At 65.9% G+C, this 55,977-nt stretch carries 53 protein-coding genes; 26 read left to right on the top strand and 27 right to left on the bottom strand.

Features of this window, described 5'->3' with window-relative positions:
- Positions 1-17: 17 nt before the first annotated feature.
- Together F7R26_RS17675 and F7R26_RS17670 are read right to left on the bottom strand one after the other, a co-directional pair.
- Positions 18-1,250, bottom strand: a complete 1,233-nt coding sequence (locus F7R26_RS17675) for a metal-dependent hydrolase family protein (RefSeq protein ID WP_150986860.1) — start codon at positions 1,248-1,250, stop codon at positions 18-20.
- Positions 1,251-1,264: 14 nt separating this feature from the next.
- A complete protein-coding gene (locus F7R26_RS17670) occupies positions 1,265-2,599 on the bottom strand; it encodes an MFS transporter (protein WP_150986861.1) in 1,335 nt (444 codons plus the stop codon).
- A 174-nt stretch (positions 2,600-2,773) separates the two neighbouring features.
- Here F7R26_RS17670 and F7R26_RS17665 point away from each other — a divergent pair, with 174 nt between their 5' ends.
- The gene (locus F7R26_RS17665; protein ID WP_170301896.1) at positions 2,774-2,938 is read left to right on the top strand and encodes a hypothetical protein; all 165 of its coding nucleotides are present in this window, start codon (positions 2,774-2,776) and stop codon (positions 2,936-2,938) included.
- Here the strand turns inward: F7R26_RS17665 and F7R26_RS17660 are convergent.
- Complete coding sequence (locus F7R26_RS17660; protein ID WP_150986862.1) at positions 2,935-3,417, bottom strand: DUF2147 domain-containing protein; 483 nt, start codon at positions 3,415-3,417, stop codon at positions 2,935-2,937. The two genes, F7R26_RS17665 and F7R26_RS17660, sit on opposite strands and share 4 nt — an antisense overlap.
- Before the next feature lie 1,706 nt (positions 3,418-5,123).
- Here F7R26_RS17660 and F7R26_RS17655 point away from each other — a divergent pair.
- The gene (locus F7R26_RS17655; protein ID WP_150986863.1) at positions 5,124-5,705 is read left to right on the top strand and encodes a histone H1-like DNA-binding protein; all 582 of its coding nucleotides are present in this window, start codon (positions 5,124-5,126) and stop codon (positions 5,703-5,705) included.
- A gap of 395 nt (positions 5,706-6,100) precedes the next feature.
- Here F7R26_RS17655 and F7R26_RS17650 read toward each other — a convergent pair whose 3' ends face one another.
- The 10 genes from F7R26_RS17650 to F7R26_RS17605 all read right to left on the bottom strand — a co-directional run bounded on the left by F7R26_RS17650 (position 6,101) and on the right by F7R26_RS17605 (position 14,889).
- Positions 6,101-6,568 (bottom strand): outer membrane lipoprotein, encoded by a 468-nt coding sequence (locus tag F7R26_RS17650; RefSeq protein ID WP_150986864.1) that lies wholly within the window; start codon positions 6,566-6,568, stop codon positions 6,101-6,103.
- 22 nt (positions 6,569-6,590) lie between these two features.
- Positions 6,591-7,538 (bottom strand): carbohydrate kinase family protein, encoded by a 948-nt coding sequence (locus F7R26_RS17645; RefSeq protein ID WP_150986865.1) that lies wholly within the window; start codon positions 7,536-7,538, stop codon positions 6,591-6,593.
- A 115-nt stretch (positions 7,539-7,653) separates the two neighbouring features.
- The gene (tpx, locus tag F7R26_RS17640) at positions 7,654-8,154 is read right to left on the bottom strand and encodes a thiol peroxidase (RefSeq protein ID WP_043349617.1); all 501 of its coding nucleotides are present in this window, start codon (positions 8,152-8,154) and stop codon (positions 7,654-7,656) included.
- A 71-nt stretch (positions 8,155-8,225) separates the two neighbouring features.
- The gene (locus F7R26_RS17635) at positions 8,226-9,677 is read right to left on the bottom strand and encodes a zinc-ribbon and DUF3426 domain-containing protein (RefSeq protein ID WP_150986866.1); all 1,452 of its coding nucleotides are present in this window, start codon (positions 9,675-9,677) and stop codon (positions 8,226-8,228) included.
- Between the two features lie 9 nt (positions 9,678-9,686).
- The gene (prmA, locus tag F7R26_RS17630; protein WP_150986867.1) at positions 9,687-10,601 is read right to left on the bottom strand and encodes a 50S ribosomal protein L11 methyltransferase; all 915 of its coding nucleotides are present in this window, start codon (positions 10,599-10,601) and stop codon (positions 9,687-9,689) included.
- 43 nt (positions 10,602-10,644) lie between these two features.
- Positions 10,645-12,012, bottom strand: a complete 1,368-nt coding sequence (accC, locus tag F7R26_RS17625) for an acetyl-CoA carboxylase biotin carboxylase subunit (RefSeq protein WP_150986868.1) — start codon at positions 12,010-12,012, stop codon at positions 10,645-10,647.
- A gap of 183 nt (positions 12,013-12,195) precedes the next feature.
- The gene (gene accB / locus F7R26_RS17620) at positions 12,196-12,654 is read right to left on the bottom strand and encodes an acetyl-CoA carboxylase biotin carboxyl carrier protein (RefSeq protein WP_150986869.1); all 459 of its coding nucleotides are present in this window, start codon (positions 12,652-12,654) and stop codon (positions 12,196-12,198) included.
- 158 nt (positions 12,655-12,812) lie between these two features.
- Positions 12,813-13,307, bottom strand: a complete 495-nt coding sequence (gene aroQ / locus F7R26_RS17615; RefSeq protein ID WP_193692088.1) for a type II 3-dehydroquinate dehydratase — start codon at positions 13,305-13,307, stop codon at positions 12,813-12,815.
- Positions 13,308-13,513: 206 nt separating this feature from the next.
- Entirely contained in the window at positions 13,514-14,062 is a 549-nt protein-coding gene (locus tag F7R26_RS17610; RefSeq protein WP_150986870.1) for a TlpA family protein disulfide reductase, read from the bottom strand.
- Positions 14,063-14,175: 113 nt separating this feature from the next.
- A complete protein-coding gene (locus F7R26_RS17605; RefSeq protein ID WP_150986871.1) occupies positions 14,176-14,889 on the bottom strand; it encodes a UDP-N-acetylmuramate--alanine ligase in 714 nt (237 codons plus the stop codon).
- Positions 14,890-15,117: 228 nt separating this feature from the next.
- On the opposite strand from F7R26_RS17605, the gene mpl reads away from it, so the two are divergent.
- The 8 genes from mpl to mtgA all read left to right on the top strand — a co-directional run bounded on the left by mpl (position 15,118) and on the right by mtgA (position 23,655).
- Positions 15,118-16,515, top strand: a complete 1,398-nt coding sequence (gene mpl / locus F7R26_RS17600; RefSeq protein ID WP_150986872.1) for a UDP-N-acetylmuramate:L-alanyl-gamma-D-glutamyl-meso-diaminopimelate ligase — start codon at positions 15,118-15,120, stop codon at positions 16,513-16,515.
- Between the two features lie 12 nt (positions 16,516-16,527).
- Entirely contained in the window at positions 16,528-17,166 is a 639-nt protein-coding gene (locus F7R26_RS17595; RefSeq protein ID WP_150986873.1) for a YqiA/YcfP family alpha/beta fold hydrolase, read from the top strand.
- Between the two features lie 7 nt (positions 17,167-17,173).
- Positions 17,174-17,815, top strand: a complete 642-nt coding sequence (locus tag F7R26_RS17590; RefSeq protein ID WP_150986874.1) for a chorismate--pyruvate lyase family protein — start codon at positions 17,174-17,176, stop codon at positions 17,813-17,815.
- A gap of 28 nt (positions 17,816-17,843) precedes the next feature.
- Positions 17,844-18,584, top strand: a complete 741-nt coding sequence (gene fabG, locus F7R26_RS17585) for a 3-oxoacyl-ACP reductase FabG (RefSeq protein ID WP_150986875.1) — start codon at positions 17,844-17,846, stop codon at positions 18,582-18,584.
- A 183-nt stretch (positions 18,585-18,767) separates the two neighbouring features.
- Positions 18,768-20,936 (top strand): ribonuclease catalytic domain-containing protein, encoded by a 2,169-nt coding sequence (locus F7R26_RS17580; protein ID WP_150986876.1) that lies wholly within the window; start codon positions 18,768-18,770, stop codon positions 20,934-20,936.
- A 162-nt stretch (positions 20,937-21,098) separates the two neighbouring features.
- Entirely contained in the window at positions 21,099-21,968 is an 870-nt protein-coding gene (locus tag F7R26_RS17575; RefSeq protein ID WP_150986893.1) for an energy transducer TonB, read from the top strand.
- Between the two features lie 17 nt (positions 21,969-21,985).
- A complete protein-coding gene (gene aroE / locus F7R26_RS17570; RefSeq protein ID WP_150986877.1) occupies positions 21,986-22,861 on the top strand; it encodes a shikimate dehydrogenase in 876 nt (291 codons plus the stop codon).
- Between the two features lie 92 nt (positions 22,862-22,953).
- Positions 22,954-23,655, top strand: a complete 702-nt coding sequence (gene mtgA, locus F7R26_RS17565) for a monofunctional biosynthetic peptidoglycan transglycosylase (protein WP_150986894.1) — start codon at positions 22,954-22,956, stop codon at positions 23,653-23,655.
- A gap of 39 nt (positions 23,656-23,694) precedes the next feature.
- On the opposite strand, the gene corA is transcribed toward mtgA, so the two are convergent.
- The gene (gene corA / locus F7R26_RS17560) at positions 23,695-24,657 is read right to left on the bottom strand and encodes a magnesium/cobalt transporter CorA (RefSeq protein WP_006162450.1); all 963 of its coding nucleotides are present in this window, start codon (positions 24,655-24,657) and stop codon (positions 23,695-23,697) included.
- Positions 24,658-25,440: 783 nt separating this feature from the next.
- On the opposite strand from corA, the gene pyrF reads away from it, so the two are divergent.
- Positions 25,441-26,259 carry an orotidine-5'-phosphate decarboxylase gene (gene pyrF / locus F7R26_RS17555; RefSeq protein ID WP_150986878.1) on the top strand — a complete coding sequence of 273 codons (819 nt, stop codon included), beginning with the start codon at positions 25,441-25,443 and terminating at the stop codon, positions 26,257-26,259.
- A 47-nt stretch (positions 26,260-26,306) separates the two neighbouring features.
- Here the strand turns inward: pyrF and F7R26_RS17550 are convergent, their stop codons facing one another.
- From F7R26_RS17550 to thiL, 3 genes are all read right to left on the bottom strand, one after another.
- Positions 26,307-26,804, bottom strand: coding sequence for a CinA family protein (locus tag F7R26_RS17550; RefSeq protein ID WP_150986879.1), 498 nt, complete (start codon positions 26,802-26,804; stop codon positions 26,307-26,309).
- A 39-nt stretch (positions 26,805-26,843) separates the two neighbouring features.
- Positions 26,844-27,410: a phosphatidylglycerophosphatase A family protein gene (locus F7R26_RS17545; RefSeq protein WP_150986880.1), complete on the bottom strand. Its 567-nt coding sequence runs from the start codon at positions 27,408-27,410 to the stop codon at positions 26,844-26,846.
- 105 nt (positions 27,411-27,515) lie between these two features.
- A complete protein-coding gene (gene thiL / locus F7R26_RS17540) occupies positions 27,516-28,496 on the bottom strand; it encodes a thiamine-phosphate kinase (RefSeq protein ID WP_150986881.1) in 981 nt (326 codons plus the stop codon).
- A 274-nt stretch (positions 28,497-28,770) separates the two neighbouring features.
- Here thiL and F7R26_RS17535 point away from each other — a divergent pair, with 274 nt between their 5' ends.
- The 3 genes from F7R26_RS17535 (at position 28,771) to F7R26_RS17525 (ending at position 32,455) form a co-directional block, all read left to right on the top strand.
- Positions 28,771-31,095, top strand: a complete 2,325-nt coding sequence (locus F7R26_RS17535; protein WP_150986882.1) for an NADP-dependent malic enzyme — start codon at positions 28,771-28,773, stop codon at positions 31,093-31,095.
- A gap of 407 nt (positions 31,096-31,502) precedes the next feature.
- Positions 31,503-31,859 carry a guanyl-specific ribonuclease gene (locus F7R26_RS17530; protein WP_318230911.1) on the top strand — a complete coding sequence of 119 codons (357 nt, stop codon included), beginning with the start codon at positions 31,503-31,505 and terminating at the stop codon, positions 31,857-31,859.
- Positions 31,856-32,455 carry a barstar family protein gene (locus tag F7R26_RS17525; RefSeq protein ID WP_150986883.1) on the top strand — a complete coding sequence of 200 codons (600 nt, stop codon included), beginning with the start codon at positions 31,856-31,858 and terminating at the stop codon, positions 32,453-32,455. Before F7R26_RS17530 ends, F7R26_RS17525 begins: the two co-directional genes overlap by 4 nt.
- An 83-nt stretch (positions 32,456-32,538) precedes the next feature.
- On the opposite strand, the gene F7R26_RS17520 is transcribed toward F7R26_RS17525, so the two are convergent.
- From F7R26_RS17520 to F7R26_RS17505, 4 genes are all read right to left on the bottom strand, one after another.
- The gene (locus F7R26_RS17520; protein ID WP_193692087.1) at positions 32,539-33,129 is read right to left on the bottom strand and encodes a YidB family protein; all 591 of its coding nucleotides are present in this window, start codon (positions 33,127-33,129) and stop codon (positions 32,539-32,541) included.
- Positions 33,130-33,181: 52 nt separating this feature from the next.
- The gene (locus F7R26_RS17515; protein WP_150985930.1) at positions 33,182-33,940 is read right to left on the bottom strand and encodes a 16S rRNA (uracil(1498)-N(3))-methyltransferase; all 759 of its coding nucleotides are present in this window, start codon (positions 33,938-33,940) and stop codon (positions 33,182-33,184) included.
- Positions 33,940-34,380, bottom strand: coding sequence for a VOC family protein (locus F7R26_RS17510; protein ID WP_150985931.1), 441 nt, complete (start codon positions 34,378-34,380; stop codon positions 33,940-33,942). Before F7R26_RS17510 ends, F7R26_RS17515 begins: the two co-directional genes overlap by 1 nt.
- 72 nt (positions 34,381-34,452) lie before the next feature.
- The gene (locus tag F7R26_RS17505) at positions 34,453-35,289 is read right to left on the bottom strand and encodes a spermine/spermidine synthase domain-containing protein (protein WP_170301866.1); all 837 of its coding nucleotides are present in this window, start codon (positions 35,287-35,289) and stop codon (positions 34,453-34,455) included.
- Between the two features lie 130 nt (positions 35,290-35,419).
- Here F7R26_RS17505 and tkt point away from each other — a divergent pair, with 130 nt between their 5' ends.
- The 3 genes from tkt to F7R26_RS17490 all read left to right on the top strand — a co-directional run bounded on the left by tkt (position 35,420) and on the right by F7R26_RS17490 (position 39,825).
- Complete coding sequence (tkt, locus tag F7R26_RS17500) at positions 35,420-37,456, top strand: transketolase (RefSeq protein ID WP_193692086.1); 2,037 nt, start codon at positions 35,420-35,422, stop codon at positions 37,454-37,456.
- A 97-nt stretch (positions 37,457-37,553) separates the two neighbouring features.
- Entirely contained in the window at positions 37,554-38,552 is a 999-nt protein-coding gene (gene gap / locus F7R26_RS17495; RefSeq protein WP_043349563.1) for a type I glyceraldehyde-3-phosphate dehydrogenase, read from the top strand.
- 283 nt (positions 38,553-38,835) lie between these two features.
- On the top strand, positions 38,836-39,825 hold the full coding sequence (locus F7R26_RS17490) for a LysR family transcriptional regulator (RefSeq protein WP_150985932.1): 990 nt from the start codon (positions 38,836-38,838) through the stop codon (positions 39,823-39,825).
- 72 nt (positions 39,826-39,897) lie between these two features.
- On the opposite strand, the gene fur is transcribed toward F7R26_RS17490, so the two are convergent.
- Positions 39,898-40,329 carry a ferric iron uptake transcriptional regulator gene (fur, locus tag F7R26_RS17485; RefSeq protein WP_043349559.1) on the bottom strand — a complete coding sequence of 144 codons (432 nt, stop codon included), beginning with the start codon at positions 40,327-40,329 and terminating at the stop codon, positions 39,898-39,900.
- Between the two features lie 199 nt (positions 40,330-40,528).
- Between fur and F7R26_RS17480 the strand changes: the two genes are divergently transcribed.
- The 9 genes from F7R26_RS17480 (at position 40,529) to F7R26_RS17440 (ending at position 50,505) form a co-directional block, all read left to right on the top strand.
- Complete coding sequence (locus F7R26_RS17480) at positions 40,529-41,146, top strand: outer membrane protein assembly factor BamE (protein ID WP_150985933.1); 618 nt, start codon at positions 40,529-40,531, stop codon at positions 41,144-41,146.
- A 63-nt stretch (positions 41,147-41,209) separates the two neighbouring features.
- Positions 41,210-42,007, top strand: a complete 798-nt coding sequence (dapB, locus tag F7R26_RS17475; protein ID WP_150985934.1) for a 4-hydroxy-tetrahydrodipicolinate reductase — start codon at positions 41,210-41,212, stop codon at positions 42,005-42,007.
- A gap of 147 nt (positions 42,008-42,154) precedes the next feature.
- Positions 42,155-44,791, top strand: coding sequence for a leucine--tRNA ligase (gene leuS / locus F7R26_RS17470; RefSeq protein WP_150985935.1), 2,637 nt, complete (start codon positions 42,155-42,157; stop codon positions 44,789-44,791).
- 49 nt (positions 44,792-44,840) lie between these two features.
- Entirely contained in the window at positions 44,841-45,362 is a 522-nt protein-coding gene (locus tag F7R26_RS17465; protein ID WP_052494686.1) for an LPS-assembly lipoprotein LptE, read from the top strand.
- Between the two features lie 65 nt (positions 45,363-45,427).
- Complete coding sequence (holA, locus tag F7R26_RS17460; RefSeq protein WP_150985936.1) at positions 45,428-46,468, top strand: DNA polymerase III subunit delta; 1,041 nt, start codon at positions 45,428-45,430, stop codon at positions 46,466-46,468.
- A 127-nt stretch (positions 46,469-46,595) separates the two neighbouring features.
- Positions 46,596-47,876 carry a glutamate-5-semialdehyde dehydrogenase gene (locus tag F7R26_RS17455; RefSeq protein WP_150985937.1) on the top strand — a complete coding sequence of 427 codons (1,281 nt, stop codon included), beginning with the start codon at positions 46,596-46,598 and terminating at the stop codon, positions 47,874-47,876.
- A 102-nt stretch (positions 47,877-47,978) separates the two neighbouring features.
- Positions 47,979-48,401 carry a CopD family protein gene (locus tag F7R26_RS17450; protein ID WP_150985938.1) on the top strand — a complete coding sequence of 141 codons (423 nt, stop codon included), beginning with the start codon at positions 47,979-47,981 and terminating at the stop codon, positions 48,399-48,401.
- 142 nt (positions 48,402-48,543) lie between these two features.
- Complete coding sequence (locus F7R26_RS17445; RefSeq protein WP_150986057.1) at positions 48,544-49,149, top strand: 2-hydroxychromene-2-carboxylate isomerase; 606 nt, start codon at positions 48,544-48,546, stop codon at positions 49,147-49,149.
- Between the two features lie 81 nt (positions 49,150-49,230).
- Positions 49,231-50,505, top strand: a complete 1,275-nt coding sequence (locus F7R26_RS17440) for a THUMP domain-containing class I SAM-dependent RNA methyltransferase (protein ID WP_150985939.1) — start codon at positions 49,231-49,233, stop codon at positions 50,503-50,505.
- 43 nt (positions 50,506-50,548) lie between these two features.
- Here F7R26_RS17440 and F7R26_RS17435 read toward each other — a convergent pair whose 3' ends face one another.
- The 5 genes from F7R26_RS17435 to F7R26_RS17415 all read right to left on the bottom strand — a co-directional run bounded on the left by F7R26_RS17435 (position 50,549) and on the right by F7R26_RS17415 (position 55,616).
- Entirely contained in the window at positions 50,549-51,595 is a 1,047-nt protein-coding gene (locus F7R26_RS17435) for a response regulator (RefSeq protein WP_043349537.1), read from the bottom strand.
- A gap of 294 nt (positions 51,596-51,889) precedes the next feature.
- Entirely contained in the window at positions 51,890-53,344 is a 1,455-nt protein-coding gene (locus F7R26_RS17430) for an NAD(P)(+) transhydrogenase (Re/Si-specific) subunit beta (protein ID WP_150985940.1), read from the bottom strand.
- A 2-nt stretch (positions 53,345-53,346) separates the two neighbouring features.
- A complete protein-coding gene (locus F7R26_RS17425; protein WP_045240719.1) occupies positions 53,347-53,679 on the bottom strand; it encodes an NAD(P) transhydrogenase subunit alpha part 2 in 333 nt (110 codons plus the stop codon).
- A 230-nt stretch (positions 53,680-53,909) separates the two neighbouring features.
- Positions 53,910-54,272 (bottom strand): aspartate 1-decarboxylase, encoded by a 363-nt coding sequence (panD, locus tag F7R26_RS17420; RefSeq protein WP_006157598.1) that lies wholly within the window; start codon positions 54,270-54,272, stop codon positions 53,910-53,912.
- Between the two features lie 222 nt (positions 54,273-54,494).
- Positions 54,495-55,616: a Re/Si-specific NAD(P)(+) transhydrogenase subunit alpha gene (locus F7R26_RS17415; protein ID WP_150985941.1), complete on the bottom strand. Its 1,122-nt coding sequence runs from the start codon at positions 55,614-55,616 to the stop codon at positions 54,495-54,497.
- Between the last annotated feature and the right edge of the window lie 361 nt (positions 55,617-55,977).

The raw sequence follows: 55,977 nt of genomic DNA, 5'->3' as shown, positions 1-55,977 counted from the left end.
GTTCGGCGTCTTGGCTTTCAGGCGGGCTGGCGATGCAACCGTCCTGCCTGCATCACCATCGCCAGGTGCTTGCCCTGGCCGCCGAGCAGGCCGATGTCCGCCAGCGGGTTGCCATCGACCGCGATCAGGTCGGCCAGCGCGCCGGCGCGCACGGTGCCGAGCTCGCCTTCGCGTTGCAGGATCGCGGCGGCGATCGAGGTGGCGCTGCGGATCGCCTCCAGGTTGCCGAGCAGCGCCGCACGGATGCGGAATTCATCCGACTGGTCCTGGTGCATCTCGCCCAGCAGGTCGGAGCCAAAGCCCATCGGCACGCCGGCTTCCGCGTAGATGGCGAGCGAGTCGCGGCCGGCCTGGCGCACGGTTTCGATCTTGGCCACCGATTCCGCCGGCAAGCCCAGGCGCGCGCCGTCGCGCGCGAGCGCGTCGTAGGTGACCAGGGTAGGCACCACGAACGCGCCATGCTCTCGCATCACGCGTGCGGCTGCGCGGTCGACCAGGTTGCCGTGCTCGATGGTGCGCACGCCGCAGCGCACCGCGCGCGTGATGGCGCGGCCGGTATAGGCGTGCGCCATCACATATGTCTGGGCCGCTTCGGCCTCGGCCACGATGGCGCGGATCTCGTCTTCACTGTATTGCGTGTTGCCGATCGGGTCGGTGGGCGACGCCACGCCGCCGGATGCCATGATCTTGATCTGCGTGGCGCCCTTCTGGATCTCTTCGCGCACTGCCAGGCGTACCGCATCCACGCCATCGGCCACACGTGCGATGGCGCCGGCACGGAACGCGCACGAGCATGGCTCCAGCACATCGGCGCGCGGGCGGAAGTCGCCGTGCCCGCCGGTTTGCGACAGTGCCTTGCCGGACGGGAAGATGCGCGGGCCCGGCACCAGGCCGGTTTCGATGGCCTGCGACAGGCCCCAGTCGGCGCCGCCCGCATCGCGCACGGTGGTGAAGCCGCGCTCGAGCATGGCTTTCATGATCGGCACGGCGCGCAACGCCACCAGTACATTCGGCTGCACCGCATTCAGGCCGAGGTTGGCCAGCGACGCCAGCACGTGCACGTGGCAGTCGATCAGCCCGGGCATCACGGTCTTGCCGCAGAGGTCGATCACCTGCGCGCCGGGCGCGTGGATCGGCGTGGCCGAAACGTCGGCGATGCGCTCGCCTTCGATCAGCACATCGTGGCGTTGCAGGAGGCTGCCATGGGCAGGGTCGAGGACGTTGCCGCCCTTGAGTAGGATCTGTTTCATGCGCGGGACAGTCATTAGACGGGTTGAGCGGCTCGGGTAGCCTGCGCCGGGCGCAGGTAGGCGGGCTCGCGCACCAGGCGCGTGCCGGCCAGGCTGATGGCGGCGGCGAACATCACGTAGAACGCAGGCGCCATGGTGCTGCCCGTGCTGGCGATCAGCCAGGTGATGATGAACGACGCGAAGCCGCCGAAGATGGTGACCGCCAGGTTGTAGGCCACCGACAATCCGGTCGACAGCACCTTGGCCGGGAAGAGCTCGGAGAATGCTGCCAGGATCGGGCCGGTGTAGGTGGCGATCAAGATACCGAACACCAGCTGGAAGACCACCAGCGAAGCCAGCCCCGGAGCCTGGTTGATGTAGGCGAACATCGGGTAAGCCAGCACCAGGATCAGCAGCGCGGAACCCGATAGCAGCACGCGGCGCCCGATGCGATCGGCCAGCAGCCCGACCAGCGGCGAACACACCATGATCGCCAGGCCGCCCACCATGCCGGCGATGAAGCCAGTCGACTGCGGCACATGGAGCACTTTGACCGAGTACGTCGGCATATAGAACAGCAGCACATAGGTGCAGACCGTCCACAAGATCACCATCGAGAAGCTGGCCGCGGTCTGGCGCGGGTAGTCGCGCAGCACTTCGGTCAGCGGCGAGTCCGACTTGTCGGTGGCATCGCGGAAGGTCGGCGTCTCGTCGAGGTGATGGCGGATGTAGTAGCCCACCGGCCCGATCACGATGCCGAGCAGGAATGGCAGGCGCCAGCCCCAGCTATTGAGCGCCTCGGTGCTCAGCGCGGAGGTGACGAAGGTACCGACCGCGGCGCCCAGCAGCACGGCCACGCCGATGCTCGCCTGGATCCAGCTGGAGTAGTACGCACGGCGCTCCACCGGGGCGTACTCGGTCAGGAAGGCGGTGGCTCCGCCCATTTCGCCGCCGGCGGAGAAGCCCTGCAGCAGTCGCGCCACCACGATCAGCAGCGGTGCGAAGACACCGATCTGGTCATAGGTGGGCGCCAGGCCGATCATGGTGGTGCCCAGCGCCATCAGCAGCATGGTCAGCGACAGCGCCGCCTTGCGGCCCACGCGGTCGGCGTATACCCCGAGGATGATGCCGCCGACCGGCCGCATGAAGAACCCCACGCCAAACGTGGCAACCGCGAGCAGCAGTGAAGACAGGTCATTGCCGGTGGGAAAGAAGAGCTTCGCGATGATGACGGCGAAGAAGCTGTAGACGGTGAAGTCGAACCACTCGAGACCGTTGCCGATCACGGTGGCGACGATGGCGCGGCGGCGTTGCGCGCCGCTGACGCTTGGTGGCTTCGATGGCGCTTCTGGGTGGGCGCTTGCGTGCATGACATCCTCCTGGGTTGGCGGGCCCGGTGCGCGCACCGCGTCGATCCCGGGCGGACGTGGCAGCGCCGCCCGGTGCGGTCAGGGATCAGTTGGCGCACGGCAGGTAGTCCGATGGTAGGAGCAGCGCCGCCGGGCCGAAAACGAATTCTGCGCATGTCGTCATGCGGGCAGCGCATGGCAGGCAACGAGCCGCATGCCGCGCCAGGGAGCGCGGGCGGCATGGGTGGGGCGGGCGGGGAAGGGTGTGGCGGAGGTGGCGCGGCGGCGATGCGCGCCGGCAAGCTGGCGGCGATGCCGGCGCCGTCGGTGGCGCCGGCATCGCCGGTCGTGGCAGGCTAGCGTTCGCGCTCCCAGGTCTGGGTGCGGCCCAGCAGGCTGATGCCGATGAAGCCGCGCACGTTGAGTTTCTTGCCATCGTCCGCCAGCGACATCTTGGTCTTGTAGAGCTTGCCGCTTTCGGGGTCGAGGATCTCGCCGCCGCTCCACTCGTTGTCGCCGGTCTTGCGCAGGCCGGTGATGATGGTCATCCCCATGATGGGCTGGTCGCGACGCGCGTCGGTGCACTTGTCGCACACCTTGGTCTTGCCGTCGTTGTCGGTAAAGCTCTTGACCAGCTTGCCGCTATAGACGCCGTTCTGTTCGCTGATCTCCACCAGGCCGCGCGGCTTGCCGGTAGCGTCGTCGATGGTCTTCCATGAGCCGGCGGGGGTGGCCTGGGCCAGCGCAGCGGCGCTACCCAGCAGCGCGCCGGCGAGCACGGCGGTGCGTGCCGCGACGGCGACGGCGCGTGCGACGCAGCGGGGGGCAGTAAAGTGCATCGGGATCTCCTCTTCGAGTTGGTGCGCGCCATGATGCCAGCACAGGGTCAACCCGGCGGCGCACGTACGCCAATCTACTGGCGATGCGCTCGCACTGCAATCGCCAGGCCGCCTTTGCGTACGCACCAAAGCCCCCCCGGCAACTGCCGCAGGCCGGCCTGGCGTATGGAAGCAAGCGGATTCTGTCATGCAGCAAATTGTCCGCTGCGCGGCACTCGAAGCAATCCTCTAGCGGTGCGTTTCAAGTGGGGCGCCATGCCGTGCCTGATGGCTCAGGGACGCCGGCGCGTGCGGCCATCCACGCTCTCGTTCCTTGCGCGCACCGGCGACCTGCTCCATTGGCAGTAGACCATTCGGATGGTGCGCGAGCCGATGCCTTGCCACGCGATCTGCCACCCTGGTCGACGCGCGAAGTCATCCGCTGTCGGACGCATGCCGACACCGCCGTGAGACCACCGTCGAAGTGAGACTCGGAAGGGCATCTCACGTGTCGATGACGCTTGCGCGAAGCGAGTGCGAGATGGTGACCGACATCGTTCGATGCATCGTTGGAGAGCGCGTGTCGCGGTGACGATTCTCAAACCGTTGCGTCGGCGCATCACTGCGCGCGCCGCGCGTGAGCGTGCGTGCCGGGTTGAGGCGACGCGCACTGTCCGCGTCGCGCGCCGCGTTGCGGATGCGCGTCTTCGCGGTGGCGCTGCCGATGTCCTCGCAGCGCTCGATCGCATCCAGTCATCACGCGTCCCGGCGCTCGCGCAACGCCTGCTCAAGGTTGTCGCACAGAACTTTTCTGCTTCCCCAAAAGCCTTTGTACATGCGGGTTTCCGGCTTTACACAATGAGCGGGAATCGGCATTGCCGAAGGGCATGGAAGACGCGCCGACTGCGATGCGCACGCCGAAAATCCGCACTACGCCAGCGACGTCTTCACGCTCGCGCGATGCCGTGTCGAAGGGGCATCGAGCATGGTCGAGAGCAGCGTCGTGAGGGTGCGAGAGACGCGATGAGAGCGTAGCGCGCGCAAGCAAAGACGAGGTCAGCGCAGTGCAACGACGAAGACGATGAAGTTGTCATGCTCACACGCAAGTTTTTTTGCACTTTTTTCTTAACATCGCCCAACAAACGAATTATGATTCGCCTTGACAAGAGTCTCACTTCATTGCATGGCCTGCGTGGCAGGCAAGACAGCAAGATGCAACGATGAGGTTGGACGTGATGCGCGACGATGAGCGCCACCCACTTCGATGCAATGAAACAGGTAGCTCAGGAGCACTAGAACTTTGACGCAGACCAAGCCGTACTGGTTTTCTAAAACGCGTGCAGTCTCCTTTGGCCCAGTAACGGGATGGGCGAACTACCCCCGAAAAAATGCCGTACGTGGTGTGCGTGGCCTGGCCCGCATCACGGAAATGCCGGCCGATATCTCTCTTTTCATGTCGCGCGCCGATCCGGCGGATGGCGCGGGCAGATCGAATATTCCAGGGCGCGGCAAGCGTCAGAAGCCCGGCTGCGGGCTCCGCTTGGCCACATTCGCATCGCGCGCCGCGGTGCCCCTGCCACCGAATTCATTAGCGTGCGGCCACAACGCGCGCCGTGCGCCGATGAATCGCTCGCTCGATTGGGGTCGCATCGCTGTATCGCGCCTCGGGTCGGTCGGGTCGCCAACTTAGGTCATTCGATATTCACTCTCTAGTGAAGGAGTTATCCATGGCAACGACTGCAAAGAAGAAACCGGCGGCTAAGAAGGTCGCCGCCAAGCCGGCCGCCAAGAAGGCAGCTGCCCCGGCCAAGAAAGCCGCTGTGAAGAAGGTAGCCGCCAAGAAGGCAGCACCGGCCAAGAAAGCTGCACCGGCCAAGAAGGCTGCAGTGAAGAAGGTCGCTGCAAAGAAGGTCGTAGCGAAGAAAGCAGCGCCGGCCAAGAAGGCAGCCGCACCGGCAAAGAAGGCCGCAGCCAAGAAGGTTGTAGCCAAGAAGGCCGCGCCGGCCAAGAAAGCTGCCGCCAAGAAGGTTGTAGCGAAGAAGGCCGCACCGGCCAAGAAGGTCGCCGCCAAGAAGGCTGCACCGGCCAAGAAGGCTGCACCGGCTGCGAAGAAGGCTGCTGTTGCCAAGAAGGCTGCACCGGCCAAGAAGGCGCCTGCTGCCAAGAAGGCACCGGCCAAGAAGGCCGCTGCCAAGAAGGCCGCGCCTGCCAAGCCTGCCGCTGCACCTGCTGTTGCACCCGCTGCAGCTGCCAAGACCGCGCTGAACCCGGCTGCGGCATGGCCTTTCCCCACGGGTACCCGTCCGTAAGCGTGCCGGTAACGGCTGCCGCTGGGAATTGCCAAGGCACGCAGGGCGTGCCGCACTGACCGGATACCGCGTATCCGGTCCGCAAGACGCTAGTCTTGCCAACCCGCCGATGGTGCAAGCCCGGCGGGTTTTTTCATGGGCGATCGAAAAACGGCAGGCGGAGCACGCAACGCGGGGCACTGCGGCCCGGCAACGCCGCAAAGAAAAAGCGCTGCTCCGGTGAAGGAGGCAGCGCTTTGCCGGGGGCGTATGCGGCTGTGCGGAGCGGTCCCGCAGACCACTCCAGAACGTGCCAGGAGCCACAGGAGCCAACGAGCGGTGCGGCAGCCCCCTTTGGTTGCGCCCCCCGCGGCGCGGCCACACAGGGCCGCCCTATGCCGTCCCGCGTATCGCGCTTAGTGCGTGACGCGGGTCGTGCCGCCCGACGACAGCAAGCGCACGCGCTCGCCCGGCCGGAAGGCTTCGTCGGCGTCCTGGACGATGGCGCGCATATCGCCATTGTCCAGGCGCACGGTGATTTCCAGGCCACGGCGCTGGCTGATCTTGTTCTCGGCCATGCTGCCGGCGATGCCGCCGAGCACGGCGCCCAGCACGCCGGCGGCCACCGAGCCGCCGCCGCTGCCGATGGTGCTGCCCGCGGCGATGCCGCCGATGGCGCCACCGGCGATCGTGCCGGCACCGGTCTGGTCGCCCTGGATCAGCACCTCGCGAACCGTCTCGACCACGCCGTAGCGCAAGGTCTGCTCGCGCTGTGCCTGGCCCGGCGTATAGATGCTGGCGGAATTCGACTGCGCAGCGCAGCCGGCCACCAGGGTGGCTGCGGCGGCGAGCGCGATGGCGCTGGTGCGAATCAGGGTGTGCATAGAATCAATCCCGGAAAAGGTGTTACTCGTAGCGGTAGCCAAAAGCGGACTGGAAGCGTTCACCGATTTCGTCGCGCGACGATTTGTGGTTCTGCGGACCCTGGTGCGCGATCTTGATGGAGCCCATCAGGCTGGCAAGCCGGCCCGTTGTTTCCCAGTCGAAGCCCTGTTCGATGCCGTAAAGCAGGCCGCCGCGGAAGGCATCGCCGCAGCCCGTCGGATCGACGACGCGATCCGCTTTCACGGAGGCGATATTGTACTTCTGCTTGTCGGCGAAGACGGTGGCGCCCTTTTCGCCGTGGGTCACGATGAACGCCTTGACCTGCGCGGCGACTTCATCGCTGGTCCAGCCGGTACGCGACAGCAGAACCTGAGCTTCGTAGTCATTGACCGTCACGTAGCTGGCGAGTTCAACGAACTGGCGCAGATCGTCGCCGTTGAACAGCGGCATGGCCTGGCCCAGGTCGAAGATGAACGGCACGCCGGCGTCGGCGAACTGGCGCGCGTGGTGCAGCATGCCTTCGCGGCTGTCGGGGGCGACGATGCCCAGGCCGGGCGCGTTGCTGCCGCCAAGCGCGTCCTGCACCTGCGAGAGCTGCGACTGGTTCATCGCGCCGGGGTGGAACGCCGTGATCTGGTTGTTCTCCAGGTCGGTCGTGATCATCGCTTGCGCCGTGAAGGTGTCAGGCAGGGTGCGGATGTGCTCGGTGCTGATATCGAGCGCACGCAGGTGTTGCAGGTAGGGCTCGGCGTCGACGCCGACGGTGGCCATGACGACCGGGTCGCCGCCAAGCAGCTTCAGCGTGTAGGCGATATTGCCGGCGCAGCCGCCGAACTCGCGGCGCATGGACGGGACCAGGAAGGACACGTTCAGCATGTGGATCTGGTCGGGCAGGATATGTTCGCGGAAATGTCCCTCGAACGTCATGATGGTGTCGTAGGCAACGGAGCCACAGATCAGGCTGGACATGCTCTCTCCAATTCTCGTAATGCGGGCTGACGGGGCCACCGGGTCATGCCGGTGCCCCTGAATGCAAAAACGGCCACCCGTTTTGCCGGGTGGCCGCGCCTGGCAGGTGGCGCGCTTACTTCAGCGCGGCCAGTGCGGCGTCGTAGTTCGGCTCGTTCTTGATTTCCGAGACCAGTTCGCTGTACTTCACGGTGTCGTTCTCATCGAGCACCACCACGGCGCGCGCGGTCACGCCGGCCAGCGGGCCGGTCTTGATGTCCACGCCGTAGTTGCCCTTGAAGTCGGCGCCGCGCATCAGCGACAGCGGCACCACGTTGGCCAGGCCTTCGGCGGTGCAGAAGCGGCCCATGGCGAACGGCAGGTCGGCAGAGACGGTCAGCACCACGGTGTTGGCCAGGCCGCTGGCGGCTTCGTTGAACTTGCGGGCCGAAGCCTGGCACACCGGGGTGTCCAGGCTGGGGACGATATTGAGCACCTTGCGCTTGCCGGCGAAGTCGGCCAGCGTGACGTCCTTCAGGTCCTTGCCGACCAGCGAGAATGCGGGGGCCTTGTCGCCGGCTTGCGGAAACTTGCCGCCGACTTCGATGGCGTTGCCGCCGAGGGTGACGTTGCTCATATGTGCTCCTGTGTGAAATGCGGGCTCGCAAATCGGGGGCGCTCGGGATTAGCGGCGAGCCCAGAGGGAATTCAGGGGTAAAAAATCAGCACGCGGTAGTTTGCCGCCGCCTGCTGCGACCGGAATCGTACCCGAACCGGCAGCTCCGTGCCTGCCCGCAGGCCATGCGTGGCAAAGGCCTGCTGCCCGGTTTCGAGATAGTCTGCGGGTTGCAGCACACGGCGCAGGAGGAGCTGGTCCTGGAGGTCCGTCATGACCAGCTCGATGGCGGGCAGCGCCACGGTGGCGCGGCCTTGGTTACGCAGCGTTACGGCGAGCAGGTAGGCGTCGGATTCGTCATCTTGCTTTTGCAGCAGCGAGCTCTCGATGCGCAAGGCATCGATGTCGCGCCACGGCGCCACCTCGCAACCCAGCGGCGCGCAGGCTGCTTCGAAGGCGGGCCGCAATACAGGAAAGCGGCCGGATAGCTGGCTGCGCGCCAGGAAGGTGCCTTGCAGCAGTCCCGCGATCACCAGGAACCCGATCGCCAGCTTTTGCAGCATGCGCTTGCGCTTGGCCGGGCCAGGATCGCGCTCACGCGCATGGCGCAGGAAGTCGGGCGCGAAGGACGGGGTGGCAGGCGTGTCGCTGCGCATCCACGGCCGCTCGGCCTGTTCGCGTGAGATCGCTTCGGGAATCTCGGGGAAATCGTCCTGCGCTTGGGCGCGCAGGTAGCCGCCTGCGCTCGGGATGGCCGCTGCGTCGGCCTCGGTGCTGGCGGCGGATGCTTCGTTCGCCGCTTTCCCAGTGTCGGCCGCGTTTTCCGTATCGGTGATGTCCGCGGTGTGCGTGGCATCGTCGGCGCCCAGCGTGCTGGGGTCGAGTTGTGGCCAGGGTGCTGCTTCCGGCGCGGGGGCGGGTGCTTCGCTTGCCTGCGGTGCCTCCGCTGCCTCCACCTCCGCTGCGGGGGCGGTAAGGCCAGCTTCCTCGCTCTCGCTCTCGACGATGCCGGGTACGAACACCGCGGAAGGCTCGTCCTTGTCCTCGTCCTTGTGTTCGTGAGCGTCGGCGGTGCCGGTTTCCGGCTCCGCCCGATGGTTGCTGGCCTGCACCGCCTCGTCCGCTTCCGTCTGCGTCTGGTACAGCATGACGGTGGGCGCGTCGAGCGCCGGCACGTCATAGCCAGGGTCGTAACCGGGGTCGAAGGGCGCGGCGGCGGGGCGGCTGTCGTCGGCGTCGTGTTGCGGGAACGTGTCGAAGTGCGCGGCTTCCTGCAGCACGGCGGTGGCTTCGACTGGGTGCGCTTCCTGTGCCGGGGGCGAGGCGGGGACAGGGGCGGCAATGCCTTCCCCCGCCTGCGCGACGGCCTCGGGGCCGGCTGCCGGCTCGGGCGCTGGCAACTCGATCAGGTGCTCGCGTGCATCGAAGACGGTGTCGCACTGGCCGCAGCGGACCAGCCCCTGGCGCAGCCGCAACTGGTCCGGCACCAGCCGAAAGGCAGTGCGACAGGCCGGGCAACGCGTGACGAGCTTGGCTGCGGCCATGGGCTGGGCTCAGCTCTGGGTGCCGGGGCCTTCACCGCGGGTGCCATGCAGGCAGACCCAGCCTTCCTCGCTGCGCCAGACCGACATGGGCAGCCAGGGCGCGTAGGCCGCGGCGACTTCATCGGCCTGCCGCTCCAGCACGCCCGACAGCACCAGCCGTCCGCCGGGGCGAACCCGCGCGCTCAGCATGGCCGCCATCAGCTTCAGCGGGTTGGACAGGATATTGGCGACGACGAGGTCGTAGCTGGCCTCGGAGACGGTTTCCGGCAGCGCAAAGGTAGCCTCCACGCGATTGCGCTCGGCGTTATAGCGCGAGGCTTCCACCGCGTTGGGGTCGATATCGATGCCGAGCGTGTCGCCGGCGCCCAGCTTGCGCGCCACGATGGCGAGGATGCCCGAGCCACAGCCGTAGTCGAGCACCGTTTCACCGGCCTTGATGTTCTGTTCCAGCCACTGCATGCACAGCCGCGTGGTGGGATGGCTGCCGGTACCGAAGGCCAGGCCCGGGTCCAGTTCCAGCACCACCGCGTCAGGGTCCGGCGCATCGTGCCAGGACGGCACCACCCAGATGCGCTCGCCAATGCGGATCGGCGCGAACTGGGATTGCGTCAGGCGCACCCAGTCCTGGTCTTCGACGGGGCGCAACTGGTAAGCCGGCACCGGGTCGACGCCCAGCGCATTGGCGGCGGCGGCCACCACCAGCACGGGGTCGGCGCTGTCGTCAAACAGCGCCACCACGCGCGAGCGGTTCCATGCCAGGCGGGTCGGCTCCATGCCGGGCTCGCCGAACAGCGGCTGCTCGTCGGGCGTATCGGCATCGGCGTCTTCCACCGAGACCGACAGCGCGCCGAGGTCGAACAGCGCGTCAGACCAGGCTTCGGCCTGGTCTTGTGCGATTTCGATCACACATTCCTGAAATGCCACAGGCGATCCTTGTCGATCAGTTATGACTGGCCGCGCCGGGGCTTCAGATCTTGCCGCCCTTGGCCACGTTCTTCTGGGCCAGGCGGTGCTCGAGATAGTGAATGCTGGTGCCGCCTTCGACGAAGTTGGCATCGAGCATCAGCTCACGGTGCAGCGGTACGTTGGTCTGGATGCCATCCACCACCATTTCCGACAGCGCGATCCGCATGCGGGCGATGGCCTGCTCGCGGGTGGCGCCGTAGGTGATGATCTTGCCGATCATCGAATCGTAGTTGGGCGGCACGAAGTAGCCATCATACGCGTGCGAGTCGACCCGCACGCCGGGACCGCCGGGCATGTGCCACGCGGTGATGCGCCCGGGCGACGGCGTGAACTTGAACGGGTCCTCGGCGTTGATGCGGCATTCGATCGAGTGGCCGCGCAGCTGCACGTCCTTCTGGCGCCAGCGCAGCTTCTCGCCAAAGGCGATGCGGATCTGCTCCTGCACGATGTCGATGCCGGTGATCATCTCGGTGACCGGGTGCTCGACCTGTACGCGCGTGTTCATCTCGATGAAGTAGAACTCGTTGTTCTCGTACAGGAATTCGAAGGTGCCGGCGCCACGGTAGCCAATCTTCTTGCATGCCTCGGCGCAGCGATCGCCGATGCGCTCGATCAGGCGGCGCGGGATGTGCGGCGCAGGTGCTTCTTCGATGACCTTCTGGTGGCGGCGCTGCATCGAGCAGTCGCGCTCGCCCAGCCAGATTGCCTGGCGATGCTGGTCGGCCAGGATCTGGATCTCGACGTGCCGGGGGTTCTCCAGGAATTTCTCCATGTAGACCTCCGGGTTGCCGAAGGCGCGGCCGGCCTCCTCGCGCGTCATGTTGACCGCATTGACCAGGGCGGCCTCGGTGTGCACCACGCGCATGCCGCGGCCACCGCCGCCGCCAGCTGCCTTGATGATGACCGGATAGCCGACGGTGCGTGCGATTGCCAGGATTTCCTTGGGGTCGTCGGGCAGGGCGCCTTCGGAACCCGGCACGCACGGCACGCCGGACTTGATCATGGCCTGCTTGGCCGAGACCTTGTCGCCCATCAGGCGAATGCTCTCGGAAGTCGGGCCGATGAAGACGAAACCGGACTTTTCCACGCGTTCGGCGAAGTCGGCGTTTTCCGACAAGAAGCCGTAGCCGGGGTGGATGGCTTGCGCGTCGGTCACCTCGGCGGCCGAGATGATGGCCGGCATGTTGAGGTAAGACAGCGGCGAGGGCGCCGGGCCGATACAGACGGCTTCGTCGGCCAGCTTGACGTACTTGGCTTCCTTGTCGGCTTCCGAATACACCACCACAGTCTTGATGCCGAGCTCGCGGCAGGCGCGCTGGATGCGAAGGGCGATTTCACCGCGATTCGCGATCAGAATTTTTTCAAACATAGTCACTCTCTGCGAGGAGAAAGGCGGTCCCACCGCGGCGGATCGTGGCATCCCCGGCGAGGGCAGCCGGAGTGCAGGCGGGGGTGCTGGCACCGGGACGAGGAACGCCCGGTGGCCGTCGCCGCCGTGGCTGGCCGGAGAACTCCGGCGCAGGCTGCGGGCGGCGCGGCATGCCGGTCAGTTTCAGCCGATGATGAACAGCGGCTGGCCGTATTCCACCGCCTGGCCATTCTCGACCAGGATTTCCTTGATCACGCCAGCCTTGTCCGACTCGATCTCGTTGAGCAGCTTCATCGCTTCGATGATGCAAACCGTCTGGCCTTCCTTGACGGTATCGCCCACATTGACGAACGACGCGGCGCCCGGCGACGGTGCGCGATAGAAGGTGCCGACCATCGGCGACGTCACGACATGGCCGACCGGCAGTTGCGGCGCGGCCGGCTCGCTACCGGCGACGGGCATCGCGGCCGGCGCGGCGGCCGGGGGCAGTGCCTGCATCGGTTGCATGGCCATCGGCGCAGCGATGACCTGCGGCGGCGCCTTGACGATCCGCACCTTGCCTTCGCCTTCGGTGACTTCCAGCTCGGAGATGCCGGACTCGGCCACCAGGTCGATCAGCGTCTTCAGCTTGCGCAGGTCCATCTTCTATCCTCCTGAATCGGGTTGTCCGGCGGCCACCGCTCTGGTGGCTGCGTCCGGGAAAAACTGACGCCTCCGGCGGGCTGCCGTGGCCCGCCGCAAACATGGCGGCGGGGCAGGCGCCGGGGGCGCGGTAACGGTTTAAGACATCAACGTGCGGATCAGGCCTTGGGCTTCGCCTGTTCCAGCTCCTGCCCGAGGGCATAGTCCAGCGCCAGCAGATACCCCTGCCAGCCAAGTCCGCAGATCACTCCGATCGCCACATCGGAGAAGTAAGAGTGATGACGGAAGTTCTCGCGCCGATGCACGTTCGACAAGTGGACTTCCACAAACGGAATCGCCACCCCGGCCAGTGCATCGCGCAGCGCTACGCTGGTATGCGTATAGGCGGCCGGGTTGATGATGATGAAATCCACGCCCTCGTCGCGCGCGGCATGGATACGATCCACCAGCGCACCCTCATGGTTGGACTGAAACGTAGCCAGGGCGATGCCGGTCTGGCGGGCTCGCTGCGCGAGGGCCAGGTCGATATCGGCTAGTTTCGTGTACCCATAGGTTTCCGGCTCCCGCGTGCCCAGCAAATTCAGGTTCGGTCCGTGCAGGACCAGCACCTTGCGGTAGCGGGGAGAGCGGCGTTCGGGAGGTGTATCGATCACGGCGGCTCGACCATTTCAACGAAATTGCGCGGAGATTACCGTAGCTTAGAGTGATTTGTCTAGCAGCGTAGACATCGGCAGCTTCGAAGCAGGCGAGTTTTCAGGCACGATTCCGCACTTTGAGGCCGCGGAATCGTGTTTCGATCAAATTACCTGATGATCGATCAAGATTAGGAGAAATTCGCCTCAAATCAAGAATCTTATGGCTAGCCGCGAGGCAGCGCGGCGCGCAGCTCGTCAGGGGAAACCCTGCCCATTTTGCGGTAGCTGACCGTGCCATCTGGCGCAATGATCACTGTATAGGGCAGGCCACCGGCCGCGTTGCCAAAGTTGCGCGAGAGTTCCGTACCGGCAAAACCGGCCACGGCCAGTGGGTAGGAGACGGGGATCTTCTTGATGAACTGCTGGATATTGTTGGCGGAATCGATGCCGATGCCGACAAATTCCACTTTTCGTCCCGTGTATTCCTTATGCAACGCGTTCAGGTCGGGCATTTCTTCCACGCAGGGACCGCACCAGGGTGCCCAGAAGTTCACAACCACCGTTTTTCCACGAAGTTGCGCGAAGTTGATCTGGGTGCCATCCGGATCTGGCAGTTGCGTGCGCAGGAACGTCTCGACGGCCTCGTCGGATGCCGGCTTGGGCGAAAACACATAGTGCCCGGCCAGCGCGCCCGCGGCGGCAGCCACGACGGCAACGGCAAGCCAGGCCCAGAGGCGGCTGCGGCGGACAGGAGTGCTGGTGGAAGAGGTCATGGCAGCAAGAAAGATAGCGGCTGATGGTAGAGGTAAGAACCCGGATGGCCCCATAGGCTTGGTGCGCATGGCCTGCGGCCGGCCTCGCTCGCGCTCCGGGTCAAGGCTGGCGCTCAGGCCGCCGCGGGTGCGTCGGGCACCTGGGGTGCCGCCGCTTCGGCGGCGGCCAGCAGTGCCAGCACCGCATCCACATCGGCACGGGCAACCCGGCCGCCGGCCGCGGCCCGGACTGCGCCGCGTTCGTCATCCGCATCATACAGCGCTATATGAATGCCGACGGGCTGGCCAAGTTCCGCACGGATCTCTCCAGCCAGCAGGCGCGCGTCGCGCATGGCCGGCCACTGTCCCTTCCACAGGAAACTCAGGGTCTCGACCTCGCCGCGGCCGGCGAAGTGCCGGGTCTCGCTGGTGTCGAAGTCCACGCCAGCGTTGAGCAGGTGCAGGGTGAGATCCTTGGGGCTGTCGCAGAAGCACTGCAGGTAGACGTCGGAATGCTCGGTGGCGGTGCCGTTGAGCACAGCCCCGGCCAGGTAGGGGCGGAATACGGCAAGGTCGCGCATCGCAAGCACAGCCAGCCGGCGCAGCAGCGCCAGGACGCGGGGCTGGCTCTCCGAGTGGAACAATGCCTGATAGAGACGGACTTCCGCCTCCACAGCCTCGTTGTCGGGGAGCCACTCGCCCGCCACGCGCACGTCGCCCAGCAGTTGCCGCGCGGCCTTGCGCTTGGCCGTGGCGTAGTCGGTGCCATCTTCCGCGATCATGCGGGCGGCAGCCTGGGCGATTTCCTCGCGCAGGCGGATGGGGTCGAGGGTGGGGCGGCGGGGCATGGGGGGATGATACCGGAGGGATCGAGGCCTGCGCGCTAGGGTCAGGTTTTGCTTTTTAGAGTGGCCGGTTGCGGGGAGATTCCTTGGGCGAACGCGCCGGCCCGGAATTCTGCCGTGCCCGGCCGCGGGCCTTTCCCGCACGGCTTCGCCGTTACCCCCTCAGGTACAATTCTTTCCATCCAGAAGCAACCCGGCCCGGCCGCCCTGGCCTGCCCAATCCTAAATCCCATGCATATTCACATCCTCGGTATCTGCGGCACATTCATGGGCGGGCTGGCCGTGCTTGCCAAGCAGGCTGGCCATCGCGTCACCGGATGCGATGCCAATGTCTACCCGCCGATGAGCACGCAGCTCGAGGCGCAGGGCATCGAACTGATCGAGGGCTTCGATCCCGGCCAGCTGGCACTGGAGCCGGACCTGTTCGTCATCGGCAATGTGGTGTCGCGCGGCAATCCGCTGATGGAGGCCATTCTCAACCGCAACCTGCCTTATGTCTCCGGCCCGCAGTGGCTCGGGGAGCATGTGCTGCGCGGCAAATGGACGCTGGCGGTGGCGGGCACCCACGGCAAGACCACCACCACCTCCATGCTGGCCTGGATCCTGGAAGATGCCGGCTACCAGCCGGGCTTCCTGGTGGGCGGCGTGCCGCAGAACTTTGGCGTGTCGGCGCGGGTGACCGAGTCCGACTTCTTCGTGATCGAGGCCGATGAGTACGATACGGCGTTCTTCGACAAGCGCAGCAAGTTTGTCCACTACCGTCCGCGCACCGCCATCCTGAACAACCTGGAATACGATCACGCCGACATCTTCCCCGATCTTGCCGCCATCGAGACCCAGTTCCATCATCTGGTGCGCACCGTGCCGGAGCAGGGCCGGTTGATCGTCAACGGTTTTGAGGAAAGCCTGGCGCGCGTGCTGGAGCGCGGCTGCTGGAGCGAGACCGAGCAATTCGGCATCGGCGACTGGCGTGCGGGCGAGCCCGCCGAAGGCGATGCCACCGGCGACAGCACGACCCAGGACAGTTTCGATGTCTGGTTCGGCGACGTGCTGCAAGGCCGGCTCAGCTGGGCCTTGCAAGGCACGCACAACAGGATGAATGCGCTGGCTGCGATTGCGGCTGCCCGCCATGTGGGCGTGCCGGCGCCGCAGGCCATCGATTCCTTGTCGCGCTTCGCGAATGTGAAGCGCCGCATGGAAGTGCGTGGCGTGGTCAATGGCATCACGGTCTATGACGACTTTGCCCACCATCCCACGGCGATCCAGACCACGCTCGACGGCCTGCGCAAGCGGGTCGGCGCGGCGCGCATCCTGGCGGTCCTGGAGCCGCGCTCCAACACCATGAAGCTGGGCGTGATGAAGGCGCAGCTCCCGGCCAGCCTCGAGACGGCTGACCTGGTGTTCGGGTATGGCGCGGCCAGCGGCAAGGATGCCCTGGGCTGGGACCTGGCCGAATCGCTGGCGCCGCTGGGCGAGCGCGCGGCCGCCTTCAGCGACCTTCCCGAGCTGGTCCGCGCGGTGCGAGCCGCCGCGCGCCCGGGCGACCATGTGCTGGTCATGAGCAACGGCGGCTTCGGCGGCGTCCATCAGAAGCTGCTGGACGCCTTTGCCGCAGGTGCTTGCGCCTGAGCGGGGCCTGGCATGCTGCTATACCTGCACGGTTTCCGCTCGTCTCCACAGTCCTTCAAGGCGCGCCTGGTCCAGGAGCGCATGCGTGAATGGGGCGTGGGACGCTATTACGCTTGCCCGGTGCTGAATGTGTCGCCGGCCCAGGCCATCGCCCAGGCCGAAGCGGCCATCGCGGCCTCGCAGGCCGGTGGCGCGCAGCCGCTCACCATCATCGGCTCGTCGCTGGGTGGCTTCTATGCGCGCTGGCTGGCCGAGCGTCACGGCTGCCGCGCGGTGCTGCTCAACCCGGCGGTGCATCCCTGGACCGACCTGGAGCGTCACCTGGGCGACCAGCCGCTCTGGCACGGTGGCGGCTCGGTGCGGGTGGAGCGCCACCATCTGGATGAACTGCTGGCGCTGCGGGTCGATCCCATCACCCGGCCGGAGCGCTATTTCCTGATGGCTGCGACCGGCGACGAGGTGCTGGACTACCGCGAGATGCTGGCGGCCTTTCCCGGCGCGCACACGCGCGTCATCGAGGGCAGCGACCACGGCATCAGCGAATTTGCCGACTACGTCGACGAAGTCCTCGCTTTCTGCGGCTATGGGCCCGATGGCCAGATCAGCCAGGGCGACGCCATCGACCCCATCGACCTGGAGCCACGGGCATGAGCGCGGCATGAACGGGGCGCATCTGCGCCGCAGTGGCTGGCACGCCCATCTACCCGAAGATCCCACCATCAGCGCTAACCTGCGCCGCTGGGTGACCGGTGATGGCTCGCTCACCGCCCGGCTGGTGGCAGCGTCGGACGCTTTCCGGGTGCGCCGCCTGGCGCAGCGCATGGAACTCGCCCTTGCCGATGAATGGCAGGCGCTGGGGCTGCCGGCCCGCCGCCGCGCGCTGGCGCGCGAGGTGCTGCTGATCTGTGACGGGACGCCGGCCATCTTTGCCCACACCGTGGTGAAGCCCGACCATGCCCGGCGTGACTGGCCGTTCCTGCGCGGCCTGGGCGAGCGCCCGCTGGGCGGCGCGCTGTTCGTCGATCCCCGCGTGCGGCGCGAGCCGTTTGCCTTCGCACGCCTGCTTGCGCATCACCCGCTGCGGCGCCGGCTGGAACTAGCCGTGCCGGCCATGCGGGAGCTCGCTGCGTCGTCGGTATTGCCCGCGCGGCGCTCAGCCTTCCGGCGTGGCGATGGCGTCATGCTGGTGACCGAGGTATTCCTGCCCGACCTGCTGGCGCGGCCGGCGCCGGAACTGAGCGGTTCCACCCAGAAGCCGCCAGGTAGCCATCCAGAGCAAGAGTTTTCCCCCAATCGATAATCGCGACCAAGAAGAAGAGACGACCATCATGAAATTGCAGGGACGTGTTGCCATCATCACCGGCGCTGCCGCCGGGATCGGTTTTGCCACCGCGCAGCGCTTTGCCGCGGAAGGTGCGCTGGTGGTGCTTTGCGACGTGCAGGAGGAGCGCGTGCGCGCTGCCGCCGAGACGCTCGCCGCTTCAGGCGCCACCGTGAGCGCCTACAAGGTCGATGTGACGCGCCGCGACGAGGTCGACGCCATGGTGGCGGCTACGCTGGCCAGGCACGGCCGCGTCGACATCCTCGTCAATAACGCAGGCATCACCAAGGATGCGCGCCTGACCAAGATGACTGAAGCCCAGTTCGACGCGGTGATCGACGTCAATCTCAAGGGCGTCTTCAACTGCGCCCAGGCCGTGGCCGACATCATGACCGAGCAGGGCAAAGGCGTGATTCTCAATGCGTCCAGCGTGGTTGGCCTGTACGGCAACTTCGGCCAGACCAACTATGCGGCCAGCAAGTTCGGTGTGATCGGCTTCACCAAGACGTGGGCGCGCGAACTGGGCCCCAAGGGCGTGCGCGTCAACGCGGTGTGCCCGGGCTTCGTCGCCACCGAGATCCTGCAGACCGTGCCGGAGAAGGTGCTGGACGGCATGAAATCGTCCTGCTGGCTGCGCCGTCTGGCCGAGCCGGCCGAAATCGCCAGCATCTACAACTTCCTTGCCAGCGACGATGCCAGCTACGTGAATGGCGTGGCGATCGAGGCCAGCGGCGGCATGTCGCTGTAACAACCCGCCCTGCGCCGGGCTTGCAGCCGGCGCGGTGCGGTATCATCTCAGGTCCGGTTGCCGCCTTGCCTGAAGGCGGCCTTGCACCATTTCTCTCACCGGGCCGTTCCCGCAGGCGTCACAAAGCGCCAGGGTGCTTGGTTTGCCAAGTGCGGTTCCCGGCATTTCTGAAAGTACCGATCCATGCAGTTGCTGTTCGAAGAAGGCGGCGAGATTCGCGCCGGCACCGTGCTGACCCAGCAGGGCGAGTCGTACCAGGTGGAGCTGCCCGCGGGCAAGCGCACCAAGGTCAAGTCGCGCGACGTATTGCTGCAGTTCGCGCAGCCGTCGGCGATCGAGCTGTTGCGCCAGACCGCCGACCTGGTCGGCGAGGTCGATCTGGAATTCCTGTGGGAATGCGCATCGGAGGACGAGTTCGGTTTTGTCGACCTGGCGGCCGAGTACTACGGCGCGGGTGCGAGCGTGGTGCAGCAAGCCGCGCTGGCGCAGACGCTGCACGGCAATCCGGTCTATTTCCGCCGCAAGGGCCGCGGGCGCTACCAGCGCGCGCCGGAAGACCAGTTGAAGGCCGCGCTCGCCGCGCTCGAGCGCAAGAAGCAGCAAGCCCTGGTGCAGGCCGAGTACGAAAACCAGCTCAAGGCCCTGACCTTGCCCGAAGCGTTCCGTGGCAAGGCACTGCAACTGCTGTTCAAGCCCGACAAGAACAGCCTCGAATACAAGGCGATGGACGCCGCCTGCACCGCGCTAGGCATGTCGCCGATGCGGCTGATGGTGGCGGTGGGCGGCATTGCCAGCCCGCGCGCGCTGCATGAGGCCAAGTTCCTCTCCGAATGCTTTCCCAAGGGCACCGGCTTTCCCGACGTGGCCGTGCCGGAACCCGTCGGCGACCTGCCGCGCGCGGATGTGGAGGCGTTCTCCATCGATGACGTCACCACCACCGAGATTGACGATGCGCTGTCGGTCACGCCGCTGGACGGCGGCAAGATCCGCGTGGGCATCCATATCGCGGCGCCCGGCCTGGGCATCCGCCGTGGCGAGCCGCTCGATGCGGTAGCGCGCCATCGCCTGTCGACAGTCTATTTCCCCGGCGACAAGATCACCATGCTGCCGGATTCGGTGGTCGAGCGCTACACGCTGCAGGAAGGGCGCGAATGCCCGGCCCTGTCGCTGTACGTGGTCTACGACCCGGCCCTGCAGATGATCGTCAGCAGCGAGACCCGCGCCGAGCTGGTCAAGATCGCGGCCAACCTGCGCCACAACCTGCTTGAGGATGTGGTGACCGAGGCCGCGCTGGCCGCTGGCACCGGCGATTACCCGTTCCGCGATGCGCTGACCCAGCTGTTCCATTTCTCCGGCTGGCTGCACGACGAACGCCAGAAGGCGCGTCTGGCCAGCGGGCTGCGTCCCGAGTCGCACAACCGCGCCGACTACAGCTTCTACATCGACCTGCTGGAAGACGGCGGCGAACGCGTGCGCATCGAGCAGCGCCGCCGCGGCTCCCCGCTCGACAAGATCGTGGCCGAGCTGATGATCCTGGCCAACAGCACCTGGGGCAAGCTGCTTGCCGACAACGGTGTGCCGGGTATCTACCGCACGCAAAAGGCCTGGGGCATGAACCGCACCCGCATGCAGACCTACCCGGCGCCCCACGAGGGGCTGGGCGTGGCGCAATATGCGTGGAGCACCTCGCCGCTGCGCCGCTATGTCGACCTGGTCAACCAGTGGCAGATCCTGACAGTCGCCCAGCATGGCATCACGGCCAAGCTGGTGGCGCCGTTCAAGCCCAAGGATTCGGACCTGCTGGCCGCGGTCGCGGATTTCGAAGGTACCTACGCCGCGTATGCCGACCACCAGTCGACCATGGAGCGCTACTGGTGCCTGCGCTGGCTGCAGCAGGAAAAGCGCGAGCGCCTGATGGGCTCGGTGCTCAAGGAAGGCGCGGTGCGCTTTGCCGAGATCCCGCTGGTCACGCGTGTGCCGGAGTTGATGCAGGCATCGCGCGGCACCCAGGTGCTGCTGGAGATCGGCGCGATCGACGAGATCTCGCTGGAAGTGTCATGCCGCGTCCTGGAGGTGTTTGCCGGCGAAGGCGAGCTGCCGCAGGAGGAGATGGAGCGGGACGACGAAGCCGGCGAAGTATCGGCGCAAGCCGCCGCTGAAGCCGCGGCCGAGGAGGCTGCCGAAGCCGCTGCCGAGGGTGCGGCCGAAGGGGCAACTGAAGGGGCAGCCGAAGGTGAGGCTGACGCTGCAACCGGGGAAGCCGGCGATGACGAAGCTGCGAGTGCTGCAGCTGCCACAAGCGAAGGCGCTGCGTCGGACACGCGCGACACCGGCACCGGCGGCGCAGGCTGAGTTCCTCGGAAAAAACGAGGCGCTCCCTTACAATCGCAGTCTGACCCCGGGGTCCCATGGACTCCGGCCCCAGTCTCGCCCGATCGACGCTTCCCAGCCAACGTCCCGCCCATCGTGAAAGCCGCTTTTTCTCCCCGCCAGTGGTGGAACGCCAGCAGCACGATGGCCAAGGCGCTGGTCGTCTCGTTGCTGGCCCATGCCTTGCTGCTGACCGTGCGCGTCGTGGCGCCGGAGGCGTTCGAGATCAAGCGCACCGATGCCGCGCTCGATGTGGTGCTGGTCAATTCCAAATCGGCGCAGCGCCCGCAGAACCCCACCGTGCTGGCCCAGGCCAACCTCGACGGCGGTGGCGAGCACGACCAGCAGCGCGCCACCACGCCGCTGCCGGCACAGACCGTCACCAAGGACGGCGATCTGGTGCGCCAGATGCAGCGCCGCGTGGAGCAGATGGAGCAGGAGCAGCAGCGCCTGATGACGCAGTCGCGCGAAGCCGCGCCGTCCGTGCACAGCCAGCCGCTCAAGCCAGGCCAGCAGCGCGTGGAAAACCCGCTGCGCGGCCAGGACGAACGCACCTCGCTGGACGAGATGGCCAAGCTCGAAGCCGAGATCGGCCGCAACCTCGAGCAATACGCCAAGCGGCCCAAGCGCTACCAGCTCACCGCCACCAGCGCGCAGGAAGTGGAATACGCGCAGTACTACGACCGCCTTCGCCAGAAGATCGAAGCGCGCGGCACCACCGATTTCCCCCAGCGCAATGGCAAGCCGATCTACGGGCAACTGATCCTGGTGATCAACGTCAACCGGCAGGGCCGGCTTGGCTATAACCGCGATGGCTACAACATCGACGCCATCGACGTGGTCAAGAGTTCGGGCGATCCCGTGCTGGACCGCCAGGCGGTTGCCATCGTGCGGGCGGCGGCGCCGTTCGGCGGGTTCACGGCGCAGATGCAAGCGCGCCAGGACATTCTCGAAGTGATCTCTACATTCAAGTTTTCGCGCAGTGGGCTGGAAACTCGCCTGCAGTCCCGATGACGCCATCACCTGACACTATGCAATCCCAGACTCCCGCCGACCGTTACGTCGTGATCGGCAACCCCATCGCGCACAGCCGCTCTCCCGCCATCCATGCCGCATTCGCGCAGCAGACCGGCGAGGCCGTCGAGTACGAGCGCCTGCTGGCGCCGCTCGATGGGTTCGTTGCCACCGTGCGCGCCTTCTTTGACGGCGGCGGCCACGGCCTGAACGTGACCGTGCCGTTCAAGCTCGAAGCCTACGACCTCGCCGAGCGCCTGACGCCGCGCGCCGAGAGCGCGGGCGCGGTCAATACCATGTGGATCGAGGACGGCGTGATCCACGGTGACAACACCGACGGCGTCGGCCTCACGCGCGACATCGAGGTCAACCTCGATACCTTGCTCGAAGGCAAGCGCATCCTGCTGCTGGGTGCGGGCGGCGCCGCCATGGGCGCCATGCTGCCGCTGATCGCCTGCCGGCCGGACCGCATCGTGGTGGCTAACCGCACGCCCCAGCGCGCCAGCGATATCCTGGAAAACGTGGCCCAGCAAGCGGACGAGTATGGCGTGGAGCTGTGGGGCGGTGGTTTTGACGCACTGGCGGGTTTGACCGATGAAGACGCCTGCGACGTGGTCATCAACGCCACCAGCAGCAGCCTGCAGGGCGAGTTGCCGCCGGTGCCTGCGGAACTGCTGGGCAAGGACGTGCTCGCCTACGACATGATGTACGGCGCGGAGCCCACCGTATTCCTGAAGTTCGCCGCCCAATGTGGCGCGCGCACCAGCGACGGGCTGGGCATGCTGGTCGAGCAGGCCGCCGAGGCTTTCTACAACTGGCGGGGTGTGCGGCCCGCCACCGCGCCCGTGCTGGCAACGCTGCGCGCGGCGCTGCAGGCCGAAGCCGCGCGCTAAAGCGCCGGCCGGCTGGCTCGAACATGGCTGAGCGCAAGCACACCGCCCGTCCCGGGGCGGCTCAAGGCGGCAGGGGCGGCGGCCTCAACCCGCTGCGCTGGCTCGCCTACCTGCTTGGCACGCTGATCGCCGGCGTGCTGGCCATGCAGGTGTATTTCTTCCTGCAGATCGCTGCCTGGCAAACCGTGAACCCGTCATCCACGGCGTTCATGCGGGCAGAGCAGTGGCGTCTGTGCGGCTTCCAGTTCTGGAGCTGCCAGGTGGACCGCCGCTGGGTCGGCTATGACGATATCTCCCGCAACCTCAAGCGCGCGGTGATCGCCAGCGAGGACGCCGATTTCGTCAACCATCCAGGCTACGAGCTCGATTCCATGCTCGATGCCTGGGAGCGCAACAAGAAGCGCGGGCATATCGTGCGTGGCGGCTCCACCATCACGCAGCAACTGGCCAAGAACCTCTTCCTTTCGTCCGAGCAGCACTACCTGCGCAAAGGCCAGGAGCTGGCCATTACCTGGATGCTCGAGTTCTGGCTCGACAAGCAGCGCATCTACGAGATCTATTTGAATTCGGTGGAGTGGGGCGAGGGCGTGTTCGGCGTGGAGGCCGCTGCCCAGCATTACTTCAAGACCAGCGCCGCCAAGCTGAGTGTGGGCCAGGCAGCACGCCTGGCCGCGGCGTTGCCGGCCCCGAAGTGCTTCGACAAGAAGGAGTACTGCGCCAATGTGCGCGTGAACTTCAAGGTCAAGGCCAACATCATCGCGCGCCGCATGGGCGCGGCCACGCTGCCCGACTGAGTTCGCGGCGGCGCGGTCCAGGTGCGGTTTACGCGCCGTTCAGCTTAGCCAGCCCTTGCGCTTGAAGTACACCAGCGGGATCGCGGCCGACACGGCCATCAGCGCGATGGCCCAAGGATAACCCGCGGCCCAGTCCAGCTCCGGCATGAACTTGAAGTTCATGCCGTAGATGCTGGCGATCAGCGTGGGCGGCATCAGCGCCACCGAGACCACCGAGAACAGCTTGATGATCTTGTTCTGGTTGATGTTGATGAAGCCGACCGTGGCGTCCATCAGGAAGTTGATCTTGTCGAACAGGAACGCGGTGTGGTTCTCGATGGAGTCGATGTCGCGCAGGATCTGGCGGGCTTCGTCCTGCTGCTCGGCCGACAGCAGCTGGCTGCGCATCAGGAAGGAGACCGCGCGGCGCGTGTCCATCACGTTGCGGCGGATGCGGCCGTTCAAGTCTTCTTCGCGGGCGATGGTTTCCAGCACGTCGGCCGCCGCGGCATCGGTCACGTTCTCCGCCAGCACGCGCTTGCTGGCTTCCTCCAGCCGCTCGTAGACTTCCTCGATGGAGTCCGCCGAATATTCCGCATCGGTGGCGTACAGGTCCATCAGCACGTCCTTGGCGTTGCGCACCGAGCCCGGGCGCATGCGGGCGCGCAACCGCACCAGCCGGAACACCGGCAGGTCTTCGTCGTGAATGGAGAACAGCACGTCGCGCGTGAGCACGAACGCCACGCGCACGTTGCGCGAGATGTCTTCCTCATCGAGCAGGAAGTCGGTGCGGATATGGATGTTCTCGTCCTCGCCTTCGAAGTAGCGGGCCGAGGCTTCCAGGTCGCCCAGGTCTTCCAGCTCCGGCAAGGCTACGCCGTAGGCTTCCTTGATCCAGGCGAGTTCCTCGTCATCGGGGCTGATGACATCGATCCAGATCGGCTTGTGCTGCAGAAGTTCATTGCGATCGTCGACCTGCTCCTGTGCGAGCCGGCCTTTCTGCAGGACGAACAGGTTGATCATCCCAGGGCTTCCTTGTTGCGTTTGGCGAAGAAACGCGCAGGCTTGGCTCGCCGGCCATGGGGCGAGCCCATGCTTCGCGCGAAAACGGCGAAGCTCAGGGCCGCTGGCAAGCGTGATCGCGCTGTGCGCTTGAAGGGCGCGCAAGGCGATGGCGTTTGCCGTTCATGGCTGGCAAGCCGGGGGAGGGATTAGTCCGGGACTAAGCGGCGCGCGCGGCGGCGGCCGTCAGGGACACGGAAGAACACTCACCCGCAGTATGTGCTGCGGGCGAGTCCGACGAGGCGATGGAGCGGGATAAAGCCGGCTCCGGCGGTCGTCGTTACGCAGCCCGCAGTGACATGGCATTCGGTGCGATCGCAATCTGGCTGCGGCAACACGAACACCCGATGCTACTGCCCACGTAGTTTCTCCGGGATTATGATGGCCGCGAGTGTAGCCCAACGAGGGGGGGCTTGTTAAGTGAAATGTGGGTGAAGGCGAGGCGCCGGCGCGCAGTGCGTTGTTATGCCGCCCGCGCGCTCTGGCGCCCGCGTTGCAATAGCGGCTTGAGCAGCACCGAGGCCATGGCGGCGCACATCCATCTGGCCGCATTTCATCATTTGCGTGCCCAGGCCCCGGCCGGCCGCTGTGTACGGCGCCGCTCCTTGTATCGAGGAAGAACGGCAGAAGAGCGCACACAGCGGGTAAAATCGCGGGAACGACTGTTGCCGCGGGGGAGCGCCGACCCGGCTTGACAAGCCCGGCGCGCAGCCGACGCGGCCGACCCAGATTAGCGAGCATCCCATGACCTTCACCGAGCAGCTGGCTGCAGCCTGGCAGCGCAACGATTCCCTCCTCTGCGTCGGGCTAGACCCCGATCCGGGCAAGCTGCCCCTGTCCATGACGGGCACGGGCGGCGCGATCTTTTCCTTTTGCCGCGAGATCGTCGACGCCACCGCCGACCTGGTCTGCGCCTTCAAGCCGCAGATCGCCTATTTCGCGGCGCAGCGCGCCGAAGACCAGCTCGAACAGCTGATCGCCTATATCCATGACGCCCACCCCGGGATTCCCGTGATCCTGGACGCCAAGCGCGGCGACATCGGTTCGACCGCGCAGCAGTACGCCATCGAAGCCTTCGAGCGTTACCGGGCGGACGCAGTCACGGTCAATCCCTACATGGGCCTGGATTCGCTGGAGCCGTACCTGGCCTATCCGGATCGCGGCGTGATCGTGCTGTGCCGCACTTCCAACCCGGGCGGCTCCGACGTGCAGTTCCTGCCGGTGGATGGCAAGCCGGTGTACCAGGTGGTGGCCGAGGCGGCCGCCACGCGCTGGAATACCAATGGGCAGATGGCGCTGGTGGTGGGGGCGACCTTCCCCGCGGAGATTGCCAAGGTGCGCGAGATCGTGGGCGACATGCCGCTGCTGATCCCCGGCATCGGCGCCCAGGGCGGCGACATCGAGGCCACCGTCCGGGCCGGGCGCACCGGCGCTGGCACCGGCATGATGATCAATTCGTCGCGCGCCATCCTCTATGCCAGCCGCGAGAAGGATTTCGCGGCCGCCGCACGCAACGTTGCGCTGCAAACGCGCGAAACCATCAACCGCTTCCGTCAGGGCTGAACCGCCGCGTCGCCGGCGGCTTGCCGGCGACGCGCGTGCCTGAGCCCTCAGGCTTCGTTGCGGACCAGCTCGAGCAGGCCGCGAATCGCGTATTCCGCAGCCTGGCGGCGGATCTGCTGCCGGTCGCCGCGAAAGCGCTGCGTCTCCACATTGGTGGTGATGCGGTTGCTCCAGCCGAAGCACACCATGCCCACGGGCTTTTCCGGCGTGCCGCCGGTTGGCCCGGCCACACCGGTGATCGACAACGCCACCTGGGCGCGGCTGTTGAGCAGGGCGCCTTCGGCCATGGCGCGCGCCACTTCCTCGCTGACCGCGCCATGATCGCGAATCAGCCTGGCCGGCACGCCCAGCATGGTCGACTTGGCCTCGTTCGAGTACGTGACGAAGCCCCGCTCGAACCACCCTGACGAACCCGATACATCGGTAATGGCAGCGGCCACCAGGCCACCCGTGCAGGATTCCGCGGTGGCGAGCAACAGCGACTTCTCGTTCAGGGAGATTCCGACCTGGACGGCGAGTTGGTCGAGCAAGCGGCTGACGGGCATGATGGTGGATTCAGTAGATAGGTTGGGGGGAATGATTGATCACAGCGAACGCCACAGGGCGAACACCAGCAGCGTGTAGAAGGCGGCCATGATGTCGTCGAACATCACGCCGAAGCCGCCGCGCAGGCCGGGCCCCTTGAGGGTCCGGTCGAGATGTCCGATGGGCGCCGGCTTGACGATATCGAACAGGCGGAACCACAGGAACGCCGCAAGCTGGCCCCAGAAGCCGGTCGGCATGACGAAGGCCATGACCAGCCAGAACGCCACGATCTCGTCCCAGACCATGCTGCCGTGGTCGAACACACCCATGTCGCGCGCGGTGCGGGCGCAGGCCCAGAGCCCCAGCACGAAGCCGCCGACGATCAGCCACAGCCAGGTTTCCGGCCGCACCCACATCGAGATCACCAGGTAGGACAGCCACGCGTACAGCGTGCCGACCGTGCCCGGCCCAACCGGCGAAAGCCCCGAGCCGAAGCCCAGCGCGATCAGGTGAGCAGGGTGCGAGAGCATGAAACGCGCCGTAGGGCGCGTGACCTTGGCAGCCTGGCCGGCTTCCAGGGTCAGGGCGGGATCGTGCGCGGTAGGCCCGGGCGGGTAGGCGGACATCAGGGATTGGCTCGTCTGGTTCGGGTGGATTTGTGCCGGACGGTGTGTCCGGGCAGGGTCTGGCGCCCCGCATGGCTGCATGATGACACGGCGGCCGCAGGCTTGTCAGGGGGAAGCGAAGTGGTCGAAGCTGGTGCCTTTGTAAGCGCTCGGATTGCCGTCGCGGTCAACCAGGCGCAGGCCAGCCTCGGGCGTGATCGTGCCGACACGCGTCAGCGCCAGCCCGAGCCGCGTGCCGATGGCGGCAATGTGGTCGCGCTCGCCCACGGGAGCGGTAAAGCAGAGTTCGTAGTCGTCGCCGCCGGCCAGGGTGCATTCCAGCTGGCGCGCCTCCGGCTGGCTGGCCAGCACCGTCGAGCGGGGCAGGGCGTCGACATCGAGCAGGGCGCCGACCTGGGAGCGTTCCAGGATATGGCCGAGGTCGCCGACCAGGCCGTCGGAAATATCGAGTGCCGCATGGGCCACACCGCGGAGCGCCATGCCCAGCGCGATGCGTGGCGTTGGCGTGTCCATGTGCGGGCGCACCTGGCTGAAGTCCGGTTCGGGCAGCAGCCATTCGCCACGGAAGTCGCCTAGCGCCAGGCGGGCATCGCCAAGCGTGCCGGAGACCCAGATATCGTCGCCGGGGCGTGCGGCATCGCGTCGCAGCGCCTTATGCACAGGTACGTCGCCGAACACCGTCAGGCTCAGCGTCAGCGGGCCGCGCGTGGTGTCGCCGCCGATCAGCTCGCAGCCGTGGGCGTCGGCCAGCTCCAGCATGCCAGCGGCCAGTTCGGACAGCCATGCGGCTTGCGCGTCGGGCAGCGCCAGCGCTAGTGTGAAGGCGCGGGGCTCGGCGCCCATGGCAGCCAGGTCGGACAGGTTGACCGCCAGCGCCTTGTGGCCAAGTGAGCGCGGCGCCACGTCCGGAAAGAAGTGCCGTCCGCTGACCAGCATGTCGGTGCTGATGGCAAGGTGGTGGCCGGGGCGCCCTTCAATCAGTGCGCAATCGTCGCCCACGCCCAGTACCGCTTTTTGTGCGGGCCGGGTAAAAAAGCGGCGGATCAGGTCGAACTCGGAGAGCTGGGCGCTGGAGGAATCGGGCATGAAGGGGATCGGGGCGGCGGAGATTCTGCTATGGGCCAGGGAAACCTCGCCGGGTCGCGGCCGCTGCGGGTTTCGCCCTGCTGTTCAGCGCTGGCGGCATGCGGCATATTGTACCGAAACGCAAAGGTGCCTCGCGCAAAACGCTTATTGTGAAATAATATTTCACAATATAAAATGTCAGGTTCCAAAGGAAGAGACTGCGGGTACGTGGAGCCGACCCGCCATTTCGTGTCCCATACGTGATTAACGGCTCCACCGACCGGAAGATGCGCCGATGACCAGTCCCCAGCAGCCCACGCCCCAAGACGACCTGAAGCAGCAGCAGCGTGAGGCGCTGCGCAAAGCTGCCCTGGAATATCACGAGTTTCCGACCCCGGGCAAGATCTCCGTTACGCCGACCAAGCCGCTATCCAACCAGCGCGACCTGGCCCTGGCGTACTCGCCGGGCGTGGCCTACGCCTGCGAGGAAATCGTCGCCGATCCGCTCAATGCATTCCGCTACACCGCGCGCGGCAACCTGGTCGGCGTGATCACCAACGGCACCGCGGTGCTGGGCCTGGGTGATATCGGCCCGGCGGCTTCCAAGCCGGTGATGGAAGGCAAGGCAGGCTTGTTCAAGAAATTCGCCGGCATCGACGTGTTCGACATCGAACTCGATGAGAAGGACCCCGAGAAGCTGGTGCAGATCATCGCCGCGCTCGAGCCCACCTTCGGCGGTATCAACCTGGAAGACATCAAGGCACCCGAGTGCTTCTACGTTGAGCGCAAGCTGCGCGAGCGCATGAAGATTCCCGTCTTCCACGATGACCAGCATGGCACCGCCATCGTGGTCGGCGCGGCCGTGGTCAATGGCCTGACCGTGGTCGGCAAAGATATCAGCAAGGTCAAGCTGGTGGCTTCCGGCGCGGGTGCTGCGGCGCTGGCTTGCCTGGACCTGCTGCTCGACCTCGGCATGAAGATCGAGAACATCTGGGTGACCGACCTGGCGGGCGTGGTCTATGAAGGCCGCGCCGAGCTGATGGACCCGGAAAAGGCCCGCTTTGCGCAAAAGACCGACAAGCGCAAGCTGGCAGAAGTGATCGATGGCGCCGATATTTTCCTCGGCCTGTCCGCTGCCGGCGTGCTCAAGCAGGACATGGTCCAGCGCATGGCCGACAAGCCGCTGGTGCTGGCCCTGGCTAACCCTAACCCGGAAATCCTGCCGGAGCTGGTCAAGGAAGTTCGTCCGGACGCGGTGATCGCCACCGGCCGTACCGACTACCCGAACCAGGTCAACAACGTCCTGTGCTTCCCCTTCATCTTCCGCGGCGCGCTGGACTGCGGCGCCACCACCATCACGCGTGAGATGGAAGTCGCCGCGGCGCATGCGATTGCGGAACTGGCCCGCCAGGAGCAGAGCGACATCGTCGCCACCGCCTATGGCATCCAGGACCTGTCCTTCGGCCCCGAGTACCTGATTCCCAAGCCGTTCGATCCGCGCCTGATCGTCAAGATCGCGCCGGCGGTGGCCGAGGCCGCCATGAAGTCCGGCGTGGCCGCGCGCCCCATCAAGGACATGGACGCGTACCGCCTGCAGCTGCAGCAGTTCGTGTACCACTCCGGCACCCTGATGAAGCCGATCTACGCGGCTGCCCGCCAGGTCGACATGGAAAAGAAGCGCATCGTCTTCGCAGAGGGCGAGGAAGAGCGTGTGCTGCGCGCGGTGCAGGTGATCGTCGATGAAAAGCTGGCCAACCCGATCCTGGTCGGCCGCCCGGCCGTCATCGCTCATCGCATCGAGCGCTTTGGCCTGCGCCTGCGCGGCGGCATCGACTTCACCGTGGTCAACCCGGAACACGACGCACGTTTCCGCGACTACTCCGAGGCGTACTTCAAGATGATGGCCCGCCAGGGCATCACCCAGCAGTACGCCAAGCTGGAAATGCGCCGCCGCACCACGCTGATCGGCGCGATGCTGGTCAAGCAGGGCGAGGCCGATGGCATGATCTGCGGCACGGTCAGCACGACTGCCGCGCACCTGCGCTATATCGACCAGATCCTGGGTGGCACCAACGAGGTGTATGCGGCGATGAACGGGCTGGTCCTGCCGGGCCGGCAGATTTTCCTGGTCGACACCCACGTCAACGTTGACCCGACCGCTGGCCAACTGGCGGAGATCACCCTGATGGCCGCCGAAGAGCTCAAGCGCTTCGGCATCGTCCCCAAGGTGGCGCTGGTGTCGCACTCCAACTTCGGCACATCCGAAGCGCCTTCGGCGCAGAAGATGCGCGAAACCCTGGCGATCCTGCGCGAGCGCGCCCCGGATCTCGAGGTGGATGGCGAAATGCATGGCGATTGCGCGCTGGATCCGAAGCTGCGCGACACGCTGGTGCCGGACGGCACCCTCAAGGGCGAGGCCAACCTGCTGGTGTGCCCGAACATCGACGCCGCCAACATCGCTTACAACCTGCTCAAGGTCGCGGCGGGCAACAATGTGGCGATCGGGCCGATCCTGCTCGGCGTCAAGGCGCCTGTCCACATCCTGACGCCTTCGGCCACGGTGCGGCGTATCGTCAATATGACGTCGCTGGTGGTGGTGGACGCAGCAGCCAAGCGCTAAACCGCCGTCAGTCTTGAAAAGCCGGGCTTGCCCGGCTTTTTTATTGTCTTTTTACTGCCGCCGGCACCCCGTCAGTGTGTGCACACATTTTCTTAACATGTTGAAACAATTGAGGTTTTCCACTCTGCCCAGGGGCGGGGATTGATTATTTATTAGCATGGGCGTAACCTTATGCCTTTGAAGTACGCGCTCGTCACGCGCGCGACAAAGCTGTCGATTTACGCGCAGGCCGTCCGGGGCGCAGGCAAAATGGGCAGTTTAGGTGGCGCGGCAACCGCGCAGCGGCGCCGGGATCGTTTGGTTGGTGTCCTCAAATCAAGACAAGCAACGTGGGTTCCCAGATTCCTTTGACGCAGCGCGCATCACAATGGATTTCAGTCGCCGGTCTGGCGCGGGTGGCAAGCCGGGTGCTGGCAGGCGTGGCGTTGTCGTGCGCGCTGGCGCAGCCGGTGCTGGCACGCCAGGCGGCCGATGACGGCACGGGAACCATCGCAGTACAACAGTTGCCCAACGAGGCACAGTCCACGTTGGAGAGGATCGAAGCGGGTGGCCCGTTTCCCTACGCCAAGGATGGCTCGAGGTTCGGCAACTACGAGCGCGCCCTGCCGCAAAGGTCGCGCAATTACTACCGCGAATACACGGTGAAGACAAACAGCCGAAATCGAGGAGCACGACGGATCGTATGTGGCGGTGATCAACGCGCCACCAACGACTGTTACTACACGGACGACCACTACAACAGTTTCAAACGGATAGCCAAATGATGACTGACATTTTCGGACTGGGCGACGCCCTTGCCGCCCGCGAAGAGCGCGGCGCCGGAGATGGCTGGCAGCGGGCCCAGACCCAGGCCCAGAATCTTTACGACAACGTGTTGACGATGCCCCGCAACGAGCTCTCGCAACAACCGCCGCTCGCACCCGTTCCCGCAGCAGGCACTGACGGCAGCCAAGAGGGAGCCATGACCCTGTTCAAGACGGTGCGTCCAAACATCGTCCAGTCGATCCGCGCGTTTCGCGTGCCCGAACTCGCTCAGGCCGCGGCGGAGCTGGGCCAGCACTTCCTCTATGCGAACTGCGCACATTGCCAGAGCAAGGCGGAAGTGCTGGAAACCATCGCCACCAACTTCCTCTTTCCCAAGCATTTCGGCAAGAATTTCGATGCGTTGGCCGATTGCCTGACCGACCTGATTTACAAGGCGGGCCCGCAGCCCGGTTTCGTGATCGTGCTCGAAGGCCTGCCGATTGCGCAGAAGTTCGACAAGGAAGGGCGCGAGGTCTTGCTCGATGTGTTCCGTGATGCGGCCGAGTTCTGGGCCGAGCGCAAGGTGCAGTTCCGCGTGTTCTATTCCTTCGCCTGAGCGCCAGCCGCCTGTAGCGACGACAGCAAGTTAAAAAAGGCCCGCTAGCAGCGGGCCTTTTGCTTTGCCGGCAGGGCGCGCGGTTACGCCGCCGGCGGTACCTGGCCTTGCGGCGTCAGCTTGTCGATCAGCTCCGGCAGTCCTTCGCTGAGATGGGCTGCGACATCGTCCTGGGACAAGCCCGTCTTTTCGGCCAGGCTCTCCAGCGCGCCGGTGCCACCCAGTGCGCTGGCCAGCGCGGACGGCGAGACCGCCTGGTTGGCGCCGGTGCCGATCCACGAGTTGACCTGTTCGCCCAGGCCCGCCTGGGCCAGGACCTGCTGCAAGGCGCCGATGCCGCCGGCCGCTGCGCCCAGCGCGGACGCGCCGCCGGCCTGGCCGCCCAGCAGCCCGCCGAGCAATCCGCCCAGATCGAGGCCGCCTGGTGCGCCACCGGCCGCGCCGCCGCCCATCAGCCCGCCGAGCAGTCCGCCAAGGCCGCCGAGGCCCCCCGCACCTGCCGAGGCCGGATCCTGCGCGGCGCCGCCGCTGCTGTCCCCGCCCTTATGGCGCATGGCCAGCATGGCCAGCAGCCCCAGCGCCATCATCATCTTGGGGTTCAGGCCGCCAGCGCCCGCTTCGCCGCTGCCGCGCTGCCCGAGCACTCCGCCCAGCACGCTATCGAGTAGTCCCATGGTCGACTCCTTCCGGTGAGTGTGGCGCCGGGCCGGGATGGCCCGGGTGCCGTCAAAATCCGCCCAGTACCGCGTTGAGCGTGGCCAGGCAAGCAAGCCCGGCTGTTTCTGTACGCAAGATGCGCGGCCCGAGTGACACGCCCGTGAAACCGGCACGCAGCGCCGCCGCTTCCTCGTCCGGCGCCAGCCCGCCCTCGGGCCCGATCAGCAGCGTCACGCCGCGGTCCAGCAACGCATTGCGCTGCTCGGTGGCAAACGATACCAGCGACTGCGAAGCCCGCGGCGATACCAGCAGCCGTGCCCCATCCTGGTCCGCCGCAGGCTTTGCCTGCAGGCCCAGCCAGGATTCCACGTTAGCGACCGGCGCGACCTCCGGCAAGCGATTGCGCCCACATTGCTCGCATGCGGCCTCGACCAGCGCCTGCCAGTGCGCCTGGCGTTTCTGCGCCCGTTCTCCCGAAAGCCGGACCACCGAGCGGGCCGCCTGCAGCGGCTGGATGGCGGCAACGCCAAGCTCGACGGATTTCTCGATCAGCCAGTCCATCTTGTCGCCACCAGCCAGCCCCTGCGCCAGCGTGACGCGGAACGGCGGCTCGGCCTCGAACGGATCGTGGCTGCCGATCCGCGCCAGCGCATGGCGCTTGCCGATTTCGACCAGGGTGGCTGCATGGCTGCCGCCGCGCCCGTCGAACAAGGTGATGTCGTCGCCGGGGTTGAGCCGCAGCACCTGGACATGGCGCACCACGGCCTCAGGCAACGGCATGTCGGTCTCGGCGGCCAAGGGGGCATCGATGAAAAAGCGAGGTGGCATCAGGCGGATCCGTCCTCGTTCTTGCCGGCGGCTTTGTCCAGCGGCTTGCCGAAGCCCCAGCGGTAGCCATCGGGATCCTCGACCATGCAGTAGCGGTCGCCCCAGAACTGGTCGGCGGGCGCCATCAGGCTGACCGCGCCGGCGGCGACGGCGCGCGCGTGCATGGCATCGACATCGTCGCAGTAGACGTAGAACGTCTGCGGGCATTCGACGCCGAGCGAGCGGGGCGAGCGCGCGGTGCTGCCCCAGGCGCCTTCGGGCGCGAACATCACGACGAGCTCGCCCTGGTAGTGCATCTCGGCGTGGGTCGGCACACCGTTTTCGTCGACCACGTTCCCCGCGCTGAAACCGAAGGCGCGGTGGTAGAAGTCGAGCGCGCTGCGCCCGTTGCCTACCGTCAGGTAGGGGGTGAGCCAGGGGGTGTTGGCCGGTCTTGTCATGATCGTCTCCTGGTTACGGGAAGCCGCGCGGGGCTTGCCTGGGCGGCAAGACCCGCGGTGCGAACGAGCATCTTACGCGGGTGCGCAGGCGCTGTCGAAAAGCGCCTGCAGGTGCAGGGGCAGGGCGAACAAGGCCGGATGGAGCGCGGCGTGGTAGCAGCGCAGCTTGCGCTCGAGCTTCCAGGCGCGCAGCCGCTCGTCGAGCCGCGCGGCATCGGCGCCGCGCACGTCGAGGGTGTCGCTGGCCAGCGCGATGGCCCATTGCGCGCCGTAGACGGGGATGAAGGTGGTGATGGGGTGGACTTGCGCAAAGCACTGGCGCAAGCGCGCGGCGAGCACGCGGACCGACTCGGGGCGGTGTTCCGGCGGGCCAAGGTGCAGGGACAGCGCGCCGCCGGGCGCCAGGCAGCGCCGGGCGGTTTGCAGGCCGTGGTTGGAGAAGAGCGCCGCCGCCGGGCTGCCGTCGTCGGCCTCGGTCAGATCGAAGACGATCAGGTCGAACTGCCGCCCCGCGCGGCCAAAGGCTTCCATCAAGCCCAGCGCGTCGCCAATGGCGAGGTGCACGCGTGGATCCTCGAAGGCGCCCTGGTGGATGCCGTCCAGCCAGGCCCGGGCCAGCGTCACGACATCGGGGTCGAGTTCGGCCACCACCACCTCGCGCATGAAGGGCAGGCGCAGCAATTCATGCGCCGAACCGCCGTCGCCGCCACCCACCACCAGCGCGGAGCGTGCCGCGCCATGGGCCACGGCCATGGGGTGCACCATCAGCTCATGCTGGATGAAGGCGTCTGCTTCCGCGCTCATGATGCGGCCATCGAGGCGGAAGATCCGGCCAAAGCGGGGATGCTCGCCAATCTCGATTTGCTGGTACGGCGAGCGCATTGCCGCGAGCAGCCGAATCTGGCCCAAGGTGGTGCCAACGCCCGGGGAAAGCCATTCGGTCCATTGCAGATGGCCGCCAGGCGGGGCCGCCGGGTGGCCTAACGCCCCCCTTTGATCTGGTAAAATTGCGCTTTTCCCGCCGCCAGGTTCCCGCCGCATGTCTCACCTCGCTCATCCCGCCGCCAGTCCGCACGCTTCGCAGCCCGTCCAACTTATGGCCAACGCCATCCGCGTCCTGGCCATGGACGCCGTCCAGCAGGCCAATTCAGGCCACCCCGGCATGCCGATGGGCATGGCGGATATTGCGGTTGCGCTGTGGGGCCGTCATCTGAAGCATAACCCGAGCAACCCCAAGTGGGCTGACCGCGACCGCTTCGTGCTGTCCAACGGCCACGGCTCGATGCTGCTTTACGCACTGCTGCACCTGACCGGCTACGACCTGCCCCTGGCCGAACTGAAGAACTTCCGCCAGATGCACAGCAAGACGGCAGGCCACCCGGAATATGGCATCACCCCGGGCGTGGAAACCACCACCGGCCCGCTGGGCCAAGGCCTGACCAATGCGGTCGGCATGGCGCTGGCTGAACGCCTGCTGGGCGAGGAATTCAACCGCCCGGGCTTCGACATCGTCAACCACCACACCTATGTGTTCCTGGGTGACGGCTGCCTGATGGAAGGCATCAGCCACGAGGCCTGCTCGCTGGCCGGCACGCTCAAGCTGAACAAGCTGGTCGCGCTCTGGGACGACAACGGCATCTCGATCGACGGCGACGTGGTGCACTGGTTCGCCGACGACACCCCGAAGCGTTTCGAAGCCTACGGCTGGAATGTGATCCGCGCGGTGGACGGCCATGACGCCGCCGCCGTCGATGCCGCCATCGCCGAAGCCAAGCACAGCGACCGTCCGACCCTGATCTGCTGCCGTACCCTGATCGGCAAGGGCGCGCCCAACAAGGAAGGCGGCCACGATGTGCATGGCGCGCCGCTTGGCGGCGCCGAAATCCTGGCCACGCGCGAGGCGCTGGGCTGGGCACACGCCCCGTTCGAGCTCCCGGCCGAAGTCTATACGGCATGGGATGCCAAGGCCCGCGGCGGTTCGCTGGAGAAGGCCTGGAACGCGCTGTTCGAGGCTTATGCAGAGCGCTTCCCGTACGAAGCCGGCGAATTCCAGCGCCGCATGCGTGGCGAGCTGCCCGGCGCGTTTGACGCTGCCGTGGACGCTTTCCTGGCCAAGTGCGAGGAAAAGGCGGAAACCATCGCTACCCGCAAGGCCAGCCAGAACACCATCGAGGCGCTCGCGCCGGTGCTGCCGGAATTCCTGGGTGGCTCGGCCGACCTGACCGGCTCCAACCTGACCAACTGGTCCGGCAGCAAGGCCGTGCGCGGCGATGCCTGGGGCAACCACATCAACTACGGCGTGCGCGAGTTCGGCATGAGCGCCATCATGAACGGCATCACGCTGCATGGTGGCTACATCCCCTACGGCGGCACCTTCCTGACCTTCTCCGACTACAGCCGCAATGCCCTGCGCATGGCGGCGCTGATGAAGATCCGCACGCTGTTCGTGTTCACCCACGACTCCATCGGCCTGGGCGAAGACGGCCCGACCCACCAGTCGATCGAACACGTCGCCAGCCTGCGCCTGATCCCCAACATGGACGTGTGGCGTACCGCCGACACGACCGAAACCGCGGTGGCCTGGGCCCAGGCCGTGCGCCGTGAGAACGGCCCGAGCTGCCTGATTTTCAGCCGCCAGAACCTGCCGTTCCAGCAGCGTGACGACACCACCCGCGCCAATATCGCGCGGGGCGGCTATGTGCTGCGCGCCGGCAACAATCCCAAGACCGGCCGTCCGGATGCCGTGATCATCGCCACCGGCTCGGAAGTCGGCCTGGCCGTGGGCGCCGCAGAGCAACTGGCTGCTGACGGCGTGCACGTGCGCGTGGTCTCTGTGCCGGCAACCACGGTGTTCGACAAGCAGGACGCCGCCTACAAGGCATCGGTGCTGCCGGCCGGCGTGCCGCGCGTGGCGGTCGAGGCAGGCGTGACGGACTTCTGGTGGAAGTACCAGGTCCAGGCCGTGGTGGGCATTGACACCTTCGGCGAATCGGCTCCCGCTGGCGTATTGTTCAAGCACTTCGGCTTCACGGTCGAGAACGTCGTGCGCACCGTGCGCGACACGCTCGGTCAGTAACAGGTATTCGCGGGCCCGCGCAGCGGTCGACTCGGCCGCGCGGGCCGGCAGACGCTTTCCCGCATCCATCGATCGTTAGCCTACTCAGGAGATAAACATGACCATCAAGATCGGCATCAACGGCTTCGGCCGCATCGGGCGCATGGTGTTCCGCGCAGCCGCAGCCAACTTCAAGGAAATCGAAGTCGTCGGCATCAACGACCTGCTCGAACCGGACTACCTGGCTTACATGCTGAAGTACGACTCGGTGCACGGCCGCTTTGACGGCGAAGTGTCGGTCGACGGCAACACCCTGATCGTCAATGGCAAGAAAATCCGCCTGACCGCCGTCAAGGATCCGTCCGAGCTGAAGTGGGGCGAGATCGGCGCCGACGTGGTGATCGAATCCACCGGCATCTTCCTGACCAAGGAAGGCGCGCAGAAGCACATCGACGCGGGCGCCAAGAAGGTGATCATGTCGGCACCGTCCAAGGATGACACCCCGATGTTCGTGTACGGCGTGAACCATGGCACGTACAAGGGCGAGGCGATCATCTCCAACGCCAGCTGCACCACCAACTGCCTGGCGCCGGTCGCCAAGGTGCTGAACGACAAGTGGGGCATCAAGCGCGGCCTGATGACCACCGTGCATGCCACCACCGCCACGCAAAAGACCGTCGATGGCCCGTCCAACAAGGACTGGCGCGGTGGCCGCGGCATCCTGGAAAACATCATCCCGTCGAGCACTGGCGCTGCCAAGGCCGTGGGCGTGGTGATTCCCGAGCTGAACAAGAAGCTGACCGGCATGTCGTTCCGCGTGCCGACCTCCGACGTGTCGGTGGTCGACCTGACCGTCGAGCTGGAAAAGGGTGCTACCTACGCCGAGATCTGCGCCGAAATGAAGGCACAGAGCCAGGGCGCGCTCAAGGGCGTGCTGGGCTACACCGAAGACAAGGTGGTTGCTACGGATTTCCGCGGCGATGCACGCACCTCGATCTTCGACGCCGAAGCCGGCATCGCGCTGGACTCGACCTTCGTCAAGATCGTGAGCTGGTACGACAACGAGTGGGGCTATTCCAACAAGGTGCTGGAAATGGCGCGCGTGGTCGCCAAGTAAGTTTGCCGGGATAGGTTGGTTTGCGCACGGAACAAGGCGGCATTCCCCGGGATGCCGCCTTGTCGTCTGCTTGCAACTCCAGCTATCGGAAAACCCAGGCGGGTCCTTTTGCCAGGTTCCTGGCAAAAGGACGAAGGCCGGCACGGTGCAAGGGCTGGCGCGGAATTCCTGTTCCGTTCCCTACTTTGCTCTTACACTGTGAAAGTGCTGGAAACACCGATGTGCAGCCAATGCAAGTGACGATACGGTCATTCCCAATTCCCAATCCAACCTGGGTGAGATCATGGTGAATGTGGATACCAAGCTGCTCGTGATTTTTACCGAGCTGCTCAGCAAGCGAAACGCGACCTATGTCGCGGAAAAAATGCATATGACCGCACCTGCGGTTTCGCATTCGCTGGGCCGTCTTCGCGAGATTTTCGACGATCCCCTCTTCATCCGCGTGCCGCACGGCCTGACGCCGACGCCGCGAGCCTTGGAACTCGGGCCGAAGATTCGCGACATGCTGGACCTGTGGTCCTCGATCAACGAGGGCGACGCCGATAATTTCGACCCCGCTACCGCCACCGGCACCCTCAACATCGGCTTTGCCGCCGAGCTGGGCGATACGGTCTTCAACCGCTTTATCCTGCGCATCAAGCAACTGGCGCCGGAGTTGCATATCAAGCTGGTCGAATCCCATTCCTGGGAGTCGGATGTGGCCGCCATGCGTGGCAACGAGCTGGACCTGGCGTTCTCGCCATTCCCGACCCGGCATCCCGAAATCGTGGAAGAGATGGTGACTTCGCTCAACCTCTGGGTTTGCGCGCGTAAAAACCATCCGGTGCTCAAGGGCACCTGCACGCTCGAGCAGTATCTCGACTGCGGCCACATCTTCATGGCGCATTCCGGCGGCAATGGCCGCCCGGCACCGTCGCTGATCCCGCTGGACTACGCGTTGCAGCAGCGCGGGCTAAAGCGCAATGCCACGCTGACGGTGCATTCCTGGCGCGCGCAGTCGGAGCTGGCCGCACAGACCGACATGATTTTCACGGTCAATGCGCTGACCAAGGACATGGCTTGCGAGACCTACGGCCTCAAGGCCTTCCCCTTGCCGGCAGAACTCAACACCACGCTGGGCCTGAATATGTTTTGGCACCGCAGCCGCAACACGCACCCGATGCTGGTGTGGGCACGCGGGCTGTTCCGCCAGGTCGTGGGCGAATTCGTCGGCGTGCCGGCGGTTGCGCGCGGCCTGCACATCGTTGCCGAGCAGGATCATACGGAATCGTGAAGCAGGCTTGAAATAAAAAAACCGGCGCTGGCGCCGGTTTTTTTATGTTCGCGCGGCAGTCCCGCCGCAGGTCTAGCGCTTGGGCCGGTGGGGGCACTCGTGCTTCGTGCAGCTGCCATAGAGCGACAATGCGTGTTCTTGCAGCGCGAAGCCGCGCTCGGTTGCGATGCTTTGCTGGCGACGCTCGATCTCGGAGTCGTAGAATTCTTCCACGCGGCCGCAATCGATGCAGACCAGGTGGTCGTGATGCTTGCCTTCATTGAGCTCGAAAATGGCTTTGCCGGATTCGAAGTTGTTGCGCGACAGCAGTCCCGCCTGCTCGAACTGGGTCAGCACGCGATAGACGGTTGCAAGGCCGATATCCATTTGTTCGTTGAGCAGGATGCGGTAAACATCTTCGGCGCTGAGGTGGCGCTGCTCGCTGGTCTGGAAGATCTCGAGGATCTTCAGACGCGGTACGGTCGCTTTGAGACCGATATTTTTGAGGTCCGCCGGACTCGGCATGGGCGTGACTCCCTAGAGTACAATGTCTGGATAGTTGAATCATAAGGGTTTTGGCGGCAAAAGTCGCCCCGGCGGTTGCCCGGGGCTCGGTCACCTGCCCTAGGCTGCGCTCGCGATGATCCATCGCCGCTGCCGCCTCACGGCAAGCGCCGCGAGGGCCTGAATCGGCACTTTTCTCTCCCTTCTAGAAGCGAGATACATGCGTTCATTTCGTTCGTCCGCCATGCGTCCGACGCTGGTTACTACTGTGCTGGCTGCAGCTACCCTGCTGACGGCTGCGTGCTCCACCTATGACAATACGTCGCGCAAGGTCGCCAACGCGATCACGCCGTACCGTATCAACATCGTGCAAGGCAACTTTGTCTCGCGTGAAGCCGCCGCCCAATTGCGCGAAGGCATGACGCGCGAGCAGGTCAAGTTCCTGCTCGGCACGCCGCTGCTGGCCGATGTGTTCCACGGCAATCGCTGGGACTACGTGTTCTCGTTCCGCCGCGGCAATACGCCGGTGGTGCAGCAGCGCCGCTATACCGTGTTCTTCGATGGCGACAAGCTGGTCAAGTTCGGTGGCGACGAGCTGCCGTCCGAATACGAGCTGATTGCCGAAATCGACGGCATGAAGGCCATGCAGGCGGGCAAGGCACCGACGCCCAAGGCACCGGCGGAAACCGTTGCCGCGGCTTCGGATGCGGCTGCAGCCCCGGCCGCAGCCCCGGCCGCAGCCCCGGACGCAGCTCCCGCTGCGGCGCCTGCGGTGGCAGCTCCGGCTGCCGCCGCCTCGTCCGCCGCGGCCGGTGGCCCGACCAGCCCGACCAACTGAGCCTTCAGGCCCGAACGCCGGCCGCGTCACGCGGCCGGCTTGTATTTTGACTGCTGACACGCCATGAATATCGCCATCGCAGGTGCCTCCGGCCGCATGGGCCGTATGTTGATCGAACACGTACTCGCCACCGAAGGCGTCACCCTGTCGGGCGCACTGGATGTGCCGGGTGCTCCGGCGCTGGGCCAGGATGCCGGGCTGCTGCTGGGCCGCGCCACGGGCGTGGCGATCACCTCGGATATCGACGCTGCCCTCGCTGGTGCTGACTGCCTGATCGACTTTACCCGGCCCGAGGGCACACTCGTGCACCTGGCAGCGGCAAGGCGCCTGGGCGTCAAGGTCGTCACCGGCACCACCGGGTTTGACGACGCCGGCCGCGCCGCCATCGCCGAAGCCGCCAAGCACATTGGCGTGGTGTTCTCCGCCAATATGAGCGTGGGCGTCAATGCCACGTTCAAGCTGCTGGAAGTCGCCGCCAAGCTGCTGTCTTCCGGCTACGACATCGAAGTCATCGAGGCGCACCACCGCCATAAGGTGGATGCCCCGTCGGGCACCGCGCTGGCGATGGGCGAGGTGGTGGCCAAGGCATTGGGCCGCGATCTGAAGACCTGCGGCGTGTTTGCCCGCGAAGGCCACACCGGCCCGCGCGACCCCAATTCCATCGGCTTTGCCACCGTGCGCGGCGGCGATATCGTGGGCGACCACACCGTGATGTTCGCCGGCACCGGCGAGCGCATCGAGATCACGCACAAGTCGTCCAGCCGCCAGTCGTATGCCGAGGGTGCGCTACGCGCGGCGCGCTTCCTCGCCGACAAGCCCACCGGGCTGTTCGACATGCAGGACGTGCTTGGCCTGAAGTAAGGCCTGCGGCACGCCCTGCGCCGCAAGTGCCGACGGTTATAATCGGCACTTTCGCCGTTCCAGCGCAGGCGGGCGCCGCAACGCTTGCCCGCCGCTTATCTTTTCCACGCTTTTCGCACGCCGACGCACCGCGCCGTTGTCCTGAACATGCAAGACAAATACCTTCCCTCAGCCGTTGAACAAGCCGCCCAGCAACACTGGCAAGCCATCGATGCCTATCGCGTATCGGAAGAGGCGAAGCTGGCCGACGGCAGCGAGAAGCCGAAGTTCTATGCCTGCTCGATGCTGCCTTACCCGTCGGGCAAGCTGCATATGGGCCACGTGCGCAACTACACCATCAACGACATGATGGCGCGCCATCTGCGCATGAACGGGCACAACGTGCTGATGCCGATGGGCTGGGACGCGTTCGGCATGCCGGCGGAAAACGCCGCGCTCAACAATGGCGTGGCGCCGGCGGTCTGGACCTACAACAACATCGCTGAAATGAAGCGGCAGATGCAGTCGATGGGCCTGGCCATCGACTGGTCGCGCGAAGTCGCCACCTGCAGCCCGGACTACTACCGCTGGAACCAGTGGCTGTTCCTGAAGATGCTGGAAAAGGGCATCGCCTACCGCAAGACTGGCACGGTGAACTGGGATCCGGTTGACCAGACCGTGCTGGCCAACGAGCAGGTCATCGACGGGCGCGGCTGGCGCTCGGGCGCGCTGGTTGAAAAGCGCGAGATCCCGATGTACTACCTGCGCATCACCGATTACGCCGAGGAACTGCTCGGCGACCTGGACGGCCTGGGCTGGCCCGAGCGCGTCAAGATCATGCAGCAGAACTGGATCGGCAAGAGCGTGGGCGTGCGCTTCGCGTTCCCGCATGCCATCGCCGGTGACGACGGCAAGCTGATCGGCGACGGCAAGCTCTATGTGTTCACCACGCGCGCCGACACCATCATGGGCGTGACCTTCTGCGCGGTCGCCGCCGAGCACCCGCTGGCCACCCATGCCGCCGCGACCAATCCTGAACTGGCTGCCTTCATCAACGAGTGCAAGCACGGCTCGGTGATGGAAGCCGACATGGCGACCATGGAAAAGAAGGGCATGCCCACCGGCCTGAAGGTGACGCACCCCCTTACCGGCGAGCAGGTCGAGGTGTGGGTTGGCAACTACGTGCTGATGAGCTACGGCGACGGCGCTGTGATGGGCGTGCCCGCGCACGACGAGCGCGACTTTGCCTTTGCCAACAAGTACGGCCTGCCGATCAAGCAAGTGGTCGACGTGGTTGACGCCAAAAAGGGCCAGCCGTTCTCCACCGAAGCCTGGCAGGAGTGGTACGGCGACAAGGAGCACGGCACCTGCATCCATAGCGGCAAGTACGACGGCCTGGACTACAAGGCTGCGGTAGAAGCCATCGCAGCCGATCTCGGTGCCAAGGGCCTGGGCGAGAAGAAGATCACCTGGCGCCTGCGCGACTGGGGCATCTCGCGCCAGCGCTACTGGGGCACGCCGATCCCGCTGATCCATTGCGACGACTGCGGCGTGGTGCCGGTGCCGGAACAGGACTTGCCGGTGGTGCTGCCGGAAGACCTGGTGCCGGATGGCACCGGCAACCCGCTGGCCAAGGATCCGCGTTTCCTCGCGTGCACCTGCCCGTCGTGCGGCAAGCCGGCGCGCCGCGAGACCGACACCATGGATACCTTCATCGATTCGTGCTGGTATTACATGCGCTATACCTGCCCGGATGCGGCGACCATGGTCGATGCGCGCAACGACTACTGGATGCCGATGGACCAGTATATCGGCGGCATCGAGCACGCGATCCTTCACCTGCTGTACGCCCGCTTCTGGACCAAGGTCATGCGCGACATGGGCCTGGTCACGTTCAACGAGCCGTTCTCCAACCTGCTCACGCAGGGCATGGTGCTCAACGATACCTACTACCGCGAGGACGCGGCGGGCAAGAAGACCTGGTTCAACCCGGCCGAAGTCGAAGTCAGCACCGATGAGCGCGGCCGCCCGTTGGGCGCCGTGCTCACGGCGGATGGCCAGCCGGTGGTGATCGGCGGCGTGGAGAAGATGTCGAAGTCCAAGAACAACGGCATTGACCCGCAGGCCCTGATCGACCAGTACGGCGCCGACACCGCGCGCCTGTTCGTGATGTTCGCCGCGCCGCCCGAGCAGCAGCTCGAGTGGAGCGGCTCGGGCGTGGAGGGCGCTTCGCGCTTCCTGCGCCGGGTGTGGAACTACGGCTATGCCAACGCCGAGGCGATTGCGGCGGCGGGCAATGCCGTGCCTTCCGGCGACGCCGACGCAGCGCTGCGCCGCGAGATCCACAGCGTGCTCAAGCAGGCCAACTACGACTATCAGCGCATCCAGTACAACACCGTGGTGTCCGCCACCATGAAGATGCTCAACGCGCTGGAAGACGCCAAGCAGGCCACGCCCGCCGCGCGCCGCGAGGGCCTGGGCATCCTGCTGCGCGTGCTGTATCCGGTGGTGCCGCACGTCACCCACGGGCTGTGGCAAGAGCTCGGCTACGCCACGCAGTACGGCGATCTGCTCGACGCAGCCTGGCCGCAGGTGGACGAATCCGCGCTGGTGCAAAGCGAGCTGGACCTCGTGCTGCAGATCAATGGCAAGGTGCGCGGCAGCCTGAAGGTGCCGGCCGACGCCGACCGCGCCGCCATCGAGGCCATGGCTGCCGCCAGCGAGATCGTTGCCAAGTTTGCTGACGGCGCCGCGCCGAAGAAGATCGTGGTGGTCCCGGGCCGCCTCGTTAACGTGGTTCTTTAACGTGGCGCTGTAACCAGCGCTGAGAGAAGCCAACAAGGGAGCTGCCCACATGGATGGACAGAAGCTGGATCGACCGCTGCAGGGCCGCCGCAAGGTCCTGGCCACGCTGCTGCTGGCCGGCCTGCTGGGCGGCTGCGGGTTTCACATGCGCGGCAACGCGGACTTCGCATTCAAGCGGCTGTATGTGAGCATTCCGCCCAATACGCTGATGGGTTCCGATTTGCGCCGCGCCATCCGCAACGGGTCGGACACGCAGATCGTGACCGACCCGAAAGAGGCGGATGCCCTGCTCGATGTGCTGCAGGACACGCGTACCAAGACAGTGCTGTCGATTACCACCACCGGCGTGGTGCGCGAGTACCGCCTGACGCAGCGCTTCACCTTCCGCCTGCGTGACGCCGGCGGCCAGGAGCTGATCGCGCCGTCGCAACTGGTGCTAACACGCGACCTGACCTACAACGAAGCCAACACGCTGGCCAAGGATTACGAAGAGCAGCAGCTCTATCGCGACATGCAGCGCGACATCGTGCAGCAGCTGATTCGCCGGCTGAGCGCGGTCAAGGCCATCTGAGCGGCGCGCGAAGCGCCGGCCAGACAAGCCCAATACGGCAAGGACAGAGGAAAGAAGCGCACGGCATGCAGCTCAAGCTCGATGGACTCGAAGCGCACCTGCGCCAGGCCAAGGGACGCGGCCTGGCTCCGCTCTACGTGGTGCATGGCGATGAGCACCTGCTGGTGCTCGAGGCGGTCGACCGCCTGCGCCAGGCTGCGCGCGAGGCCGGCTTCACGGAGCGCGAGGTGCTGTCCTCCGAGCGCGGCTTCAACTGGGGCCACCTGGTCCAGGCGCAGCAATCGATGTCGCTGTTCGGTGACCGCAAGATCGTCGAGCTGCGGATTCCCTCCGGCAAGCCCGGCAAGGACGGCGGCGAGGCGCTGCGCGCGGTGGCTGCCCAGCCCTCGCCGGACGTGGTCATGTTCATCACGCTGCCGCGGCTGGACTTCGCCACGGCCAAGTCGGCCTGGTTCCAGGCGCTGGACGCCGCCGGCGTGTCGATCAAGGTTGATTCCGTCGACCGCACCCGGCTGCCGGCCTGGGTCGGCGAGCGGCTGGCGCTGCAGCAGCAGCGGGTCGAGCCGGGTGAACCGGGGCGGCGCGCGCTGCAGTTCATCGCCGACAAGGTCGAAGGCAACCTGCTGGCCGCTCACCAGGAAATCCAGAAGCTCGGGCTGCTGTATCCGGCTGGTCCGCTGACCTTCGAGCAGGTGCACGATGCGGTGCTCAACGTGGCTCGCTACGACGTCTTCAAGCTCTCCGAAGCCATGCTCAGCGGCGACGTGCCCCGCCTGGTGCGCATGCTCGAAGGGCTGCGCGGGGAGGGCGAGGCCACGGTACTGGTGCTGTGGGCGCTGACCGAGGAAATTCGCGTATTATCCAAAGTCCGGCAAGGGCTGGCGGCAGGCAAGCAGATCGGTGTCCTGACGCGTGAACTGCGTATCTGGGGCCCGCGCGAAAAGCTGGTGCCGCAGGCCGCGCAGCGCCTCTCGCTGGCGCAGCTGGAAGCCGCGCTGGGCATGGCCGCCAAGCTGGACCGGCAGGTCAAGGGCCTGCGCGCCGAAGGCATGCCGGCCGAGCCCTGGGATGGCCTGCTGCAGCTGGCGCTGACCATCGCCCGGTAAGCCCGCAGGCCGGTATTCGGTAGCGCGGTTATTGGAGATCACTGCCAGTGACCCGCATAGCCAGCCGTTGCCGACAAAAAAGACAAGCTAAACCAAGCATTGAGGGCCGGGTCCCCTGGCCAGGAATATGAACGAGCTCGATCTCAAGCAGTACATGGACCGCGTCGGCCAGCAGGCCCGCGCCGCCTCCCGCGCCATGGCGCGCGCCTCCACCGCGGACAAGAACCGCGCGCTGCTGACCATCGCCGCCGCCATCCGCCGCGACGCCGCGCACCTCAAGGCCGTGAACGCCGGCGACGTGGCGCGTGCCCGCGCCAACGGCCAGGACGCCGCATTCATCGACCGCCTGACGCTCTCGGACAAGGCCATCGACACCATGGCCGCCGGCCTGGAACAGATCGCCGCGCTGGCGGACCCGATCGGCGAGATCAGCAACATGAAATTCCGTCCCACCGGCATCCAGGTGGGCCAGATGCGGGTGCCGCTGGGCGTCATCGGCATCATCTACGAGTCGCGTCCCAACGTGACCATCGACGCAGCCGCGCTGTGCCTGAAGTCGGGCAACGCCACCATCCTGCGCGGCGGCTCCGAGGCGATCGATTCCAATACCGCGCTGGCCGCGCTGGTGGCCGAGGGCCTGGCCGCCGCCGGCCTGCCGCCCGAAGCGGTGCAGGTGATCTCGACCACCGACCGCGCCGCGGTTGGCCGCCTCGTCACCATGACCGAATACGTCGACGTGATCGTGCCGCGCGGCGGCAAGAGCCTGATCGCGCGCCTGATGGCGGAAGCGCGGGTGCCCATGATCAAGCACCTGGATGGCATCTGCCACGTCTATATCGATGTCGACGCGGACCTGGACAAGGCAGTGCGCGTTGCCGACAACGCCAAGACCCAGCGCTACGCGCCCTGCAACACCATGGAAACGCTGCTGGTCGCGCGCGATGTCGCCGCCGCGGCGCTGCCGCCGCTGTGCCGCATCTACCAGGAAAAGGGCGTGGAGCTGCGCGTGTGCGCCGCCACCCGCGCCACGCTGCAAGCCGCCGGTTTCACCGGCCTGGTCGACGCCACCGAAGAAGACTGGCGGCTCGAGTACCTGGCGCCGGTGCTGGCGATCCGCACCGTGGCCGGGCTGGACGAGGCCATCGAGCACATCAATACCTACGGCTCGGCGCACACCGATTCCATCATCACCGAGAACTACACCACCGGCATGCGCTTCCTGCGCGAGGTGGACTCGGCCAGCGTGATGATCAATGCGTCGACGCGCTTTGCCGATGGCTTCGAGTACGGCCTGGGCGCCGAGATCGGCATCTCCAACGACAAGCTGCACGCGCGCGGCCCGGTCGGCCTGGAAGGCCTGACCTCGCTGAAGTACGTGGTGTTCGGCCACGGCGAGATCCGTACCTGAGCGGGCCGGCGGCACGCGTAGCGTGCCGCTTCCCGTTGCGCATTCCCACCGTTTCACTGTTCCCATGCGTTCCCATGGGAACCCAACCAGAAAGAAGACCAGATGCTCTGGGTTAAAGCGCTGCACATCGTTTTCGTTGTTTCCTGGTTCGCTGGCCTGTTCTACCTGCCTCGCATCTTCGTCAACCTCGCCATGGAGCGCGAGCCGGCGAGCGTGCAGCGCCTGCTGCTGATGGCGCGCAAGCTCTACCGCTTCATGACCATGCTGGCGGTGCCGGCGCTGGTGTTCGGGCTGTGGCTGTATATCGGCTACGGGATCGGGCGCGGCCCTGGGCAGGGCTGGATGCATGCCAAGCTGGCGCTGGTGCTGGTGCTGATCGGCTATCACCATGGCTGCGGCGTGCTGCTCAAGAAGTTCGAGGGCGGGCGCAATACACGATCGCACACCTTCTATCGCTGGTTCAACGAGTTGCCGGTGCTGGTGCTGCTGGCGGTGGTGATCCTGGTGGTGGTCAAGCCGTTCTGACGCGCGTTGGCAGGCGGCCGCGCGCATCGCCTGCGCGGGCCGCCGGGTTTGGGTTTTTTCTCGTATCGTATTTCCTTCGTTTCACGCAGCATCGCCGCATTCACCGCGCGGTTGTCTCGCCCCACTCCGTCCAGAGGACATGATGAGCAAGCAGGTCGACTACTACCTCACCCCGCAATCGCCTTTCGTCTACCTTGGCCACGAACGCTTCACCGCGATTGCAGCCAAGCATGGCGTGCAAGTCAATCTCAAGCCCTGCGACCTGGGCCGCGTGTTCTCCGTTTCGGGGGGCTTGCCGCTGGCGCAGCGTCCGCCGCAGCGCCAGGCTTACCGCCTGGTCGAGCTGGCCCGCTGGAGCGAGTTTCTTGGCGTGCCGCTGAACCCGCAGCCAACCTTTTTCCCGGTCTCCGGCGACGCCGCCAGCAAGCTGGTCATCGCCGTGCAGCTGGCCCATGGCACCGCCCGAGCGATGGAGCTGATCGGCGCCATTGGCCGCGCCCTGTGGGCCGAGCAACGCAATATCGCTGACGCCGCCACGCTGGCGCAGCTGGCCGACAGCATCGGCCTGGAAGGCGCGGCGCTGCTCAAGGCGAGCGACGCGCAGGCTGTCCAGGCCGCCTATACCCAGCACACCCAGGACGCGGTTTCCGTCGGCGCGTTCGGCGCGCCGTGGTACGTCTATGACGGCCAGCCTTTCTGGGGCCAGGACCGCCTGGACTTCCTCGATCGCGCCCTCGCGGCGGGCTGAAGCCCCGGAGCGCGGTACACTGCGCGCTATCCGACCCCGTCCGCTACGGCGGACGTTTTTGTTTGCAGGAATTCCCAAGCCATGTCCCAAGCCTTTTTTGCCTCCTGCCCGCGCGGCCTCGAGAGCGCACTTGCCGAAGAGTTGCACGAGATCGCAGCCCGGCCCGGCCTGGCCAGGCTCGCCCCCATCCAGGTCCATCGAGAAATGCCCGGTGGCGTCACTTTCTCGGGCGAGATGGCCGCGGCCTACGCCGTCAACCTGCACTCGCGCATTGCCAGCCGGGTGCTGATGCGGGTCGCCAACCGCGGCTACCGCCGCGAAGACGACATCTATGACCTGGTGCGCGCCCAGCGCTGGGATCATTGGTTCACGCCGGATGAGACGCTCCGGGTGGACGTCACGTCGCATCGCTCGCCGCTGCAGAGCCTGAACTTTATCGCCCTGCGTATCAAGGACGGCGTTTGCGACGCCATGCGCGAGCGCTCGGGCGAGCGGCCCAGCGTCGATACCGTGAATCCGGATGTGCGCATTTATGCTCACCTGACCGAGCACGATTGCACGCTCTATCTCGACACCTCGGGCGATCCGCTGTTCAAGCGGGGCTGGCGCCTGGAGAAGGGTGAGGCGCCGCTGAAGGAAAACCTGGCCGCCGGCATCCTGCGCCTGGCCGGGTGGGTGCCAGGCCAGACCGAGCGCCCGTTCTACGATCCGATGTGCGGCAGCGGCACCTTCCTGGTGGAAGCGGCCCAGGTGGCCCTTGGCCTGGCTCCTGGCGCGAACCGCAGCTTTGGCTTCGAGCGCCTGAAGGGTGCCGACAACAAGACGTGGAATGCGCTGAAGGCGGCTGCGCGGGATGACGAGGAGGCCGCGCGCAAGCGCGTCGCGTCCGAGCCCCTGGAACTCGCCGGCAGCGATATTTCCACCGACCTGCTGTCGATGTCGCAAGCCAACTGGGAACGCGCGGGCTTGCCCGGCGAAGTGCGGTTGAAGCAAGTGGATGCGCGCTTTGCGCAGCCGCCGTTCGCGGCACCCGGCCTGATGCTGATGAACCCGCCGTATGGCGAGCGGATTGCCGTGCGGGGAGAACGCCGGCGGCCGATGGACGAAGCACCGGTCGACGAGATCGATGACGAGGCCGCCAATCAGTTCGCCAGCGCCTTCGCCACCACGCTCAAGCAGCATTTCGCGGGCTGGCAGGCATGGGTGTTCACTGGCGACCTGACGCTGCCGCGCCGCTTGCGGCTCAAGGAGTCGCGCCGCACGCCGCTGTACAACGGCAATATCGAGTGCCGGCTGTTCCGTTTCGACATGGTGCGAGGCGGCAACCGCAACGCCCCCGCGCAGCCTTCGGCCTGATGCGGCGCGCGCAGGAGAGGCTCGCTCTCCTGCGCGCTGTGGCTTAGCGCGCTGCGCGCCCGGTGACCCGCTCGGGGTGACGGGCAAAATCGTCCAGGAAGCCCTGGAAGCTGACCACCGGCTCCTGCAGCAAATGGCGCGGCAGGTCGAACAGCGCGTAGAAATAATCCTCACGCCCTTCGCAGCGCTCGGCCGGCAGGCAATATTGCTCCCAGTCGATGCAGGCCGGCGTGTACATGCCGTTGCCCGGCCAGAAGAAAGGCACGATGCGGCCTTCGCGCAGTCCCTCGATCAGGGCCGCCGGCGCATCGTAAGCTTCCGCGGATTCCACCTGGTTGATCAGGCCGGCGCGTGTCTCGATCACCATCAGCGTGGCCTGGCCCTGCGCCGTCAGCATCAGGATGCCGGCCGGGTTGGGGTAGAGGTAGTACTCGACAAAGCCGTAACGCGCGGTGACCTGGCGCACCCGCTCGCAGATCGCCGGGTCCGACAGGAAGGAAAACGAGTGGCGCGTCAGCAGGTCGCGCAGCGTGCGCGACAGGGTGGCGAAATACTGCTGCTGGAGTGCGTCGATCTCCTGGTCCAGCCGCTCGACCATGTTGCTGTCATGCTTCTTCACGTAGCGGTCGATCAGCCCGTGGTTGAAGCCCTGCACGGCAATGCCTTCGTCGGCGGTGCCGGTCAGCAGGATGGTCTTGCACGGCAGGTCCTGCAGGGCCTGGCAGAACTCCAGCCCGTTCATCTGCGGCATCGAGTAATCGACCACGATCACGCCCGGCTGCACAAAGCGGTTGTAGTCGTGGATTTGCCGGTAGATGCGGTCGATATCGAGCTGCACGGTGCGCCGCTCGGTCAGGAAGGTCAGGTCGTCGTGCGTGACCCGCACGGGAAGGAAGCCGGTCGAGCGCGTGGTGTAGGTCTCGCGGATCCATTGCAGGGCTTCGCGGGGGTCGGTGAATGTCACCACCGGGCGCGACGGATCCATCTGGAACGCCAGGCTGTCGATGAACGATTTACTGTCGTCGACGAGCACCGTGAGAATCGGGTGATGGAAGACCGACAGATTCCTGTCCTGGGGGTTGAATGTCATGTTGCGTTCGGCTCCGGTGTCGGCAGACACTTCGGGCGGGTGGTTTGGCGCGGCTGGAGATCCGGCGCGGCAAGGCCAGCGGACGGATCGGTTCGGAGCGGCCCACCGCGCTGGACTACACCTGGCCCGTTTTGGATGACCGGCGCGTGCCATGGCCGGTGACCGGAAACCAGTATAGCGTGCTCGCGCTTGCGCGCAACCGGACCCCGGCAAGATGGAAAAAAGCGCGACAGTGTCGCGCTCTTCGTGGCGGCGGATACGGGCGCATGCCCGTTTCTGGTGCTTGAGGCGTGCTTACTCGATTGCCTTGCCCATGTCTTCCACCACCTTCTTGGCATCGCCGAACACCATCATGGTCTTGTCCATGTAGAACAGCTCGTTGTCCAGGCCCGCGTAGCCAGCGGCCATCGAGCGCTTGTTCACGATGATGGTCTTGGCCTTGTAGGCTTCCAGGATCGGCATGCCGGCAATCGGCGAGGCGGGATCGGTCTTGGCGGCGGGGTTCACTACGTCGTTGGCGCCCAGCACCAGTACCACGTCCGCCTGGCCGAACTCGCTGTTGATGTCCTCCATTTCGAAGACCTGGTCGTAAGGCACTTCGGCCTCGGCCAGCAGCACGTTCATGTGGCCCGGCATGCGGCCCGCCACCGGGTGGATGGCGTACTTCACCGTCACGCCTTTCTCGACCAGCTTCTCCGTCAGTTCCTTGAGCGCATGCTGCGCGCGCGCCACCGCCAGGCCGTAGCCCGGGACGATGATCACGGTCTCGGCATTGCCCATCAGGAAGGCCGCGTCGTCGGCCGAGCCGGACTTCACGTTGCGCTGCGCCTGGCCGCCGGCAGCGGCTGCCGCGGGCGCGCCACCAAAGCCGCCGAGCAGCACGTTGAAGAACGAGCGGTTCATGGCGCGGCACATGATGTACGAGAGGATGGCGCCGGAGGACCCCACCAGCGAGCCGGCAATGATCAGCATCGGGTTGTTCAGCGAGAAGCCGATGCCCGCCGCGGCCCAGCCCGAGTACGAGTTCAGCATCGACACCACCACCGGCATGTCGGCGCCGCCGATCGGGATGATGATCAGCACGCCCAGCACGAAGGCGATCGCCAGCATCAGCAGGAAGGGCAGCCAGTCCTGCGACAGGCAGAAGATGATGCCGAAGCCGATCATGGCCACCGCCAGCAGCAGGTTCAGCAAGTGCTGCCCGGCAAAGGACACCGGCGCGCCCTGGAACAGGCGGAACTTGTACTTGCCCGACAGCTTGCCGAAGGCGATCACCGAACCGGAGAAGGTGATGGCGCCGACAAAGCAGCCGATGAACAGCTCGATGCGGTTGCCAAACGGGATATCGTGCGAGCCCGGCGGCGTGATGCTGAATGCCGACGGCTCGGCCACCACGGCCACCGCGATGCAGACCGCGGCCATACCGATCAGCGAGTGCATGGCGGCCACCAGCTCGGGCATCTTGGTCATCTCGACCTTTCTTGCCACGTAGGCGCCGATGCCGCCGCCAACCACCAGCGCACCGAAGATCAGCGCCATGCCTTCGCTGACCGACGACTGGCCCGCGCCGATGGCCAGGAACTCGCTTTTGAGCTTGGCGATCAGCACCAGCGTGGTCACCGCGGCAATGGCCATGCCGATCATGCCGAAGGCATTGCCGCGCCGCGCGGAGCTGGGATGGGACAGGCCCTTGAGCGCCTGGATGAAGCAGACCGAGGCGAGCAGGTAGAGCAGGGTGACGAGGTTCATGCTCACTTGGCGCCCTCCTCATGACCCTTGCCGGCCTTGGCCTTAGGTTCCTTCTTCTTGAACATCTCCAGCATGCGCTGTGTCACCAGGAAGCCGCCGAACACGTTGACCGCGGCGAGCGCGACCGCCAGCGTGCCCATGGTGCGGCCCACGGGGCCCTCGGTCAGGCCGGCAGCCAGCATGGCGCCGACGATGATGATGGCCGAGATCGCATTGGTCACGGCCATCAGCGGGGTGTGCAGGGCGGGCGTCACCGTCCAGACCACGTGGTAGCCCACGTAGATCGCTAGCACGAAGATGATCAGGTTGATCACCGTGTGGTTCACCATTTCCATCGACTTCTCCTCCGTTGCTTGAATGCCTTGCTGCGCGGTTGTCCCGTGTTCTTTTGCCTGGCCAGGCGCCTGTGAGCGCCTACTGCATCGATGCCCCGCCTGGTGCCGCGTTGTCGTCTGTCGCTTAGGTACCGTCACCCCAGGGGTGACGGTACGGCTGAATCCGAAAATCGCACGCCGGATGCAGGCACCGCACCGGCGTTGGCTCCCGGCGCGATGTCCTCATTTGCTTACACCTTCTTGATTTCCTTGATGGCGTTGTTGTCGTCCACCAGGATGATCTTCGGCTTGTAGGTGGCGATCTCTTCATCGCTCATCGGCGCGTAGGTGCAGATGATGAGATGGTCGCCCAGGTGCGCGCGCCGTGCGGCCGCGCCGTTGAGCGAGATCTCGCCGCTGCCGCGCACGCCCTTGATGATGTAGGTGGAGAAGCGCTCGCCATTGTTGACGTTGTATAGCTCGATTTTCTCGAACTCCTTCATGTCGGCCGCTTCGAGCAGATTCTCGTCGATGCCGCATGACCCCTCATAGTTGAGGTCCGCCTGTGTCACGGTGACACGATGGAGCTTGGCGCGGAGCATGATGCGTTGCATGGGTGATACGTCCTTGGTTGATGCTGGATGAGCTTGTAGGGTAGCCCCTGGGGTTGAGTCCTGATGGGCCACTTGGAATGGTTCCGGGGCCCGGGTATCGGCCAGCCCGGCCAGCCGCACCGGCAGTACTGCCCGATAGCGGCAGGCGCGCTACCCTGCACCTGGCCGGAACCGCCTGGCGCCATTCTAAAGCGACCGGGCCGCGGCGGGCCCGCTGCCGCTTCAGGACGCGCCGCGGACCACCTGGCCATCCTTGCACATCAGGCAGGCGGCGACGATATCGTCCTCCAGGTTCAGCGTGAACTGGCCTTCCTTGTCGATGACGAGCTTGAGGAAGTCGAGCACGTTGCGCGCATAAAGCGCCGACGCGTCGGCTGCCACCATGCTGGCCAGGTTGGTGTGCCCGATCAGCGTGACGCCGTGGCGTTCCACCACTTCGTCAGCCACCGTCAGCGGGCAGTTGCCGCCCTGCGCCGCGGCGAGGTCGACCACCACCGAGCCCGGCTTCATCGCCTGCACGGTTTCTTCCTTGAGCAGCACCGGCGCCTGGCGGCCCGGGATCAGCGCGGTAGTGATGACGATGTCGGCGGCCTTGGCGCGCTCGTGCACCAGTTCGGCCTGGCGCCGCATCCAGTCGGGCGGCATGGGGCGGGCATAGCCGCCCACGCCCTGCGCGATCTCGCGCTCTTCGTCGGTGACGAAGGGCACATCGAGGAATTTGGCGCCCAGCGATTCGATCTGTTCCTTGACGGCGGGGCGCACGTCGGAGGCTTCGATGACCGCGCCCAGCCGCTTGGCGGTGGCGATGGCCTGCAGGCCCGCCACGCCGGCGCCGAGAATCAGCACGCGGGCCGCCTTGACGGTGCCGGCGGCGGTCATCAGCATGGGCATGAAACGCTGGTAATGATGCGCGGCGACCAGCACGGCCTTGTAGCCGGCGATATTGGCCTGGGAAGAGAGCACGTCCATGCTCTGCGCGCGCGTGGTGCGCGGCGCGGCTTCCAGCGCGAAGGCGGTCAGCGTGGCGCCCGCCATGCGCGCGTTGTTCTCTGCGTCGAAGGGATTGAGCATGCCGACCAGCACGGCGCCCGGCTTCATCAGCGCGAGCTCGGCATCGACGGGGGCGCGGACCTTCAGCACCAACTGCGCGCCGAAGGCTTGCGCCGCGGTGCCAATGGTGGCGCCGACGGCCTCATACGCCGAGTCCGGCACGCTGGCGCGTACGCCGGCTCCCGACTGGACGATGACCTGATGGCCCTGGGTCACGTACTTCTTGACCGTCTCCGGGGTGGCGGCGACACGAGTCTCACCTGCCCGCGTCTCCTGCGGGATGCCGATGTGCATCGTCAATTTCTCCTTTTGCTGGCGTCTTTGAGGCGCTGTCAAAATGATTCCGGCGCTGGCACGCGAGCTTGTCGTACGACTGCCACGACATGGCAACGCGCCTGGCCAGAACCGCTTCGGCTCATTCTGACAATGCCACTGATCTGCTAGGCGGGCGGACGTCTTTGGCCCTTTTGTGTCTGCCCTTTGTGTCTGCCATGCGTCCGGCCAGGCCGAACGCAGCGCACAATTTTTTCGCAGCTTACAGGAATCTGACGATATGTGGTGACCGGCCGGTCGGCTTTTGCGCAACCGCATCACCCCCTCGCGGGACCTGCCGGTTCATCCCAGGGTATGCCGGGACGTTCCCTTTACGATTTTT

Source organism: Cupriavidus basilensis, assembly GCF_008801925.2.
Lineage (GTDB): Bacteria > Pseudomonadota > Gammaproteobacteria > Burkholderiales > Burkholderiaceae > Cupriavidus > Cupriavidus basilensis.
Note: the sequence above shows the minus strand (reverse complement) of the source record. Positions and strands in the feature narration are given on the sequence as shown.

Excerpts from the sequence above, each read along its gene's own strand:
- F7R26_RS17675 (WP_150986860.1), bottom strand. The coding sequence starts at position 1,250 with ATGAAACAGATCCTACTCAAGGGCGGCAACGTCCTCGACCCTGCCCAT.
- F7R26_RS17670 (WP_150986861.1), bottom strand. The coding sequence starts at position 2,599 with ATGCACGCAAGCGCCCACCCAGAAGCGCCATCGAAGCCACCAAGCGTC.
- F7R26_RS17665 (WP_170301896.1), top strand. The coding sequence starts at position 2,774 with ATGGCAGGCAACGAGCCGCATGCCGCGCCAGGGAGCGCGGGCGGCATG.
- F7R26_RS17660 (WP_150986862.1), bottom strand. The coding sequence starts at position 3,417 with ATGCACTTTACTGCCCCCCGCTGCGTCGCACGCGCCGTCGCCGTCGCG.
- F7R26_RS17655 (WP_150986863.1), top strand. The coding sequence starts at position 5,124 with ATGGCAACGACTGCAAAGAAGAAACCGGCGGCTAAGAAGGTCGCCGCC.
- F7R26_RS17650 (WP_150986864.1), bottom strand. The coding sequence starts at position 6,568 with ATGCACACCCTGATTCGCACCAGCGCCATCGCGCTCGCCGCCGCAGCC.
- F7R26_RS17645 (WP_150986865.1), bottom strand. The coding sequence starts at position 7,538 with ATGTCCAGCCTGATCTGTGGCTCCGTTGCCTACGACACCATCATGACG.
- tpx (WP_043349617.1), bottom strand. The coding sequence starts at position 8,154 with ATGAGCAACGTCACCCTCGGCGGCAACGCCATCGAAGTCGGCGGCAAG.
- F7R26_RS17635 (WP_150986866.1), bottom strand. The coding sequence starts at position 9,677 with ATGGCCGCAGCCAAGCTCGTCACGCGTTGCCCGGCCTGTCGCACTGCC.
- accC (WP_150986868.1), bottom strand. The coding sequence starts at position 12,012 with ATGTTTGAAAAAATTCTGATCGCGAATCGCGGTGAAATCGCCCTTCGC.
- accB (WP_150986869.1), bottom strand. The coding sequence starts at position 12,654 with ATGGACCTGCGCAAGCTGAAGACGCTGATCGACCTGGTGGCCGAGTCC.
- F7R26_RS17610 (WP_150986870.1), bottom strand. The coding sequence starts at position 14,062 with ATGACCTCTTCCACCAGCACTCCTGTCCGCCGCAGCCGCCTCTGGGCC.
- F7R26_RS17605 (WP_150986871.1), bottom strand. The coding sequence starts at position 14,889 with ATGCCCCGCCGCCCCACCCTCGACCCCATCCGCCTGCGCGAGGAAATC.
- mpl (WP_150986872.1), top strand. The coding sequence starts at position 15,118 with ATGCATATTCACATCCTCGGTATCTGCGGCACATTCATGGGCGGGCTG.
- F7R26_RS17595 (WP_150986873.1), top strand. The coding sequence starts at position 16,528 with ATGCTGCTATACCTGCACGGTTTCCGCTCGTCTCCACAGTCCTTCAAG.
- F7R26_RS17590 (WP_150986874.1), top strand. The coding sequence starts at position 17,174 with ATGAACGGGGCGCATCTGCGCCGCAGTGGCTGGCACGCCCATCTACCC.
- fabG (WP_150986875.1), top strand. The coding sequence starts at position 17,844 with ATGAAATTGCAGGGACGTGTTGCCATCATCACCGGCGCTGCCGCCGGG.
- F7R26_RS17580 (WP_150986876.1), top strand. The coding sequence starts at position 18,768 with ATGCAGTTGCTGTTCGAAGAAGGCGGCGAGATTCGCGCCGGCACCGTG.
- F7R26_RS17575 (WP_150986893.1), top strand. The coding sequence starts at position 21,099 with ATGGCCAAGGCGCTGGTCGTCTCGTTGCTGGCCCATGCCTTGCTGCTG.
- aroE (WP_150986877.1), top strand. The coding sequence starts at position 21,986 with ATGCAATCCCAGACTCCCGCCGACCGTTACGTCGTGATCGGCAACCCC.
- corA (WP_006162450.1), bottom strand. The coding sequence starts at position 24,657 with ATGATCAACCTGTTCGTCCTGCAGAAAGGCCGGCTCGCACAGGAGCAG.
- pyrF (WP_150986878.1), top strand. The coding sequence starts at position 25,441 with ATGACCTTCACCGAGCAGCTGGCTGCAGCCTGGCAGCGCAACGATTCC.
- F7R26_RS17550 (WP_150986879.1), bottom strand. The coding sequence starts at position 26,804 with ATGCCCGTCAGCCGCTTGCTCGACCAACTCGCCGTCCAGGTCGGAATC.
- F7R26_RS17545 (WP_150986880.1), bottom strand. The coding sequence starts at position 27,410 with ATGTCCGCCTACCCGCCCGGGCCTACCGCGCACGATCCCGCCCTGACC.
- thiL (WP_150986881.1), bottom strand. The coding sequence starts at position 28,496 with ATGCCCGATTCCTCCAGCGCCCAGCTCTCCGAGTTCGACCTGATCCGC.
- F7R26_RS17535 (WP_150986882.1), top strand. The coding sequence starts at position 28,771 with ATGACCAGTCCCCAGCAGCCCACGCCCCAAGACGACCTGAAGCAGCAG.
- F7R26_RS17525 (WP_150986883.1), top strand. The coding sequence starts at position 31,856 with ATGATGACTGACATTTTCGGACTGGGCGACGCCCTTGCCGCCCGCGAA.
- F7R26_RS17520 (WP_193692087.1), bottom strand. The coding sequence starts at position 33,129 with ATGGGACTACTCGATAGCGTGCTGGGCGGAGTGCTCGGGCAGCGCGGC.
- F7R26_RS17515 (WP_150985930.1), bottom strand. The coding sequence starts at position 33,940 with ATGCCACCTCGCTTTTTCATCGATGCCCCCTTGGCCGCCGAGACCGAC.
- F7R26_RS17510 (WP_150985931.1), bottom strand. The coding sequence starts at position 34,380 with ATGACAAGACCGGCCAACACCCCCTGGCTCACCCCCTACCTGACGGTA.
- tkt (WP_193692086.1), top strand. The coding sequence starts at position 35,420 with ATGTCTCACCTCGCTCATCCCGCCGCCAGTCCGCACGCTTCGCAGCCC.
- gap (WP_043349563.1), top strand. The coding sequence starts at position 37,554 with ATGACCATCAAGATCGGCATCAACGGCTTCGGCCGCATCGGGCGCATG.
- F7R26_RS17490 (WP_150985932.1), top strand. The coding sequence starts at position 38,836 with ATGGTGAATGTGGATACCAAGCTGCTCGTGATTTTTACCGAGCTGCTC.
- fur (WP_043349559.1), bottom strand. The coding sequence starts at position 40,329 with ATGCCGAGTCCGGCGGACCTCAAAAATATCGGTCTCAAAGCGACCGTA.
- F7R26_RS17480 (WP_150985933.1), top strand. The coding sequence starts at position 40,529 with ATGCGTTCATTTCGTTCGTCCGCCATGCGTCCGACGCTGGTTACTACT.
- dapB (WP_150985934.1), top strand. The coding sequence starts at position 41,210 with ATGAATATCGCCATCGCAGGTGCCTCCGGCCGCATGGGCCGTATGTTG.
- leuS (WP_150985935.1), top strand. The coding sequence starts at position 42,155 with ATGCAAGACAAATACCTTCCCTCAGCCGTTGAACAAGCCGCCCAGCAA.
- F7R26_RS17465 (WP_052494686.1), top strand. The coding sequence starts at position 44,841 with ATGGATGGACAGAAGCTGGATCGACCGCTGCAGGGCCGCCGCAAGGTC.
- holA (WP_150985936.1), top strand. The coding sequence starts at position 45,428 with ATGCAGCTCAAGCTCGATGGACTCGAAGCGCACCTGCGCCAGGCCAAG.
- F7R26_RS17455 (WP_150985937.1), top strand. The coding sequence starts at position 46,596 with ATGAACGAGCTCGATCTCAAGCAGTACATGGACCGCGTCGGCCAGCAG.
- F7R26_RS17450 (WP_150985938.1), top strand. The coding sequence starts at position 47,979 with ATGCTCTGGGTTAAAGCGCTGCACATCGTTTTCGTTGTTTCCTGGTTC.
- F7R26_RS17445 (WP_150986057.1), top strand. The coding sequence starts at position 48,544 with ATGAGCAAGCAGGTCGACTACTACCTCACCCCGCAATCGCCTTTCGTC.
- F7R26_RS17440 (WP_150985939.1), top strand. The coding sequence starts at position 49,231 with ATGTCCCAAGCCTTTTTTGCCTCCTGCCCGCGCGGCCTCGAGAGCGCA.
- F7R26_RS17435 (WP_043349537.1), bottom strand. The coding sequence starts at position 51,595 with ATGACATTCAACCCCCAGGACAGGAATCTGTCGGTCTTCCATCACCCG.
- F7R26_RS17430 (WP_150985940.1), bottom strand. The coding sequence starts at position 53,344 with ATGAACCTCGTCACCCTGCTCTACCTGCTCGCCTCGGTCTGCTTCATC.
- F7R26_RS17425 (WP_045240719.1), bottom strand. The coding sequence starts at position 53,679 with ATGGAAATGGTGAACCACACGGTGATCAACCTGATCATCTTCGTGCTA.
- panD (WP_006157598.1), bottom strand. The coding sequence starts at position 54,272 with ATGCAACGCATCATGCTCCGCGCCAAGCTCCATCGTGTCACCGTGACA.
- F7R26_RS17415 (WP_150985941.1), bottom strand. The coding sequence starts at position 55,616 with ATGCACATCGGCATCCCGCAGGAGACGCGGGCAGGTGAGACTCGTGTC.